Origin of the sequence: Flavobacterium sp. HJSW_4, from assembly GCF_042436695.1 — a bacterium.
Taxonomy (GTDB): domain Bacteria; phylum Bacteroidota; class Bacteroidia; order Flavobacteriales; family Flavobacteriaceae; genus Flavobacterium.
Genome location: NZ_JBHNPP010000007.1, coordinates 114,626 through 172,296, shown reverse-complemented (window position 1 = coordinate 172,296; position 57,671 = coordinate 114,626). Strand labels below are relative to the sequence as shown.

General features: G+C 32.5%; 50 protein-coding genes and 1 tRNA gene (1 of these 51 cut by a window edge). 34 read left to right on the top strand and 17 right to left on the bottom strand.

The features are described from left to right. Positions 1–4: 4 nt before the first annotated feature. The 7 genes from gdhA to ACE01P_RS09120 all read left to right on the top strand — a co-directional run bounded on the left by gdhA (position 5) and on the right by ACE01P_RS09120 (position 12,500). Positions 5–1,348, top strand: coding sequence for an NADP-specific glutamate dehydrogenase (gdhA, locus tag ACE01P_RS09150; protein WP_379696525.1), 1,344 nt, complete (start codon positions 5–7; stop codon positions 1,346–1,348). Positions 1,349–1,474: 126 nt separating this feature from the next. Further along, the gene (locus tag ACE01P_RS09145; RefSeq protein WP_379696703.1) at positions 1,475–3,757 is read left to right on the top strand and encodes a T9SS type A sorting domain-containing protein; all 2,283 of its coding nucleotides are present in this window, start codon (positions 1,475–1,477) and stop codon (positions 3,755–3,757) included. Positions 3,758–3,817: 60 nt separating this feature from the next. Then, on the top strand, positions 3,818–4,531 hold the full coding sequence (gene recO / locus ACE01P_RS09140) for a DNA repair protein RecO (protein ID WP_379696522.1): 714 nt from the start codon (positions 3,818–3,820) through the stop codon (positions 4,529–4,531). 118 nt (positions 4,532–4,649) lie between these two features. Then, a complete protein-coding gene (locus ACE01P_RS09135; RefSeq protein ID WP_379696519.1) occupies positions 4,650–6,545 on the top strand; it encodes a PQQ-binding-like beta-propeller repeat protein in 1,896 nt (631 codons plus the stop codon). Between the two features lie 48 nt (positions 6,546–6,593). Beyond that, complete coding sequence (locus tag ACE01P_RS09130) at positions 6,594–8,507, top strand: hypothetical protein (protein WP_379696517.1); 1,914 nt, start codon at positions 6,594–6,596, stop codon at positions 8,505–8,507. Between the two features lie 203 nt (positions 8,508–8,710). Further along, the gene (gene ileS / locus ACE01P_RS09125; protein ID WP_379696513.1) at positions 8,711–12,112 is read left to right on the top strand and encodes an isoleucine--tRNA ligase; all 3,402 of its coding nucleotides are present in this window, start codon (positions 8,711–8,713) and stop codon (positions 12,110–12,112) included. Positions 12,113–12,119: 7 nt separating this feature from the next. Then, positions 12,120–12,500 carry a TraR/DksA C4-type zinc finger protein gene (locus tag ACE01P_RS09120; protein WP_110307084.1) on the top strand — a complete coding sequence of 127 codons (381 nt, stop codon included), beginning with the start codon at positions 12,120–12,122 and terminating at the stop codon, positions 12,498–12,500. Between the two features lie 252 nt (positions 12,501–12,752). Here the strand turns inward: ACE01P_RS09120 and ACE01P_RS09115 are convergent, their stop codons facing one another. Together ACE01P_RS09115 and ACE01P_RS09110 are read right to left on the bottom strand one after the other, a co-directional pair. Further along, on the bottom strand, positions 12,753–13,133 hold the full coding sequence (locus ACE01P_RS09115) for a hypothetical protein (RefSeq protein WP_274254613.1): 381 nt from the start codon (positions 13,131–13,133) through the stop codon (positions 12,753–12,755). Positions 13,134–13,166: 33 nt separating this feature from the next. Next, complete coding sequence (locus tag ACE01P_RS09110) at positions 13,167–13,523, bottom strand: roadblock/LC7 domain-containing protein (protein ID WP_223710525.1); 357 nt, start codon at positions 13,521–13,523, stop codon at positions 13,167–13,169. A 181-nt stretch (positions 13,524–13,704) separates the two neighbouring features. Here ACE01P_RS09110 and ACE01P_RS09105 point away from each other — a divergent pair, with 181 nt between their 5' ends. The 6 genes from ACE01P_RS09105 (at position 13,705) to ACE01P_RS09080 (ending at position 23,559) form a co-directional block, all read left to right on the top strand. Continuing rightward, positions 13,705–13,920, top strand: a complete 216-nt coding sequence (locus ACE01P_RS09105) for a hypothetical protein (RefSeq protein ID WP_379696508.1) — start codon at positions 13,705–13,707, stop codon at positions 13,918–13,920. Positions 13,921–14,039: 119 nt separating this feature from the next. Beyond that, a complete protein-coding gene (locus ACE01P_RS09100) occupies positions 14,040–14,636 on the top strand; it encodes a lipoprotein signal peptidase (RefSeq protein WP_379696505.1) in 597 nt (198 codons plus the stop codon). Positions 14,637–14,721: 85 nt separating this feature from the next. Then, positions 14,722–17,880 carry a UvrD-helicase domain-containing protein gene (locus tag ACE01P_RS09095; RefSeq protein WP_379696502.1) on the top strand — a complete coding sequence of 1,053 codons (3,159 nt, stop codon included), beginning with the start codon at positions 14,722–14,724 and terminating at the stop codon, positions 17,878–17,880. A gap of 82 nt (positions 17,881–17,962) precedes the next feature. Beyond that, positions 17,963–19,156, top strand: coding sequence for a glycine C-acetyltransferase (gene kbl / locus ACE01P_RS09090; RefSeq protein WP_379696499.1), 1,194 nt, complete (start codon positions 17,963–17,965; stop codon positions 19,154–19,156). 113 nt (positions 19,157–19,269) lie between these two features. Continuing rightward, the gene (locus tag ACE01P_RS09085) at positions 19,270–20,733 is read left to right on the top strand and encodes an OmpA family protein (RefSeq protein ID WP_379696496.1); all 1,464 of its coding nucleotides are present in this window, start codon (positions 19,270–19,272) and stop codon (positions 20,731–20,733) included. Positions 20,734–20,796: 63 nt separating this feature from the next. Then, positions 20,797–23,559, top strand: coding sequence for a PD-(D/E)XK nuclease family protein (locus ACE01P_RS09080; RefSeq protein ID WP_379696493.1), 2,763 nt, complete (start codon positions 20,797–20,799; stop codon positions 23,557–23,559). A 484-nt stretch (positions 23,560–24,043) separates the two neighbouring features. Here the strand turns inward: ACE01P_RS09080 and ACE01P_RS09075 are convergent, their stop codons facing one another. Continuing rightward, positions 24,044–24,187 carry a hypothetical protein gene (locus ACE01P_RS09075; RefSeq protein ID WP_198855343.1) on the bottom strand — a complete coding sequence of 48 codons (144 nt, stop codon included), beginning with the start codon at positions 24,185–24,187 and terminating at the stop codon, positions 24,044–24,046. Positions 24,188–24,460: 273 nt separating this feature from the next. Here ACE01P_RS09075 and ACE01P_RS09070 point away from each other — a divergent pair, with 273 nt between their 5' ends. Further along, positions 24,461–24,796 carry a hypothetical protein gene (locus tag ACE01P_RS09070; protein ID WP_379696490.1) on the top strand — a complete coding sequence of 112 codons (336 nt, stop codon included), beginning with the start codon at positions 24,461–24,463 and terminating at the stop codon, positions 24,794–24,796. Positions 24,797–24,821: 25 nt separating this feature from the next. Further along, complete coding sequence (locus ACE01P_RS09065) at positions 24,822–25,196, top strand: hypothetical protein (RefSeq protein WP_095928390.1); 375 nt, start codon at positions 24,822–24,824, stop codon at positions 25,194–25,196. Positions 25,197–25,282: 86 nt separating this feature from the next. Here the strand turns inward: ACE01P_RS09065 and ACE01P_RS09060 are convergent, their stop codons facing one another. Together ACE01P_RS09060 and ACE01P_RS09055 are read right to left on the bottom strand one after the other, a co-directional pair. Beyond that, on the bottom strand, positions 25,283–26,059 hold the full coding sequence (locus tag ACE01P_RS09060) for an alpha/beta fold hydrolase (RefSeq protein WP_379696488.1): 777 nt from the start codon (positions 26,057–26,059) through the stop codon (positions 25,283–25,285). Positions 26,060–26,233: 174 nt separating this feature from the next. After that, the gene (locus ACE01P_RS09055; protein ID WP_379696486.1) at positions 26,234–27,037 is read right to left on the bottom strand and encodes a TIGR00266 family protein; all 804 of its coding nucleotides are present in this window, start codon (positions 27,035–27,037) and stop codon (positions 26,234–26,236) included. A 176-nt stretch (positions 27,038–27,213) separates the two neighbouring features. Between ACE01P_RS09055 and ACE01P_RS09050 the strand changes: the two genes are divergently transcribed. Beyond that, positions 27,214–27,570, top strand: a complete 357-nt coding sequence (locus ACE01P_RS09050; protein ID WP_379696483.1) for a hypothetical protein — start codon at positions 27,214–27,216, stop codon at positions 27,568–27,570. 87 nt (positions 27,571–27,657) lie between these two features. Then, positions 27,658–28,176, top strand: a complete 519-nt coding sequence (locus tag ACE01P_RS09045) for a ferritin (protein ID WP_331139082.1) — start codon at positions 27,658–27,660, stop codon at positions 28,174–28,176. A gap of 59 nt (positions 28,177–28,235) precedes the next feature. Here ACE01P_RS09045 and ACE01P_RS09040 read toward each other — a convergent pair whose 3' ends face one another. Then, positions 28,236–29,528, bottom strand: coding sequence for an aminopeptidase P family protein (locus tag ACE01P_RS09040; protein ID WP_379696481.1), 1,293 nt, complete (start codon positions 29,526–29,528; stop codon positions 28,236–28,238). 265 nt (positions 29,529–29,793) lie between these two features. On the opposite strand from ACE01P_RS09040, the gene ACE01P_RS09035 reads away from it, so the two are divergent. The 5 genes from ACE01P_RS09035 to ACE01P_RS09015 all read left to right on the top strand — a co-directional run bounded on the left by ACE01P_RS09035 (position 29,794) and on the right by ACE01P_RS09015 (position 32,869). Continuing rightward, positions 29,794–30,969, top strand: a complete 1,176-nt coding sequence (locus ACE01P_RS09035) for a DUF5018 domain-containing protein (protein WP_379696478.1) — start codon at positions 29,794–29,796, stop codon at positions 30,967–30,969. Between the two features lie 98 nt (positions 30,970–31,067). Beyond that, positions 31,068–31,445 carry a nuclear transport factor 2 family protein gene (locus tag ACE01P_RS09030; RefSeq protein ID WP_379696476.1) on the top strand — a complete coding sequence of 126 codons (378 nt, stop codon included), beginning with the start codon at positions 31,068–31,070 and terminating at the stop codon, positions 31,443–31,445. A 179-nt stretch (positions 31,446–31,624) separates the two neighbouring features. Continuing rightward, positions 31,625–32,176 (top strand): hypothetical protein, encoded by a 552-nt coding sequence (locus ACE01P_RS09025; protein ID WP_379696473.1) that lies wholly within the window; start codon positions 31,625–31,627, stop codon positions 32,174–32,176. A gap of 62 nt (positions 32,177–32,238) precedes the next feature. Next, positions 32,239–32,610 carry a hypothetical protein gene (locus ACE01P_RS09020; protein WP_379696470.1) on the top strand — a complete coding sequence of 124 codons (372 nt, stop codon included), beginning with the start codon at positions 32,239–32,241 and terminating at the stop codon, positions 32,608–32,610. Between the two features lie 79 nt (positions 32,611–32,689). Continuing rightward, entirely contained in the window at positions 32,690–32,869 is a 180-nt protein-coding gene (locus tag ACE01P_RS09015) for a hypothetical protein (protein ID WP_379696468.1), read from the top strand. Between the two features lie 283 nt (positions 32,870–33,152). On the opposite strand, the gene ACE01P_RS09010 is transcribed toward ACE01P_RS09015, so the two are convergent. Then, positions 33,153–34,514 (bottom strand): hydroxymethylglutaryl-CoA synthase family protein, encoded by a 1,362-nt coding sequence (locus ACE01P_RS09010; protein ID WP_379696465.1) that lies wholly within the window; start codon positions 34,512–34,514, stop codon positions 33,153–33,155. A gap of 356 nt (positions 34,515–34,870) precedes the next feature. Here ACE01P_RS09010 and ACE01P_RS09005 point away from each other — a divergent pair, with 356 nt between their 5' ends. The 5 genes from ACE01P_RS09005 to ACE01P_RS08985 all read left to right on the top strand — a co-directional run bounded on the left by ACE01P_RS09005 (position 34,871) and on the right by ACE01P_RS08985 (position 40,179). Then, positions 34,871–35,536, top strand: a complete 666-nt coding sequence (locus tag ACE01P_RS09005) for a succinate dehydrogenase cytochrome b subunit (protein ID WP_379696462.1) — start codon at positions 34,871–34,873, stop codon at positions 35,534–35,536. An 11-nt stretch (positions 35,537–35,547) separates the two neighbouring features. Further along, positions 35,548–37,548: a fumarate reductase/succinate dehydrogenase flavoprotein subunit gene (locus ACE01P_RS09000; RefSeq protein WP_379696459.1), complete on the top strand. Its 2,001-nt coding sequence runs from the start codon at positions 35,548–35,550 to the stop codon at positions 37,546–37,548. 95 nt (positions 37,549–37,643) lie between these two features. Then, complete coding sequence (locus tag ACE01P_RS08995; protein ID WP_379696457.1) at positions 37,644–38,390, top strand: succinate dehydrogenase/fumarate reductase iron-sulfur subunit; 747 nt, start codon at positions 37,644–37,646, stop codon at positions 38,388–38,390. A gap of 211 nt (positions 38,391–38,601) precedes the next feature. Next, on the top strand, positions 38,602–39,378 hold the full coding sequence (locus tag ACE01P_RS08990) for a DeoR/GlpR family DNA-binding transcription regulator (RefSeq protein ID WP_379696454.1): 777 nt from the start codon (positions 38,602–38,604) through the stop codon (positions 39,376–39,378). 33 nt (positions 39,379–39,411) lie between these two features. Further along, positions 39,412–40,179 (top strand): nitrilase family protein, encoded by a 768-nt coding sequence (locus tag ACE01P_RS08985; protein WP_379696451.1) that lies wholly within the window; start codon positions 39,412–39,414, stop codon positions 40,177–40,179. Here the strand turns inward: ACE01P_RS08985 and ACE01P_RS08980 are convergent. Next, positions 40,176–41,864 (bottom strand): Ig-like domain-containing protein, encoded by a 1,689-nt coding sequence (locus ACE01P_RS08980; protein ID WP_379696449.1) that lies wholly within the window; start codon positions 41,862–41,864, stop codon positions 40,176–40,178. The two genes, ACE01P_RS08985 and ACE01P_RS08980, sit on opposite strands and share 4 nt — an antisense overlap. Before the next feature lie 259 nt (positions 41,865–42,123). On the opposite strand from ACE01P_RS08980, the gene ACE01P_RS08975 reads away from it, so the two are divergent. The 4 genes from ACE01P_RS08975 (at position 42,124) to ACE01P_RS08960 (ending at position 45,987) form a co-directional block, all read left to right on the top strand. Then, positions 42,124–43,032, top strand: a complete 909-nt coding sequence (locus ACE01P_RS08975; protein ID WP_379696446.1) for a hypothetical protein — start codon at positions 42,124–42,126, stop codon at positions 43,030–43,032. Further along, entirely contained in the window at positions 42,992–45,352 is a 2,361-nt protein-coding gene (locus tag ACE01P_RS08970) for a hypothetical protein (RefSeq protein WP_379696443.1), read from the top strand. The genes ACE01P_RS08975 and ACE01P_RS08970 overlap by 41 nt, the downstream gene beginning before the upstream one ends. Positions 45,353–45,362: 10 nt before the next feature. After that, positions 45,363–45,767 (top strand): methylmalonyl-CoA epimerase, encoded by a 405-nt coding sequence (gene mce, locus ACE01P_RS08965; protein WP_290962919.1) that lies wholly within the window; start codon positions 45,363–45,365, stop codon positions 45,765–45,767. 146 nt (positions 45,768–45,913) lie between these two features. Then, positions 45,914–45,987, top strand: a tRNA-Ile gene (locus ACE01P_RS08960). A 113-nt stretch (positions 45,988–46,100) separates the two neighbouring features. On the opposite strand, the gene ACE01P_RS08955 is transcribed toward ACE01P_RS08960, so the two are convergent. From ACE01P_RS08955 to ACE01P_RS08940, 4 genes are all read right to left on the bottom strand, one after another. Next, on the bottom strand, positions 46,101–47,390 hold the full coding sequence (locus ACE01P_RS08955) for a tyrosine-type recombinase/integrase (protein WP_379696439.1): 1,290 nt from the start codon (positions 47,388–47,390) through the stop codon (positions 46,101–46,103). A 32-nt stretch (positions 47,391–47,422) separates the two neighbouring features. Continuing rightward, on the bottom strand, positions 47,423–47,770 hold the full coding sequence (locus ACE01P_RS08950) for a hypothetical protein (RefSeq protein WP_379696436.1): 348 nt from the start codon (positions 47,768–47,770) through the stop codon (positions 47,423–47,425). A 175-nt stretch (positions 47,771–47,945) separates the two neighbouring features. After that, positions 47,946–48,254, bottom strand: coding sequence for a hypothetical protein (locus ACE01P_RS08945; protein WP_379696434.1), 309 nt, complete (start codon positions 48,252–48,254; stop codon positions 47,946–47,948). A 100-nt stretch (positions 48,255–48,354) separates the two neighbouring features. Next, entirely contained in the window at positions 48,355–48,825 is a 471-nt protein-coding gene (locus tag ACE01P_RS08940; protein WP_379696431.1) for a hypothetical protein, read from the bottom strand. Positions 48,826–49,202: 377 nt separating this feature from the next. On the opposite strand from ACE01P_RS08940, the gene ACE01P_RS08935 reads away from it, so the two are divergent. Next, positions 49,203–50,585, top strand: a complete 1,383-nt coding sequence (locus tag ACE01P_RS08935) for a hypothetical protein (protein WP_379696429.1) — start codon at positions 49,203–49,205, stop codon at positions 50,583–50,585. Between the two features lie 119 nt (positions 50,586–50,704). On the opposite strand, the gene ACE01P_RS08930 is transcribed toward ACE01P_RS08935, so the two are convergent. Next, the gene (locus ACE01P_RS08930) at positions 50,705–50,974 is read right to left on the bottom strand and encodes a helix-turn-helix domain-containing protein (RefSeq protein ID WP_379696427.1); all 270 of its coding nucleotides are present in this window, start codon (positions 50,972–50,974) and stop codon (positions 50,705–50,707) included. A 123-nt stretch (positions 50,975–51,097) separates the two neighbouring features. Here ACE01P_RS08930 and ACE01P_RS08925 point away from each other — a divergent pair, with 123 nt between their 5' ends. Then, positions 51,098–51,604 carry a hypothetical protein gene (locus ACE01P_RS08925; RefSeq protein WP_379696424.1) on the top strand — a complete coding sequence of 169 codons (507 nt, stop codon included), beginning with the start codon at positions 51,098–51,100 and terminating at the stop codon, positions 51,602–51,604. 90 nt (positions 51,605–51,694) lie between these two features. Here ACE01P_RS08925 and ACE01P_RS08920 read toward each other — a convergent pair whose 3' ends face one another. Continuing rightward, positions 51,695–52,321: a recombinase family protein gene (locus ACE01P_RS08920; protein ID WP_379696421.1), complete on the bottom strand. Its 627-nt coding sequence runs from the start codon at positions 52,319–52,321 to the stop codon at positions 51,695–51,697. Positions 52,322–52,624: 303 nt separating this feature from the next. Between ACE01P_RS08920 and ACE01P_RS08915 the strand changes: the two genes are divergently transcribed. Further along, positions 52,625–53,617, top strand: a complete 993-nt coding sequence (locus tag ACE01P_RS08915) for a DNA cytosine methyltransferase (RefSeq protein ID WP_379696418.1) — start codon at positions 52,625–52,627, stop codon at positions 53,615–53,617. A gap of 25 nt (positions 53,618–53,642) precedes the next feature. Here the strand turns inward: ACE01P_RS08915 and ACE01P_RS08910 are convergent, their stop codons facing one another. The 3 genes from ACE01P_RS08910 to ACE01P_RS08900 form a co-directional block, all read right to left on the bottom strand. Continuing rightward, positions 53,643–54,512 carry a hypothetical protein gene (locus ACE01P_RS08910; RefSeq protein WP_379696415.1) on the bottom strand — a complete coding sequence of 290 codons (870 nt, stop codon included), beginning with the start codon at positions 54,510–54,512 and terminating at the stop codon, positions 53,643–53,645. Positions 54,513–55,745: 1,233 nt separating this feature from the next. Further along, complete coding sequence (locus tag ACE01P_RS08905; RefSeq protein WP_379696412.1) at positions 55,746–57,380, bottom strand: metallophosphoesterase; 1,635 nt, start codon at positions 57,378–57,380, stop codon at positions 55,746–55,748. Next, positions 57,380–57,671, bottom strand: partial view of a hypothetical protein gene (locus ACE01P_RS08900; protein WP_379696409.1) — the 3' end only. The gene runs 686 nt beyond the window's last position; only the last 292 of its 978 coding nucleotides appear in the window; its start codon lies off the right edge, out of view — the gene reads right to left on this strand; it ends in the stop codon at positions 57,380–57,382. The genes ACE01P_RS08905 and ACE01P_RS08900 overlap by 1 nt, the downstream gene beginning before the upstream one ends.

Below are 57,671 nucleotides of genomic sequence, written 5' to 3'. Positions count from 1 at the left end.
AAAGATGGAACAAAAAATAAATGAATTTATGGCTCTAATTGAGTCAAAAAATCCAAACGAGCCAGAATTTCTTCAAGCTGTTAGAGAATTTGCAGAAACAGTTATTCCATTTATTGCAGATCGTAAAAAATACGATGGGAAAAACTTGCTATTAAGAATTGCAGAACCAGAACGTTCTATAATCTTTAGAGTTCCGTGGGTAGATGATAAAGGCGAAATTATTGTAAATAGAGGTTTCAGAATTCAAATGAACTCTGCAATTGGGCCTTACAAAGGAGGAATTAGATTTCACCATTCAGTAAACTTATCTGTTTTGAAATTCTTGGCTTTCGAACAAGTATTCAAAAATAGTTTGACTACTCTTCCTATGGGAGGTGGAAAAGGTGGTTCTGATTTTGACCCAGAAGGAAAATCTGATGCTGAAATTATGCGTTTCTGCCAATCGTTTATGACAGAATTATGTCGCCATATTGGTCCAGATCTTGACGTTCCAGCTGGAGATATCGGTGTTGGAGCTAGAGAAATCGGTTACTTATTTGGACAGTACAAAAGAATTAGAAATGAATTTACGGGAGTTTTAACTGGAAAAGGTTTGGCTTACGGTGGTTCATTAATCAGACCAGAAGCTACAGGATATGGTGTAGTTTACTTTACAGACCAAATGCTTCGTACAATTGGACACGAAATTAAAGGTAAAAAAGTCGCTATTTCAGGATTCGGAAACGTAGCTTGGGGTGTTGCCTTAAAAGTAAATGAATTAGGAGGTAAAGTAGTTACTATCTCTGGACCTGATGGTTATATCTATGACGAAGAAGGTATTTCTGGAGAAAAAATCGACCATATGGTTGAAATGAGAGCTACTGGAGATAATAGAGCAGAAAGATATTTAGAGAAATATCCAAATGCTATTTTCCACAAAGGGAAAAGCCCTTGGGAGGTAAAAGTAGATATCGCTATTCCATGTGCTACTCAAAACGAATTGAATGGAGACGATGCTCAGAAATTAATTGATAATGGTGTTCTTTGTGTAACTGAAGCTGCAAATATGCCTTCTACATTAGATGCTATTAAACTTTTCTTAGACAATAAAGTATTATTCGCACCAGGAAAAGCTGCAAATGCTGGAGGTGTTGCTGCTTCTGGATTAGAAATGACTCAAAACTCAATCCGTTTAAACTGGACTAGTGAAGAGGTAGACTTGAGATTGAAAGATATCATGGTTGGAATTCACAATCAGTGTAAAAAATACGGTGCAGAAGAAGACGGATATGTTAACTACGTAAAAGGTGCTAACATTGCCGGATTTGTAAAAGTTGCCGATGCTATGCTTGCACAAGGTGTAGTTTAAGATTTAATTACAATAATTATAAATACCCCCGTTATCCTTGATAAGATATCGGGGGTATTTTATTTGTACTAAAAATTAAATAAAATCCCGTTTGTATTATATTTGTCTATTCGAATACATTAAATGATGAAAAAAGTATTTTTCTGCGGTTTGTTTTTATTTCTAATTCAGTTATGCGAGGCGCAGAGCAAATTGTCTTGGCAAGGATATTTTTCATTTAATGAAATAAAAGACATTTCAGAATCGGCTACAGATATATTTGCGGCTTCGGAAAACGCATTGTTTTCAAAAAACACAACTGCAAACATCCTAAAATCTACTACAACTGTTGACGGACTGTCTGGTCAGACAATTTCTGCAGTTTATTATAGCGAAGCATTCAAAAAAACAATTATCGGTTACGAAAACGGGTTGATGATTTTGATAAATGATGTCGACGGAAGTATTGTAAAAGTGGTTGATATCATTAATAAACAATTACCAGCAAATACTAAAAAGATCAATCATTTTATGGAAAATAATGGATTGATATATGTTTCTTGCGATTTCGGAATTGTTCAATTCAATCTTAAAACATCACAATTTGGCGATACTTATTTTATTGGAGATAATGGAGCTGAAATCAGTGTTAGACAAACCACATTGTTTAACGGATTTATTTTTGCAGCAACTTCAACTGGGATTCGAAGAGCGGAGAGTACAAATGCTAATTTGATAGATTATAAGCAATGGTCGGTTGTAAATGCGGGAAGCTGGTCTGGTGTAGAGGCTTTAGATACAGAACTTATTGCAGTAAATGATTCTGGATATATTCATCGATTCAATTCAAGCACATTTGTTGGTTTTTCGCAATTGCCTCAAGCGGCTGTTGACATAAGAGCAAAAAATCATAATTTATTTGTTGCAACTGCAAATACGGTTTATGTATACAGTAATCAAATGGTGCTGAATCGCCAGATTACAAATTCTCAGGTTTTAGATAATACTTTGAATTTTAGCTGTGCAACAGAAGTTGGAAATCAGATTTTTATTGGAACAAAAGAAAAAGGTTTGTTTGTCTCTTCTTTAAATAACGCAACGGCTTTTGAGAATACCACGCCTAGCGGTCCAGTGCGCAACAATATTTTTTCTATAGATGCAGGCACAAGTGTTTTGTGGGCTGTTTATGGAGATTACGATGCAGTGTATAACCCATATCCTTTAGATAGCTACGGAATGAGTCGATTTAATGCTTCTGGATGGTTGAATATTCCATATTCTGATGTTTTTGATGCAAAATCGATTACAAGAGTATATGTAAATCCTAATAATGAAAAGCAGGTTTATGCTGGTTCCTTTTTTTCTGGATTATTGAAAATTCAAAATGATGTGCCAACTCTTTTATATAATGAAGAGAATAGCGGTTTAGAGTCAATTACGACAGAAGGACCAAACTATATAGATGTCCGAATTAATGCAACAACCTTTGATAAAACTGGAAATCTCTGGGTTACAAACAGTAGAATCAAAAACGGGTTGAAAGTTTTAAAAACAAATGGGCAATGGGGAAGCTATGCAATGACTTCAATTTTGGATGATGTAGAAGAAGAAAATTATTCGAGTATAGTTGTAGATCGTAATAATGTAAAGTGGCTTGGGACCTACAAAAATGGAGTTGTTGGATTTAATGAAACTACCAATACATTTAAAAAAATAACTGTAGGTGCCGATGCTGGTAATCTGCCAATTGCTGATGTTCGAACGATCGCTTTAGATACAAAAAATCAGCTTTGGATAGGAACAACAAAAGGTTTGAGAGTTTTGTCTAATGTCTCGAGTTTTCAATCGGAAAGTCAGTTAAAAGCAAATCCGATTATTATAACAGAAGATGATTTGGCACAAGAATTATTATACGAACAATATATTACTTCTATAGCAGTCGACGGAGCAAATAATAAATGGATCGGAACTGCAGATTCTGGTGTCTTCATGGTTTCGCCGAATGGTCAGGAAACAAAATATCATTTTACAATAAATAATTCACCGCTTCCAAGTAACTATATAAATGACATTAAAATAAATCCTAAAACTGGTGAAGTTTTTATTGCAACCAACAAAGGATTGGTTTCGTTTGGCGGAATTGCAACTGAAGCAAATGACGATTTGAGTAACGTATATGTGTATCCAAATCCGGTGCGCCCGACGTATACAGGAACAGTCAAAGTTGCAGGATTAATTGATAAAGCGAATGTTAAAATCACAGATATCGAAGGAAATTTAGTTTACGAAGTAACAGCTTCTGGAGGAACAATCGAATGGGATACAACCGCTTTCGGTAAATATAAAGTAGCTTCTGGCGTTTACATGGTTTTTATTTCTGCAGAAGACGGAGGCGAAACTAAAGTCAAAAAAGTGATGATTATTCGATAGTATTTAGTCGCAGTCTCAGTTTGCAGAAACTTGAAACTTGAAACAAAAAAACAAAAACCTTTGCAAGTCAAAACCAAAGCCATAGTAATTTCATCATTAAAATTTCAGGAAAAAAGCTTGATCGTAAAATGCTTTACGCTTTCTAGCGGACTGAAATCTTATTTTGTGCGTGACGCTTTTTCTAGTAGAAAGGCAAGTCAGAAAATTGCTTATTTTCAGCCTTTTTCGATTTTAGAAATCGACGCTGTTCATAAGAATAAAGGAACTTTGGAAAATTTCAAGGAAATAAAAACTGCTGTTCCGTTTCAGACTATTCACACAGATATTGTCAAAAGTACGATGGTAATGTTTCTTTCTGAAATGCTGCATCATTCCATTCAAGAAGAAGAAAAAAATGAACAGCTTTTTCTTTTTTTAGAAACAGCATTGACTTGGCTGGATAATCATGACGAAATTTCTAACTTCCATTTAATCCTACTTTTAGAAATTACAAAATATCTTGGCTTCTATCCTGATGTCTCTGAAATCGATTTGCCTTTTTTTGAAATGAAAGAAGGAATTTTTACGGTTTTCCACACTGCAACAGCACTTTCCGAGCATGAAACCGCTTTGTTTAAAAAACTTATTGATTTAAAGTTTGATAACAGTCAAAAAGTCTTTCATGTGGTTGAAAGGCAAATATTGTTAAAAGTTTTGATTGGTTTTTATTCTTCTCATTTAGAGGGTTTTAAGCAGCCAAAATCGCTCGATATTTTGAAAGAAATTTTTTCATAACCACATTTCTATTTTTATATATTTGCTCAGTAATTTTTTATTAAAAATAATTTTCATTTTTTAGTAGGAAAGTACGTTCTCATAAATAAATATTGCCAATAATTAAAAAAAATCTACCATGAAGAAAATTACGTTTTCGATTATTTTACTTCTGTCGGTAACGGTTTCATCAATTGCCCAAAGAAAATATGATGAAATAGTTACAACAGAAAATGCTGTCCAAGATTTGGTGCAGAATGGAATTACGGGGGTTGTTGTCTTTAAAGAAGGCGGAACTATCAAAGGACTTGATCCTGAAACTAAAAAAGTTGTATGGACTTTAACTAAAGAAGATTTTGGAGGTAGATCAGTATTGGATATCGCAGGTGATACAGATCTTACAAAACTTTTTGCAGATAAAAGTACTTTAACTAATGTGCCTGGAAGCCCATATGTAGAAGCTTATCTTGAAAGTAAATACCTTATTATCAATACTGATACAGGTAAAATTGTTTATAATTCATCAAAAGAGTCTTTCTGGGTTACTCAGTCAGATTTTATTCCTGAAACAAACGAGTATTTGCTTACTTTGAAAAAAGATGGCGATATGGCAATTGCTTTATTGGATATGACAACTGGTGAATTAAAATGGAACACAACTGTTGATAAAGCAAAATCATTGTTTAGCTTTTCTTTCAAAGAGTCAGTAAACACTAACATTGCTACAGTACACGGATCAGTAATTTACTATTTATTGTACGGAAAATTATATTCTTTTGATAGAGCTACTGGAAAGTTAAACTGGAAAGGTGAAGAAGATTATTCTAAATTCTTTTTAACTCAAAACGATAAAAACATTGTTGTAGTAAACAATGCTGGAACTTTCTCTTCAAAACAATATTTAAATGTATTGAATACAGAAACTGGAAAAAGTATCTGGAAAGAATCTATCAAAACAAAGAGAGTTGTTTATCTTGAGGATTGGGGAACTAAAATCTTAGTGGCTCATTTTAGCGGATTTAACTTTTTCGATTTAAAAACGGGTGAAAAAATCTGGAAAAAAGATGCTCGTGGAGACGGTTTGAAAAGGGTAATTCCTATCGATCAAGATTTCTTATATGTTGCTGAAAACGAAATGATGTTGATCAACAAAGATGGAGAAAAACTTTGGAAAAAATTCATCGAAATCTCTGACGATAAAGAAGATCCAATTTACTACTTAGGTAAAGTTGGTGAAAAAGTAATGTACCTTACAGGAACTTACGGAAACATGGTAGATTATAAATCAGGAGTTAAACTTTGGAAACGTAATATTAAGTTTGAAAAAAGCCGTCCAGTTTTACCAACTTATGACGAAACTACAAATTCTTACTTAGTGTATAATGATGAGAAATTATACAAATTTGATCCAAGCATCAGTGATAAACCTGAGCCATTTGCTAAAGTAAATATCAAAAAAGAAAAAGAATTAAACAGTATCGAACAATTTCCTTGGGGAGTTGTGCTTTCAGGACCACTTGAAGTAATGGGTGTTAATATGGATGGTACAGTTAAATATCACCTTACATATACACAACCAGGAGAAGGAACAAGACGTCTTATAAAAAGTGCTGCAATTGTGGGAAGCATTGGTTTAGGAATTGGTTCAGGAGTAAGTTCTGTTAAAGGTGCTGATTTGACTATGACATATCGTGATGCTGATGGTAACATGAGAACAGTAGTTGCAAAAGGAGATCAGACAAATAAGGATCAGGCAAAAACTTATGCAGCTGGATCAGCGGCTTTAGGTATAGTAGCTGCTAAATTCAACACTCGTTTTAATGCAATGAAACAAAACAGAGACTTCTCTTATATTTTTGCAAAAGCAGATTCTGGAGAAAAAGTTTTGGTGAAAGTGAGTAAAGTTGATGGAGTTGAAGTTGATAAAATTATTTTCAACAACAACAAACCAATTTATGAAATTGACCCTGCAACTCAGAACATTTTTTATGTTTCTGATAAGTCAATTCAGATTTTCAACAAGAAAGAAAAATAAAAAAAAACACAGCCATCAGGATCTGATTCTGATGGCTTTTTTTTGCCTATGAAAAAAAGACTACTCCTTATTGCTTTGCTTGTAATTGGTTCAATTCAGGCGCAAGAAAAAATAAGCTCAAAAAAGAAGAAATTTTATATTCCAGTAATTAAGTATTCAGAATTTCCTGTGCTTGATAATGTATTGACCCAAACTGCCTTTTATCAGATGGACAAATCATTGCAAGAAGAAGAATCCAATCTGAAAAAGCATTATTTTAATATCAACGGATTTATAAAAGATCCTGTAAATGGAAAGCTGAAAATCTATCTGACTTTTGCACTTCCTAGGTATACTACGACGCAAATCGATAGTACCTTTGATAAAAAAACAAATAGATGGACCTACGGTGCGCATTCGAATTATATTACAAACGTAAGATTGGATGTTAAGTATGGTGATAAAATGATATTGACTAAAGATTTTGGAGGTTCAGAATCCTATTCAATAAGTGTTGGAAATAGTTTGGGGACTATGAAAGTTGCAGCTTCAGAACATGATAAAAAAATCAGGGCTGCAGTTAGCGATTCAGATTATACAGATGATGGTTTTGAAAATGTTATTTATAAAACGGCAGGGAGAGTTCAGGATTTCCTAAATTATAAATTTGGATATACAACAGGTGAATCTAAAGAAAGATTTGAATTTGTAACCTCAAAAGGACATTCAGAATACGCGCAAATGCTGGCTTTCGAAACTGAGATTACAGCTCAAATGGAGAAAGTAACGCTTGAAAAAGGTCTTGATGAGAAATTGTTGGCTCCGCATTTACAATATCTGGAAAGTCTATTGGTTAAATATCCGCCTTCGCCTGCAAACGTAAACATTCGTTTTATTGTCACAAATAATTTAGCCGAGACTTATTTTTTACTTGAAAATAAAGAGAAAGCATTGCTTTATGCTAATTTATTAGTCGAAAATGATAAACAGGATTCAAGAGGTTCTTCAATTATTGAAAGGGTAAATAATGCCAATTTTGCTGATAAAAAAATTAGAAGTCATACCAATCGTTTTGCTGAACTTAAAAAGTTAGGGCTTAAAATAGAAGAAGAAAAAGAAGAGAAAAGGTTAGCGTTTTTCGAAAAAATCCAACAGCAGGACGCTGAGTGGGAAATCGAAAAATCGAATCGTGAAGTTTACTTGGAAAAGATCAAAACGCAAAGACATAATTTGCTTGATTCTGTACCGTATCAGTTAAATGCAAATCTTTTGGCAAAAGTAATCGATAATCTTGGAGGAAGCCAAGCACTAAAGAAAGTGGAAAAAGCACATTTACTTTCTAAGATTTCGATAGAAGGGACAAAAATCCCTCAAACAGAAGAAAAATGGGCAACAAACACGCATTATCTTCTTAAGAAAAAAATGCCTGAAGCGTATTACGAAATAGTGAATGGTCCAGAAGCTTGGAGCCATGATGATCGCGAAACAGGTGTAAATGCTAAATGGGCAAAGCTAACGGCATACGATTACAGTAATTTGTCTAAAAATGTTGACTTAGTGAACTTTTTAACTGATTTAAGACTTGATTTATGGAATAATTTCGAAGTTTTAGGCGAAGAAATGTATGAAGGAAAAATGTGTTATCATTTAAATTATTTTGAAAAAACATTAAGCTCCGGAAACAGAACAATTCCAAAAACAGATTATCACGTTTTTATTGATAAAGAAAACTTTAATATAGTTTCTACTGAGAAAACAGAATTTGACAATGGTAATAAAAGTTTTTTCGAAAGAAAATTATTTGGTGATTACCGACCTGTAGCGGGATTAAATTCTGGAAAAATCCCTCATAAGATTAATTATGAAATTGAAGATTTTAACGGTGAAACTCTTTATCAGGAAACACGTGAAAAAGTAGAAGTAAATCCCGTTTTCGGAAATAGAATTTTTATGAAAGAAGTTTATTTCGGAGGGTTCAAATAAGATGTAAAGCTTATACGAAGCTTTTTAAGAATTGGTTATTTTTTGATTTTATTAGCTCAGAAAAATGAGAATAATGTCAGAAAGTAACCAATTCTTCTGTTTTTGTATCTATTATCTCAACAAAAGTTTGTGAAATTTAAGGAAATTGGCGGTCAATAGTTCAAAATTTCTTACTTTCGCACCTCGTTTAAGAAAAGGATAAAATGAGTACAAAATTTACTGAATACAAAGGACTTGACTTACCAACTGTAGCGTCTGAAGTTCTTGATTTTTGGAAGAAAGAAAATATATTTGAAAAGAGTGTAACAACTCGCGAAGGTGCTGAGCCTTTCGTATTTTTTGAAGGTCCGCCTTCAGCAAACGGATTGCCTGGAATTCACCACGTAATGGCACGTGCGATTAAAGATATTTTTTGCAGATATAAAACTCAAAAAGGTTTTCAAGTAAAAAGAAAAGCTGGCTGGGATACTCACGGTTTACCAGTAGAATTGGGTACCGAAAAAGAATTAGGAATTACAAAAGAAGATATTGGTAAAACGATTTCTATCGAAGAATATAACGAAGCGTGTAAAAAAACCGTTATGCGTTATACAGACGTATGGAATGACTTGACCGAAAAAATGGGGTATTGGGTTGATATGGAAGATCCGTATGTGACTTATAAACCAAAATATATGGAGTCTGTTTGGTGGCTTTTGAAACAAATCTATGATAAAGGTTTGTTGTACAAAGGATACACAATTCAACCATATTCACCAAAAGCAGGAACTGGATTGTCTTCTCACGAAGTAAACCAGCCTGGAGCTTACCGTGATGTGACTGATACTACAATTGTGGCGCAGTTTAAAACGTTGCCAGAAACTTTGCCTTCATTCTTGCAAGGTTTTGGAGATATCCACATTTTAGCTTGGACGACAACTCCTTGGACACTTCCATCAAACACCGCTTTGACAGTGGGTCCAAAAATCGATTATGTTTTAGTTAAAACTTTCAATCAATATACTTTTGAGCCAATCAATGTTATTTTGGCTAAAAACTTAGTTGGAAAACAATTCGGAAAAGGATTTTTCTTAAGTGAAGACGATGCTGATTTTGACAATGTGAAAAACGGCGACAAAAAACTTCCTTACAAAATCTTAACTGAAGCAAAAGGAAAAGATTTAGTAGAAATCCGTTATGAGCAATTATTGCCTTACGTGTTGCCTTATGAAAATGCTGAAAATGCATTTAGAGTAATCGCAGGTGATTTCGTTACAACGGAAGATGGAACAGGAGTAGTGCATACAGCTCCGACTTTTGGTGCAGATGATGCTAAAGTAGCAAAAGAAGCAAAACCAGAAGTGCCGCCAATGTTGGTTTTAGACGAAAACGGAACTCCAGTTCCATTAGTAGATTTACAAGGAAAATTCACTTCTCATTTGGGTGATTTAGCTGGTAAATACGTTAAAAACGAATATTATGATGCAGGACAAGCTCCAGAGAAATCTGTAGATGTTGAAATCGCTATTCGTTTAAAAGAAGAGAACAAAGCTTTTAAAGTTGAAAAATACGTGCACAGTTATCCACACAGCTGGAGAACAGACGAGCCGTTATTATACTATCCCCTAGATTCATGGTTCATCAAAGTAACCGATGTAAAAGATAGAATGTTCGACCTGAACGAAACTATCAACTGGAAACCTAAATCTACTGGTGAAGGACGTTTTGGAAATTGGCTTAAAAATGCCAACGATTGGAACTTATCTCGTTCTAGATATTGGGGAATTCCATTGCCAATTTGGAGAACAGAAGATAAAACGGAAGAAGTTATTATCGGTTCTGTTGAAGAATTGTACAATGCAATCGAAAAATCGATCGAAGCAGGTTTCCAAAAAGAAAATCCGTTTAAAGGATTTGAAATCGGAAACATGTCTGAGTCAAATTATGATTTAATCGATTTACACAAAAATGTAGTTGATGGACTTACTTTAGTTTCTGCTTCTGGGAAACCAATGAAGCGCGAAAGTGATCTAATCGACGTTTGGTTTGATTCTGGAGCAATGCCTTATGCACAATGGCACTATCCATTTGAAAACAAAGAAAAAATTGATGGCAACAAAGATTTTCCAGCAAATTTCATTGCAGAAGGAGTAGACCAGACTCGTGGATGGTTCTATACTTTGCATGCAATCGGAACTTTGGTTTTTGATAAAATAGCTTACAAAAACGTAGTCTCAAACGGTCTTGTTTTGGATAAAAATGGAATTAAAATGTCTAAGAGTAAAGGAAATACTATAGACCCATTTAAAACTATTTCAGAGAACGGTCCTGATGCTACACGCTGGTATATGATTATGAATGCAAATCCGTGGGATAACTTGAAGTTTGACCTTGAAGGAATTGCTGAGGTTAAACGTAAATTCTTCGGAACACTTTACAATACCTATTCATTCTTCTCGTTATATGCTAACATCGACGGATTTAAATACGAAGAAGCTGAAATTCCGTTAAACGAAAGACCTGAAATCGATCAGTGGATTATTTCTGAATTACATTCGTTAATCAAATTTGTTGACGAATGCTACGAAGATTACGAGCCTACAAAAGCAACAAGAGCGATTTCTGACTTCGTTCAGGAGAATTTAAGTAACTGGTACGTTCGTTTATGCCGTCGTCGTTTCTGGAAAGGTGAATATGCAAAAGATAAAATCGCAGCTTACCAAACGCTTTATACTTGTTTGCTTACAATCAGTAAATTGAGCGCTCCAGTGGCTCCATTTTTTATGGATAAATTGTATCGCGATTTAACAACTTCTACGGGAACCGAGGATTTTGCTAGTGTTCACTTGGCTGAATTCCCAAAATTTGTCGAAAACTTTGTTAATAAAACGTTGGAAAGTAAAATGCAGAAGGCGCAAACGATCTCTTCTTTGGTGTTATCACTACGTAAAAAAGAGATGATTAAAGTGCGTCAACCTTTGCAAAAGGTAATGATTCCAGTACTTGACGAGAATCAGCGTGCTGAAATCGAAGCTATTTCGGACTTGGTAAAAGCGGAGGTAAATGTTAAAGAAATTGAACTTTTAGACGATGCTTCTGGTATTTTGGTAAAACAAATTAAGCCTAATTTCAAAGCTCTTGGGCCACGTTTCGGAAAAGATATGGGTCTGATTTCTAAAGAGATACAAGGTTTTTCTGCTGAGCAAATCAATCAGTTGGACAAGCAAGGGACGCTAGATATTGTTATTGCAGGAAATAGTGTAACTTTATCACTAGAAGATGTGGAAATTACATCACAAGATATCGAAGGATGGTTGGTTGCTAATTCAAACGGAATAACAGTTGCGCTTGATATTACTCTTACCGAAGAATTAAAAAATGAAGGTATCGCTAGAGAATTAGTAAATAGAATACAAAACATTCGTAAAGATTCAGGATTTGAGGTTACGGATAAGATTAAAGTTCAAATAAAACGAGACGGTATTTTAGAAGATGCAGTTTCAAAAAATGAAGACTATATTAAGTCTGAAACATTAACAGATGAACTGGTTTTTGCTGACGTTTTAGAAAACGGCACAGAAATTGAGTTTGATGACATTAAAACCATTATATTAATTTCAAAATAGTTAGAAAATGATAGATGAAATTACAAGATACTCTGATGCAGATTTAGCAGAGTTCAAAGAAATAATCCAAGCAAAAATTAAAAAAGCACAAGAAGATCTTGATTTGATCAAAAGTGCGTATATGAACGATTTGAATAACGGAACTGACGATACTTCTCCAACTTTTAAAGCTTTTGAAGAAGGAAGTGAGACCATGTCAAAAGAAGCAAACTCGCAGTTGGCTATCAGACAAGAGAAATTCATTCGTGACTTAAAAAATGCTTTATTCCGTGTAGAAAACAAAACTTACGGTATCTGTAAAGTAACAGGTAAATTAATTGGCAAAGAAAGGCTTAAAATCGTTCCTCATGCTACAATGAGTATCGAAGCTAAAAACTTGCAAAGATAAAATTGCGTAGAAATACGTAAGAGAGAAAACGCTCCTTTTAGGAGCGTTTTTTTTTGTTTAACATTTGACTATATACGCTATTGCTGATGAGTTTCTTCTTTGAAAGAAATTATTTATAATTAATCAAAATAAATTTAAATAAAGCGTGTTGTTTTTTGTAGGAACTTTTTGTTTTGATTAGGATATTGTTTTTTAAATAAAAAAAAACCGCCTTAAAAATAAGACGGTTAGATAGATTGAAATTCAAGAAAGTTATGCTAGGTTTTTTTCAACGTCAGCTTTGTGTTTTCTTAAAATAGCTCTTGTCATGCCTAAATTAGCTTTTGAAGCATCTGCAGCCAAATAGATCATGAATTTTTTGTTTGGAGAAATATCGATAATGTGAATTTGATTAGAAAGTGTAATCAAAATATCTTCGATGTCTTGGTTTAAGTTTAATGCTTTTACGGCACTTAGTTTAGCTTTTACAACTTCTAGGTTATATGCAGCGGCAAGTTCTGGGTCAAAACTAGGATCAACAGTTAAATTTCCAAAACTTAATCCAGATTCAATTTCTGTTACTGCGACAGCGATAAAGCCGTTTACGTTAGTTTTCATTTCATTTAAAAACACGTTTAAAAAATCATTGCTCATAGTTCATTGGGTATTTGTTAATAGAATTTTATATTATTTCAATAGTGAATTTTTGCTTAATTCGGCAGAAACTTCTTCTGTAGAACGCATTAATAACGCAAGGTTGCTTCCTTCTCTAGAAAAAGCAACAATAAAGTTGGAGCCACTTATTTTGTTTCCAACAATTACGCCCTCAGCGCTTTTTAGGTATAATTGCTTTAAAGAGCCTTTTTCTAAATCAATTAAGAATTTTTCGCTCATAGATAAAATTGCTGCGCTCATAGCGGCGATACTGTCTCCGTAATCTAGATTCAGTGAGGTAATTAGTTTACCTTTTCCGTTTAATATTAAAGCGGCAGTAGATTTTGTGCTGACAAGAAAGTCATTTAGAGTAGTTGTGATTTCGTTCATGATTTTGTAGGATTTGCAAAGGAATGTTAAATTCAGTTCATTTGGTATTTGGTTTCAAAAAATAATTCTTGTTTAACCTAAACAAGTGTTAATTTTTATTAACAAATATAAATTAAATTATGTATCATTGTAGTACCAAATCAGTAATAATTTAAATTATTTACTACGAAAAACTTACATTATGGCTAAAGTATTGAAATTCAAAGAAGTAAACTCTGATGTAGAGCGCAGAATGAAAGATTTTGAAAAACTGCGCGTTAAGTTTAAAGCTGATGTAAAAAAGGGAGAAGCTAAGAAATTGGCGGCCGGAAAAGAAAGCAAAGGGATATTTAAGTCCATTTCAGAATTCTTTTCCGACAGTCCAAAAACACCAGCCAAAGCTGCCGTGAAAAAGTAAACTTTACGAGGTTTAGATTAGCAGATAAACTTGTTTAGTTTGTTACAAAAGAATTAACGCTCCTTTAGGAGCGTTTTTTTTGATTAAATTGTTATTTTTGCCCATCAAAAAATTATAAAATGTCATTACGAAAAGCGTATTTCCTTATATTCTTAGTTTTAATTGTTGATCAGCTTTCTAAAATTTATGTCAAAACAAATTTTGTCCTAGGCGAAGAATTTGTAATTGCTGATTGGTTTAGAATTCATTTTATCGAAAATGAAGGAATGGCTTGGGGTACAAAAATACCAGGTGAATACGGAAAATTAATTTTGACAGTCTTCAGAATCTTTGCTGTTGTCGGAATTGGCTGGTGGCTTTCTGATTCAGTAAAAAAACGTCATTCTAATTATTTAATAGCAGCTATCGCATTAATCTTCGCTGGAGCGGCAGGAAATATTATCGATTCTGTTTTCTACGGAGTTATTTTTGATGACAGCACACATAACTTAGCTACTATTTTTTCTCCAGTACCTTACGGAACTTGGTTTCATGGTTTGGTTGTAGATATGTTTTATTTTCCTATTTGGGAAGGTGAGCTTCCAACTTGGCTGCCGATTTTTGGAGGAAAACATTTCGCTTTCTTTAATGCTATTTTTAATGTTGCCGATATAGCAATTTCTACAGGTGTAGGTATACTTTTGGTTTTCAATAAAAGAGCTTTTCCAAAACACTAAGTTTTATCGATTTCTCAATTTTATTTGATTTTTTAATTAATAGTGCGCTAGAAGTGCTATTTTTACGATATAAAAAATCAAAACTATGCAAAGTCCGTCTTTTTCCATTTATGATGCTTCTGCGGGATCAGGAAAGACTTATACTTTGGTAAAAGAATATTTAAAAATTATTCTTTCTTCACCAAAAAACGATGCATACCGAAATATTTTAGCGATTACTTTTACCAACAAAGCGGTTCATGAAATGAAAAGCCGTATTGTTGGTAATCTATCTGAATTTGCGAAAGACGATCCGTCTCCAAAAGCAGTAGATTTAATGGAAGATCTGTCTCGAGATACGGGGCTTTCGGTCATTAAAATTAAAACCAAATCGCAACAGATCATTAAGCACTTGATTCATAATTATGCTGCTTTTGATATTTCTACCATTGATAAATTTACCCATAAAGTTATTCGTGCTTTTGCGCATGATTTGAATCTTCCGATGACTTTTGAAGTCACTTTGGATACTGAAAATTTATTGGTCGAAGCGGTTGATGCTATTATTGCGCAAGCAGGTGAAGACGAAACATTGACGAAATTGCTCATCGATTTTACAATGGAAAAAACTGATGATGACAAGAGTTGGGATGTTTCGCGCGAGATTCTCGATACGGGAAGGTTGGTATTAAATGAGAATAATCGAAACGAAATTCTACATTTTCAAGACAAAACAATCGAGGAGTTTGTTGAGATTAAAAAGAAAATGCAAGCGCTTTGCAAAGAACTGGAAGAAATCAACGAAGGTTTGGCAGCGAAAGCAATTGAATTAATTGATAAAAACGGAATTGATCCAAAATCATTTTCAAGAGGAACTTTTCCGAATCATTTAGAAAGTATTCGAAGCGGAAAATTCAATCCAAAAAATAAAACCTTTCATGAATTTGATGATATTGCGATTAATAAAACGGCAAAAGACCGAGCATTAATTGAAAATATTATTCCAGAATTACTTCAGATATTAAAAGAGGTTTATCAAAATTTCGAAAAAAGAGATTTTTATAAAGCTTTCTTGAAAAATATTACACCACTTTCTTTGCTAAATACGGTGAGTAATGAGCTTGCTAAAATTCAATCTGAACAAAATATTTTATCGATTTCAGAATTCAATGCAATTATTCATCGCGAAATTCAGAATCAGCCAGCGCCTTTTATTTATGAGCGACTGGGAGAACGTTATCGAAATTTCTTTATTGATGAATTTCAGGATACTTCAGAAATGCAATGGCAGAATTTAATTCCGCTAATCGATAACTCACTTTCTGGTTTGGACGATTTAGGAAACAAAGGAACTTTGATGATTGTTGGAGATCCTAAACAATCTATTTATCGTTGGCGTGGAGGTAAAGCCGAGCAGTTTATTGAATTGAGTAAAGATGTAAATCCTTTTAATAATCCAGACAAACAGCTCAAACATTTAAATACCAATTACCGAAGTTATAGCGAGGTGATTGAGTTTAATAATGCTTTTTTTAAACTGATTTCGGCAGAATTTTTAAATGAAGATTATAAGGATTTGTATGAAAATCATAGTTTTCAAAATACGAATTCGAAAAAAGGCGGTTATGTAAATGTTTCTTTTCTTCCTATCATTGATAAAAATGAATTTGCGGATGAAGAAGAAGTTGTAGAGAAATCTGATTTATACGTTTTAGCAACTCTAAATACAATTCAGGAAGTAGTTAGGCAAGGTTTTGAATATAAAGATATTGTAATTCTGACTAGAAAAAGAGGTCAGGGAATTGCCATTGCCAATTATTTGACAGAACAAGGAATTCCGTTATTGTCTTCTGAAACTTTGATGATTCAAAATGCATCAGAAGTTCGTTTGATCATTCATCTTTTAAGATATTTAAATAACAGTGCCGACTTAGAATCAAAGGCTAATTTTTTGCATTTTCTTTCTTCGACAAAAGATCTATCAATGCCAGTGCATGATTTTATTGCTAAGGGAATGAGCTACAGATTTGAAAAAGAATTTGAAGAATGGCTTATGACTTTTGATGTTTCATTTTCTTTTGAAGACGTAAGAAAGAAATCTTTGTATGAAGCTGTGGAAATTATCATTTCTAAATTTATTCTTCCGTCTGAAGGAAATGCTTATGTGCAGTTTTTTCTGGATATTGTTTTAGAAAGAGATATTAGAAATCAATCTGGTGTTGCAGACTTTTTAGTTTTCTGGGATAAAAATTCGGAGAAGTTTAGTATTCCGTCTCCAGAAGGAAATAATGCCGTTCGAATTATGACTATTCATAAATCGAAAGGATTAGAATTTCCAGTCGTAATTATGCCTTTTGCGGATGAAGATTATAATCGAAAACCAAAGGATAAATTATGGTTGGATACTGAAGAAATAGATTTAGGAGTTCCAAAAGCTTTGGTTGATAACAGCAGTGCTGTTGAGAGTTTTGGAGAGAGTGCATCGGCAGTTTTTAATTTGAAAAAACAAGAAGAACTTTTAGATAATATAAATGTGCTTTACGTTGCTCTAACTCGTGCCGAAGAACAATTATATGTTATTTCTCAATCGCTAAAAGCCAAAACCGACGGCGAATACCCGAATAATATGGCTTCTTTTTTTATTAAATTTTTGATTAATCAAGGATTCTATGATGAAGAAAAATTGAACTACGAATTTGGAAATAAAACGAGGCTTTCAAAGGCTTTGAAAACGGTTGATACTGTAAAATCAATTCCGGTTGTGAGAGAAGTTTTAAATCCGAAAAATATTAAAATCGCACAGCGAGAAGCTTTAATGTGGGGAACTCATCAGCAAGAAGCTATTTCGTATGGAAATATTGTTCATGAGATTTTGGCTTTCGTTAAAGATAAATCAGATGTTGATTTGGCGGTAACAAAAGCATTAGAAAATGGCCTGATAACTTATGATCAAGTTGATCAAGTTTTGCAGACTTTAAAAGAAATTGTAAACCATACGGAACTGAATATTTGTTTTGATGGAAAAGATATCGTTTTAAATGAACAGACAATTGTTCAAAAAGAGGGAAGAATTTTAAAGCCCGACCGAGTTGTGTTTTTGGAAAACAAACAAGCGTATTTGCTAGATTATAAAACAGGAGCGGCTAATGCTAGATATCAGCAGCAGATTCAGGAGTATCAAGACGCAATTGAAGATTTAGGATATACAGTTTTGAAAAAAGCCTTGGTGTATATTGGAGCGGAAATTGAAGTGATGAATTTGTGAAAAAATTAATCAGATGTTAAAGAAAAAACGAAGCTTTATATTGGTTAAGCTGTTAATTTTTAACGTTTTAAATAAATAAAAAATGTACGGTAAAATAAAAGAACATCTGCAGAAAGAATTGCAGACAATTGAAGAAAATGGAATTTTTAAGAAGGAGCGTATTATTACTTCTCCTCAAGGCGCAGAAATCACAATTTCTACTGGAGAAACGGTGTTGAATTTTTGTGCTAATAATTATTTAGGACTTTCATCGCATCCTGAAGTAGTGCAAGCGGCTAAAGACGCAATGGATACACATGGTTTCGGAATGTCATCTGTTCGTTTTATATGCGGAACTCAGGATATTCATAAAACATTAGAGAAAAAAATTGCTGATTTTTATGGTACAGAAGATACGATATTATATGCGGCGGCTTTTGATGCGAACGGTGGAGTTTTTGAACCTTTATTGGGAGAAAATGATGCAATCATTTCAGATAGTTTAAATCATGCTTCTATTATTGATGGAGTTCGTTTGTGTAAAGCGGCTCGTTATCGTTATGAGAATAGCAATATGGAAGACCTAGAGCAGCAATTGATAAAAGCAAATGAAGCTGGGGCTCGTTTTAAATTAATTGTTACCGATGGAGTTTTTTCTATGGATGGCCTTGTCGCTCCATTAGATAAAATTTGTGATCTTGCTGATAAATATGATGCAATGGTAATGGTTGATGAATGTCATGCGGCTGGTTTTATTGGAGCTACAGGAAAAGGAACCCTTGAAGCAAAAGGAGTGATGGGAAGAGTGGATATTATAACAGGAACTCTAGGTAAAGCTTTAGGTGGAGCAATGGGAGGGTATACTACTGCTAAAAAAGAAATCATCGAGTTGTTGCGTCAAAGATCTCGACCTTATTTGTTTTCAAATTCATTAGCGCCTGCTATTGTTGGTGCTTCCATAAAAGTATTCGAATTATTAGAAAAAGACACTACTCTAAGAGATAAATTAGAATGGAATACTGATTATTTTAAAGAGGGTATGAAAAAAGCTGGTTTCGATATTATCGATGGAGATTCTGCAATAGTACCAGTTATGTTGTACGATGCAAAATTGTCTCAAACAATGGCAAACGAGCTTTTGAAACAAGGTATTTATGTAATTGGATTTTTCTTTCCAGTGGTTCCAAAAGACAAGGCTAGAATACGTGTACAGTTATCTGCAGCACATGAAAAAGAACACTTGGATAAGGCTATAAATGCCTTCACAGTTGTCGGTAAAATGTTAAAAGTTATATAATTACCATATCTGTTAAATTTTTGTAGGTTTTTTTTAACATTTCATTTTGTATTTAAAAAATTTGGTGTTACTTTTGCTTGTAATTAACTAAATTGTAATTAAAAAAATTAAGTATGAAACATCTTAACAAACTTTTAGTTGCTGTATTGATGGCGATGGGTTTAAATGCTCACGCGCAAGACAGTAACAATCCATGGGCGATCTCTTTCGGGGTTAATGCTGTGGATACTAGAACAAGTTCAGGAGCTGGTAGTGGATTTTTTGATCAGCACTTCTCTCAGCCATTCGCTGTAAAAGACAACTGGAACATTCTTCCTTCTTTATCTTACATTGGTGTGTCAAGATATGTTGGTAGCGGTTTCTCAGTTGGTTTACAAGGATCTGTAAACAAAATTGATAAATATGTTACTTTTGATCCGAGTAATTCTGCTCACGATTCAAGAGGTAACGTTGTGTCTAATCCTGGTGACTTAATGTACTACGGAATTGATGCTACTATCAAATATAGCTTCCAAGAATTAATCAAATCTAAAGTGATTGATCCTTCGTTATCTGTTGGTGGTGGTTACACTTTCTTCGGAGATAGCAGTTTCGGAACTGTTAACCCTGGTGCTGGTGTTACTTTCTGGTTTACTGATGCTATTGGTCTTGAGTTAGCTACAAGATACAAATGGGCTGTTAGTGGTGATAGACAAGATGTTGCTGGTGCTCCAGATGCTCCATCTCACTTCCAACACACTGCTGGTTTAGTTTTCAAATTCGGAGGTAAAGATACTGACGGAGATGGAATCTATGACAAAGATGATGCTTGTCCAGATGTTGCTGGTTTAAAACAATTCAACGGATGTCCTGATACTGACGGAGACGGAATCGTTGATGCTTCTGACGCTTGTCCAGATGTATTTGGTTTAGCTGCATTAAACGGATGTCCTGATACAGACGGTGACGGAATCGCTGATAAAGATGATGCTTGTCCAGATGTTGCTGGTTTAGCTGCTTTAAAAGGTTGTCCTGATACTGACGGTGACGGAATCGCTGATAAAGACGATAAATGTCCTACAGTTGCTGGTCCTAAAGAAAACGGTGGTTGTCCATTCTTAGATGCTGATAAAGATGGTGTTGCTGATAAAGATGACGACTGTCCTACAGTTGCAGGTCCTGCTAGTAACAGAGGATGTCCAGAAGTAACTTCTGAGGCGTTAGAAGATCTTAAAGTTCAAGCTAGAGCGGTATACTTCAACTCAGGAAAAGCTACTTTCAAAACTGGAGACAAAGAAACTCAAGCTAGATTAGATGCTATTAAAGAAATCCTTAAAAACTATCCAAACGCGAAATTCTCTATCGAAGGACACACAGATAGTACAGGTTCTGCTAAAATCAACCAAAAACTTTCTGAAGACAGAGCTAAAGCTGTGTTAGATGCATTAGTTCAAAGAGGTGTTAACGCTGAGAACTTAGAATCTAAAGGATTTGGTTCTAGCCAACCAGTTGCAAGTAACAAAACTGCTGCAGGTAAAGCTCAAAACAGAAGAACTGAAATTAGACACATTGGTTCTAAATACCAAGGTAAACTATAATTAGTTTTCTAAATAAATATGAAAAGCCATTCTTAATTGAATGGCTTTTTTTATTTTTATCCTATGGTAAATACTTCTTTTCTTCAAAAAATTGCCTCTGTTGTAATTCAGGATTTTGCAGATAAACTTTCTGAAATAACTATAATTCTTCCTAATAAAAGGGCAAAAGTTTTTTTGATTGAAGCTCTTAAAAAAGAGACTTCAAAGACTATTATTGCTCCAGAAATTACAAGTATAGAAGATTTTGTTCAAGATGTTGCTTCAATTCGGTCGGTTGATTCGATCGAACTTTTGTTTGAATTTTATGAAGTTTATTTATCCATTACAGAAAAGAAACATCAGCAATCTTTCGAGTTATTTGCAAATTGGGCCAAAACGCTATTGCAAGACTTTAATGAAATTGACAGATATCTTTTAGATCCTTCACATGTTCTTTCTTATCTAAAAGATATTGAGGATATAAAAAGATGGGGGTTAGAAGTGGATCAAAAAACAAAACTTCTAGAAAATTATATTGACTTTTGGAAATTGCTCCCTTTGTATTATGAGTCACTATATAATCATTTGCTTTTTAAATCAATTGGTTATCAAGGTTTGATTTATAGAGAAGCGGTAAATAATCTTAATCATTTTTCGAACACTACTGGAAACCGCACTTTTATTTTTGCAGGTTTTAATGCTTTGAATGCAGCTGAAGAAAAAATTGTACAGCATTTACTCGCTTTGGACCAGGCTAAAATTTTTTGGGACGCTGATCAAACTTTCTTAAATGATCCGTATCATGATGCAGGTCTTTTTCTAAGACGTTTTAAAGAAAGCTGGAAACATTATAAGTCAAATGTTTTTGAATGGATTGTAGATGATTTTTCGCAATCAAAAAACATTCAAATTATCGGAACCCCAAAAACAATTGGGCAAGCAAAATTGGCAGGAAGTATTATTGAGGATTTGATAGATCAAAATCCTGATGCTTCATTAGATAAAGTTGCTGTTGTACTTGGCGAAGAAAACTTATTGGTTCCTGTCTTGTATTCGCTTCCTTCGTCTGTTGGGGCTTTAAATATTACGATGGGATATTCAGGAAAGAATAATCCGTCGCAGATATTTGTTGCTAAATTGTTTAAAATGCATACTAATGCGCTTTCTCGAAAAGGTGGCAGTTATGTTTTTTATTACAAAGACGTACTTGATATTTTGACTCACCCTTTGGTTGAGCCTTATGCGAACGCGCACAGGTTGGTGAGAATTATAAAAGAGAATAATTATACATTTATTACACATCATAAAATTTTAGAACTTCATCCTGAGCCTTCGATTTTTTTTAATTTGCTATTTGAGAAATGGGAAAATGGGTCTATTGCAGTTTTAAAAAATATTTCGGCTTTACTAATTGCAATTAAAGAACATTTTAGCAATGACAATGAAGAGGAAAAGATTGCAAAAGCTTTTGTTTATGGTGTTTTTAAAGTAATTAATAAGCTTATAAATTATTATTCAAAGCATCATCATATTGATAATATCGATACGCTTCATTCAATTTACAAACAGATTATAGATTTGGCAGAAGTGTCTTTTGAGGGTGAGCCATTGCGTGGTTTGCAAATCATGGGAGTTTTAGAAAGTCGTGTTTTGGACTTTGAAACCGTGATTATAACTTCTATGAATGAAGGAAAATTTCCAGCTGGGAAATCGCAGAATTCATTTATTCCTTATGATGTCAAAAAAGAACTTGGGCTTCCTACTTTTAAGGAAAAAGATGCTATTTATACCTATCACTTTTATCACTTATTGCAAAGAGCTAAAAATATTTATCTGATCTATAATACTGAAAATGATGGTTTGGATGCCGGAGAACGAAGCCGTTTTATTACACAGCTCGAAGTCGAAAAGAAGTTAAGGCATAATATTACTTTTGATATTTATAATCCTGAGCTTCCAAATACAGCTTATGAACCTATTTCTGTGCCGAAGTCTGAATTGGTAATGGAGCGTTTAAAGGAAATTGCCATCAACGGTTTTTCGCCATCAGCATTGACTAGTTATATTCGAAATCCGATTGAATTTTATTTCCAGAAGATATTGAGAATTCGTGAAGTAGAAGAAGTGGAAGAAAATATCGCTTTGAATACTTTAGGAACAATTATTCACGAAACTTTAAAAGCGCTTTATGAACCTTTTATAGGAAAATTTATTTCTGAGGATGATCTTTCAAATTGTTTTAAATTGCTGGATGACGAAGTTCTCAAACAGTTTAAATTAGTTTATAAAGAAGGCGAAATTAAGAAAGGAAGAAACCTTTTGGCTTTTGAAGTAGCAAAACGAAACGTTTCTAATTTCTTGAAAATGGAATTAGAGTCAGTAAAAAATAACGAAGCGATCCAGATTATTGCTTTAGAGCAGACTTATCAACGCGAATTTGTTCATCCGAAATTGCCATTTCCTGTTTTGATTAAAGGAAATGTCGATCGTATTGAGCGTCGGGACGGAAAAATTAGAATTATCGATTATAAGACGGGAAAAGTAGAAAAGTCGAATGTTGTATTGAAAACTTGGAACGGACTAACACAAGAGCTTAAAAACGATAAAATTATTCAGGTTTTGGCTTATGCTTTCATGTTTGAAAAAGAAGCGGGAGGACTTCCGATAGAAGTTGGGATTATTTCATTCAAAAACTTAAAGTCGGGTTTTTTGCCTTTCGGCTTTAAAGAAGAGAAAGATCTTGATGTTATAGTAACGCCTCAAATATTGAACTTTTATTTGGAAGAAATTGCCAATTTGCTAGGTGAAATTTTTGATGTGAATATTCCTTTTGAGGAGAAAATCTAAGTCTGTTTTTATTTAAATTATAATTTTTTAGACTTATTTAATTTCATTTGTTATCTGCATCAAAATCAGTTTGTTTAAATTTTTTCTGTTTTTCTATACTTTTTGTAATCTGTCGATAAACAAAAAGTATAATTTATTTGTGAGGGCGATTAGGAGAAATTCCTTTTAAGTTTAAAAAACAAAGATTTGTCTTTTAGAAAGTAGGGATGTTTTCTAGTTAAAATGACCTTTTTTGATCAATTAAAATTTGTATTAATGAAGGAGTCATTTTGTAATTTGTCTTCAGAATGATTGAAATTGCCTTTCGACTAATTAAAGAAAATTCTCAAGGAAAAAGAAAAATTACGGTTGATTTTGATTGTGAAAAAATAATCTGAAATAACAATAGATTTTGAAGTTTATATTTTGTAAGTTTCAGATAATCAATAAAAAAGCCGAACTTGTTCAAGATCGTCTCACAAGTTCGGCAATTTTTTAAGCGCTTTTAGCTGAATATTTTTTTGAAGAAACCCTTTTTAGATTTTTCTTCTGAAGTCGTGTTGTTAATGTGTCCGTTTTCAATACGAAATCTTCTAAACTTCTCCAGTTTGACATTTAAGTCAAAGCGTAATTCGTCAACAGTTTTCATTGTAATAAAATTTTTTTGCAAAACTATAGAAAAACTTTTGTCAAATGCAACAATCTGCAAATGTTAATTTTAGAAATGAGTTTTGTTAAGTAAAATGTTATGTTTTTAGTGTTATTTGCTTTTTATGTTAATTTTTTTTGCATAATTTTTGCAAAAAAACGGCAATAATTAAGTGATAAACAAAAGTGCGTCAGTACGTTATACTGCATCTTTTTTTAACAAGTGTTTATCGCACAATTGCCAATATTAAAATATCTTTGGCGCTTCCAAAACATGACAAATAAGAATATGATTGATTTACAAACACTGGTACAGGAGACTGGAGCAGAGTCTGGACTGAGTTTTAATATTGATGGCATCTTAAATGAGTCTGTAAATTTAGAATACGACGGAAATGTTGCTGCAATGATCGGAATGATTTTAAAGATGTGCCTTGAAATGTCTGAAGACGTTAACAATGGCGATCTTAAACAAGTTATGATTAAAAATAACGACGGAATTGTTGTGGCATGCAAAAATCAAGATGATGATTGCATCGCGTTGCTTTCTAAAGATTTAAGTAAAATGGGTCTATTGCTGAGAAGAATGGATTCTGTTTTTAACAACTAATTTAAAACCAAATATTTTAATACACATGTCTGATTTTTTACAAAATTTCCAAAACGATTTAAAAGAGAATGTTAACGGATTTATTGCTGTTTCGGTTACAGAAGTTGAAACAGGAATGTCTTACTGCTCTTTAACAGTAAAATCTGATTTTGATCCAGAATTGGCTTCGGCTTATAATTTAGAAGTTGTAAAAGCTAAATTAAATGCGCTTAGAGCTTTAGGATTAAATCAAAAAATAAACGATATTTTAATTACCCTTACAGATCAGATTCACATTATTGATGTTTCTGAAGATGGAAGATATTTTATCTACTTAGCGGTAGATTCTACTAAAGCAAATCTTGGATTAACAAGAGCGACTTTATCTAAATACAAGAAAGACATTACTTCAAAGTTATAACGATATTTTGCCCCCAAGAATGAGAAAAAGGCTGTTTCAACCCTCGGTTAGAAATGGCCTTTTTTGATTCTGATAGTTTCAGATTGTTATTCGAAGAAATCTAATAAAACAGCTTTTAGCGTTTCTTTGTTTTCAATCTGGCTCATGTGTCCGTCTTCAAATGAAACCAATTCTGCGGTTGTGTCTTCAATTTGAGAAAGGCTTTCTTCGTAATTTAAAACGGGATCTTTTTTGCCTAATATCAATAAAATTGGAAATAAATTTTTGCGTACCAATTCTTCTCGGTCTTTTCTAATTTTCATTCCTTCTTGAGAAGCGATAATTCCTTGTAAAGGTGTTTTTAAAGCTTCTGTTTTTACTTTTTCGATTTCTTCTGCTAATCGAATTCTATTGTTTTCGCTGAATAAATTTGCAATGGCTAAACTCACAAAACTCACATAATTTTGTTTTACAGCTTTAATGGCACGTGTTCTGTTTAGTTTTCTCTCTTCGCTGTCTTCTTTAGAAGTTGAATTCAGTAAAACTAATTTTCGGATTTTGTCTGGATATAATTCGGCGAAAGCCAAACCAACATAACCGCCCATCGAATGTCCGACGATGATGGCTTTTTCAATCTTTAAATCTTCCAAAACTGCATTTACAACATCGGCATTATCTTCCATTTTATGAACATAGCCCAAACAATCAGATTCGCCATGACCTAGTAAGTCGATTGCAACAACGCGATATTTTTCTGAAAAAAGAGCAACATATTCTGACCACATTTTTTTGTTTTCTAGAAAACCGTGAAGCAAAACAATTGTATTTCCTTTTCCTGAATCTGTAAAAGAGATATTGGTGTTTTTATAAAGAATATTTTTCAAAATGATGTTTTAAATGTAAAGTGCAAAGGTAGGAATTGAGAAATCATATAAGAAATATAAGTTCATTTGAGTTAAAAATATTGATTGATCAAGTTTAATATTTAAGTTAACTAATATGGCTTATGTGGTTGTGAAAAAAAACGGCTTCCATTTCTGAAAGCCGTTTCTGTAAATTTAAAATCGATTATCGCCGTCTAAAAGATTTCCTAATCCGCCAAGGAGACTTCCTTCATCTCGGCTATTTCCGCCAGATCTTGGTGCCGATGCAATGATGCGATCTGCTAATCTTGAGAAAGGCAATGATTGTATAAAAACCGTTCCTGGACCTTTTAAAGTGGCATAAAATAATCCTTCTCCACCAAAAATAGAATTCTTAATTCCGCCAATAAATTCAATATCATAATCGACATCTTTGGTAAAACCAATAATGCAACCAGTATCTACTTTTAGGACTTCGCCGTGAGCTAATTCTTTTTTAGCCATAGTTCCTCCAGAATGTACAAATGCCATTCCGTCTCCTTCAATTTTCTGCATGATAAAACCTTCGCCGCCAAATAAGCCTCGGCCTAATTTCTGAGAAAATTCAATTCCGACTGAAACACCTTTTGCAGCGCATAAAAAAGAACTTTTTTGGCAGATAAATTTGCCTTGAAATTGGGTCAAGTCAATAGGAAGTATTTTTCCAGGATAAGGTGATGCAAATGAAACTTTGCTTTTGGTATTACCTTGGTTTAAAAATGCCGTCATAAACAAGCTTTCGCCAGTAAGGACTCTTTTTCCCGCATTTAAAAGTTTGCCAAATAAACCTGATCCCTGTTGCTGTGAACCATCACCAAATATGGTTTCCATTTGGATGTTGTTCTCCATCATCATAAAACTGCCAGCTTCGGCAATTACAATTTCTTGTGGATCTAATTCTATTTCCACATATTGCATTTCTTCTCCAAAAATCTGATAATCTATTTCGTGTGCCTGCATAATTTCTAAATGGTTTGTTTCTAAAATTAGTCGAATGATGCTTTAGAATGTTACAGTTTTGGTGCTCTTAAGACATTTTTAAAAATATTTTAAGGATTTGTTATTTTAAATTAGTCTTAATTACGTGTTTAATTGCCTTAAATTATATATTTTTGCATCGTTATAATTTTATCAGAATGGCATTAGTTAGCGATTTGACCACCAAAGTATTATTTGAAACCGAAAAAGGATATAGTTACCAATGTGATTTGACCGACAGTATAATCATCAATTTTGTTGATACTGTGTCAAGTTATAAAATTCAGGATTTTTTGATTTTTCAAAGAAAGGTTAATAGCGTTGACATTCTTAATATGCTATATGATTTGTCTGACCAATCAGACGCGCAGTTGATTGAAACTACCAAAAGAAATTTTTCTAGAAATCTTACTATCTGTGAAATAGTGCAGTTGAGAGATTTATTAAACGGAACAAAATTTACTCTTACTTTACATTCTATGCTTTGTAGTGTAGCAAATGTTGAGCTTATTTAGATTCTTACTTAGATTAAATCCAAATTTTCAGACATTTAGGGCTACTCGGTTAAGTTTTTGTAATTTTACATTATAAAACTTAATGTTATGAAAGATTTACTAAGAACAAGCACGTCATTAACTGAAGGCGTAGAAAATATATTGAATTTACAGGCAAAATTAGAAAGCGATGCTTCTAACAAATATTTAGCTATGGCAGCATGGTTAGATAGAAACGGTTTTGCAAATACAGCAGGTTATTTGTATAAGCAAGCTGAAGAAGAAAGAGAGCATTTCTTGAAAATTTTCAAATTCATTACAGATATGGGAGGGATTGCAATTACGCCATCTGTTCCAGAAGTACAGCAAGAATTTGCTTCTTTTAGAGAAGTATTTGAAATTGCTTTGCAAAACGAAATTGCAGTTACTCAAGCAATCAATAAAGTAATCGCAAAATGTAGAGCTGAAAACGACTACGCTACAGAAGACTTTATGATGTGGTATGTGGCTGAGCAAAGAGAAGAAGAGAAAAACGCAAGAAGAGCGTTAGAACTTTTCGAACTAATCAACGGAAACGAAGCTGACGGTAAATTCCAATTAGACGTTCAGATTTCAAAAATCGGATAATTAACCGATTTATAAATTAAAAAAGCCCTTAATAACTACTATTAAGGGCTTTATTTTTTTTATTCATTCATCAAAGTTTCAATCTCATCTGCTTCAACAGGAATGTTACGCATTAAGTTGAAAGGTTCTCCTTTTTCCTGAACCACAACGTTATCTTCTAAACGGATTCCGAATTTTTCTGCTGGAATGTAGATTCCTGGCTCAACAGTGAAGACCATATTTGGTTTCATTGGTTCGTGAAGCAATCCGTAATCGTGCGTGTCCAATCCCATGTGGTGAGAAGTTCCGTGCATGAAATACTTTTTGTACGCTGGCCATTCTGGATTTTCGTTCTGAACATCAGCTTTGTCTAATAAACCTAAACCAAGCAATTCAGAAGTCATGATTTTGCCCACTTCAATATGATATTGTTTCCAAAGCGTTCCTGGCGTAAGCATTTTTGTTGCTTCGTTTTTAACTCTTAAAACCGCATTGTAAACTGCTTTCTGACGATCTGTAAAACGTCCAGAAACTGGAATCGTTCTTGTCATGTCGCTAGAATAATTAGCATATTCAGCAGCAACATCTAATAATAACAAATCTCCTTCTTTACATTGCTGATTGTTTTCGATGTAGTGCAAAACATTCGCATTGTTTCCAGAAGCGATAATTGGCGTATAAGCAAAACCTTTAGAACGGTTACGGATGAATTCGTGAGCCAATTCAGCTTCAACTTCATATTCTGTAACATTTGGTTTTACGAATCCTAATAATCTACGGAAACCTTTTTCTGTAATATCACAAGCATGCTGAATCAAATCGATTTCTTCGCTTTCTTTTACAGAACGAAGTCTTTGTAAAATCGGGTTGCTTTTTGCAACGTTGTGCGCAGGATAACGCTCTTTCCACCATTTTACAAAACGAGCTTCGCGAGTTTCTGTTTCAACAGTTGCGCGGTAATGTTCGTTCGTGTTGATGTACATCGTATCTGCATACGTCATCATTTCGTTCAAAACTTTATGAAAATCTTGTAACCAATAAACTGTTCTAATTCCAGAAACCTGAAAAGCACGTTCTTTTGTCAATTTTTCACCTTCCCAAACTGCGATATGATCGTTTGTTTCTCTCAAGAAAAGAATTTCTCTCTGGTGCTCATAAGGCGCATCTGGAAACAAAAGCAAAACACTTTCTTCCTGATCTACACCACTTAGATAAAAAATATCTCTGTGTTGCGCAAAAGGCAAAGTACTGTCTGCACTAATTGGGTAAATGTCATTTGAATTGAACACGGCAACTGAATTAGGCTTCATTTCTGCCATGAATTTTCTGCGGTTCTTCACAAAAAGAGCGCTGTTTATTTGATGATATTTCATAATTATTTCGTTTTTGAACTTCGAATTTCAAAATTACATATTTTAAATATATCGTGTGAAATTGATTTATTAAAGTTTTCTTATTTGTTTGGAGTTTTGACACGAAGACAGTAAGATGTAAAGTTTCGTTTTGTCTTACTGACCGTCTCAAAACTTTGAGAGAAGGATTAGTGTTCTGAAAATCTATTTAAAGGGAATGCGGTTTCCCGTAAAGAAATTGTGTTGTAAATGATAATATTTGCAATCATAAACTAACCCAAAATACATGAAAACTAAAATTACCCTATTTTCAATCATCTTTTTTATTTCTCTTTTAATGACATCCTGTGGTGCAGAGGAAAGTTTAAGTAACGAAAATACAATTCAATCTTTTGCCATAACAAAAGGAAGTGTTACCAAAGATTTTTCAATTAAAGAAAATATAATAAGTGGCATTGTAGAAAGTACATTTGAATTAGAAGATATAAACTTAAATGTTTCAATTCCTAAAAAAGCAACAATAAGCCCTGATCCAGCAACGATTAAAACTATTAATGGACCTCTTGTTTTTGTAGTTACAGCAGTAAATGGAGAAATGAAAAATTATAACGTAGACATAAAAAGAGAGCCAAGTACTGATAATTTCATTCTGGAAGTAAATGTAAAAACTTCGAATTTGTTATTAAACGTTGCGATTGATAATGAAAAAGGATTAGTAACGAAAAGAATTCCTGAAATTAATGACCTTAAAAATTTAAATGTCGAGTTTAAATTTTCAAAGTATGCAACTGTAACTCCAGACCCTAAAACAATAAAAGATTATTCTGAGCCCGTAAGCTTTACTGTTAAATCAGAATCTGGAGCAGAAAAGATCTATCAAGTAAAAATTGAGCATATGAATAGTTTTGTATCAAGATCATGTTCTGAAGCAAATGCATGGAAATGGTTTGGTGGAGATAACAGAACTAATGCTCCGGATATATTACCTTATGATAGGAATGTGGGAACTGGACAAGTAGTAATAGTTGATAAAAATTTGGTTCCTTCAACTTTTAGTATTCATCTTAATACAGGATTTACATACGATGAAAACAGACAAGAATATAATAAACCATTAACATTGAAATTAATTGTTAAGGATGCTAATCTTACTATTTTAGCAACTACAACTACAGAAGTGCCAGGGTATTTCAATGGAGGTTTTATTCCGTTTGATCTAAAAAAGTTTAATCTTTATTTAGAGGCAAATAAAAGCTATAGTTTTTATTGGTATTTAGTTGATGGCGAAAAATTAGGTGTCTCTGCAGGTAGTTCGGCTAGCACCGCTGCTGGAAGTGGATTCTGTTATAATACTGGTTATTCTGGACAATCTAAAATTAGCAAAAATAATAGCCTTGAAGATGAAAGTACTTGGTATAAACATGATTGGCATTTTAATATAGCATTAGAAGGAAAAGAATAAATAGAATTTGAAAAACCGAAGTCAATACAAGATTTCGGTTTTCTTTTATTTCATAAATTTGAAATTATTGTCTAAAAAACATTTTTAAGAATTAAATCATGACTAACAGAGAACAAATAATCAGAAATTACATTGAAGGTTACAATCAATTCAATATTGAAAAAATGACCGCTGATTTCGGCAATAATATTGTTTTTGAAAATGTAGCCAATGGAGAAGTAAATATGTCTTTAAAAGGAATAAAAGAATTTAAAGAGCAAGCAGAAGAGGCTAAAAATTATTTTTCAAGCAGAACACAAACCATTACAACTTTTAAGCATTTAGAATCTGAAACAGAAATAGAAATCGATTATCGAGCGGTTCTGGCAATGGATTTTCCAAACGGAATGAAAAAAGGAGACGAATTAAATTTAAAAGGAAAATCTGTTTTTGAATTTTCGGGCGAAAAAATTTCAAAATTGACTGATATAAGTTAAGATGAATTCAAGAGTTTTTTTATTGATAAAAACTACCGTGGAAAAGATTCAGAAGATAAATGATTGATGAATCACAAACAAAAAACGAATAGAAAACGTTGCTATTTATGAAAATCGTGGTTTTGCTTTAAGTCATAATATGGTTACGATTTCGAGACAATAAAATTTAAGAAATAATTATGAAAACAAAACACCGTTGCTTAATCGGATTACTATTTTTTCTAATCAGTTATTTATTCTTTTCAAAATTTTTGCCAAGTTTTAGCGATTCAATAGATTTTGCCCATTGGTTTAATTTAATTGGCGCGTGTTTTTTATTGTCTTTTAATGACGTATTTCCTAAAACGAAGATTCATAAAGTTGCTTCTGTTTTGACAACTTTGGGCGTTATTGCGCATATCGGACTTTGCACAATCGACTTTATAATGTCAAGCTACGGAGATAACGAAATTGCGAAAGAGGCATTAAGTCATCAAATTACAATTTCACCATTGATTTTTTATCCATTTATAGCGGTTGGGCCGTCTTTGCTTTTTCTTGGTTTGGCGTTGCACGCATTTGCTTTTATAAAAACAGAAACTGTAAAAACCCTAATGGTAATTGTTGGTTCGATTGCTGTCGGAATATCTTTTTTTGTTTTTAAAAATGGAATTTGGATGCTCTTGAGCTGTTTTGTTTTTTGTTTGGGATTAGCATTGTTGATTTTCGATGAGAAAAATATTGAAAGTTGATTCGGAATTAAAAAACAAAGAACTAATATTGTAAATAAATACTTTGAAAACTGAAATAGATTTTGAAAAAACATTTAAAATACCTGCTTTCCCTTTTTGTGGCTATGGTCATAATGGCGGGCGATGGTGTTTTGTATGTTCAATCTAATTCTCCAGAATATTATCAGTCTTCTTTTGTTGTTTCGAGAAAAGAAATAGATCTAAAAAATCTTCGAGTTTACGTTTTTAATCATGTTAAAAGAACTGGAAAGGCTTTATTTCCGATACTTTTAACTTGTTTCAGATTAAAGGAAATTTTGACTTTTCAAATTCATGTTATTCTGAAAATATACAAAAAGATTCGTTGTGATATAAATTCATTTATAGCAAAGTCGGTTTTTCTAAATGAAATAAATACTTCAAGCAATTTCAAGAAAAGTTTATACACGGCTTAAGGAAGCTGTTTTTCTAAGCCATTATGCTATTTTCATGGCATAAGATGATTCATAATGTCTAATCATTTATCATTTTAAAATGTATAAACAAACTCATAAAAAAGGTTTAGAGCAATCTAAGCCACGACTTCATTGGTTAAAAAGGAAATTAATTCTAATAATGACAGCTTTCATGCTCGGAATGGCAAACGGAATGCATACCGAAGATACGCGTCTAAAAGGAAATCAAAATTATACTGAACAGCATAAGAAGGATTGATTTTAATTAGAGAATGTGTCAATTTGGATAATTAGAAAATTCTTAATATTTGAAACTATGCGATTTTACCTTTGTTAAAGTTTAAAACTTTGACGAAGGTTTTTTACGCGATCCCGTCATTGCGAGGAACGAAGCAATCACATCGCGTGTGATGTTAGGTAGTGTGGTTGCTTCGTTCCTCGCAATGACAAACTGTATGTAAACAAAAAACCGAAGCAAACTGCTTCGGTTTTTTTATTTGGAATTTGGTCCCTAAGTCTCGGGATCAAAATTGGAAATTTAATTAATCCACCCATTTATAATAACGAGCTCCAATTAAAACAGGAATCTCTTTTTCGATTCTATCTAAAATCCATTCGTTTTTCGGAGTTCTGATGCTTTCTTTTTGTTCTTTTTTATGAAGACTTTCGTAAGTATTGAAATCAATTTCTACGCTTTCTTTTAAATTTTCAAAAAGCTTCACATTTGCTAGAGAAGATTCCCATTCTGGTTGAATTGTTCCTTCAAAAACTTTCGATTTAGATCCGCTTCCGTAAGCTAAGAAACCAAATTTAGTTCCTGCAATTTCCTTTTTAGTATCATAAAAATGAGCCAAAGTCGACAATAGCCCCATGAAAATAGAACCAGTGTAAAGGTTTCCAATTAAAGAAGACGCTAATTCAGCAGGTTGCAATTTCTCCGTTACAAATGTTTTGTAATCATCAGATTTTGCTACTTCTTTAATTTTTGTCTGATAATCTGCAGGTGCAATATCATCAGCAATAATTTTCTCGGCACTGTCTAAAGCATAAATTTCAGACAACATACGTCTTCCTTGGAAAGAATAAGGCAAGTGCATGATAATACTCGTCCAAGTATTATATAAAGTCTCAGTAGTATTTTTTAATTTTTTGAATGAAACGTAAGCATTGCGCGTACGATCCATATAGCATTGGTTAGAATACTGTCCATCAAAAACCGGCTGGTCTTTATGGATTTCGATTTCAGCTTCTAAGTTATCAAACCAAGAATCGTTGTTTGAGTTTTTTGTAATTTCTTCTTTAGAAATAGTTCTGTATGGTTTAAAGAAATCGAAAACACCTTTTGTGCTTGTAGCCCAATTATCATCAAAAGCAATAATTTTTGGGTTTGCAGTAATTAACATCGCAACCGCTCCAGCTCCTTGTGTGTATTCTCCACCAGAATTTAAATCGTATTTTGCAAAATCGCTAGTAACCACAATTGCTTTTTTTGTTGGATTCAATTTTACGAAATCAAGACAGTTTTGCATCGCGTCTACACCGCCAATACAGGCAAAAGTGAAATCTACAACATCGCATTCTGCCAAAGCATCTTCACCAAATTTTTGCTCCATTAAACTAATTAAATAAGAAGCAATTGGTTTTGAAGAGTCGATTCCGCTTTCAGTACCAACATAAATTCGGCTTATTTCGTTAAGGTTTATTTTATTGTCAAGGATAAGTTTTGTTAAGGCATTTGCTCCAAAAACAACAGCGTCTTGGTGAACGTCTGGAAAGGTCATTTTTAATAATCCAAGACCTTTTTCTAATTTTTCTGGTTCAATATTTCTGGCAACAGCCAAAGTTTTTATGGGTAAATGTATGTTTGCTACATCAAATGAGATAGCATCAATTCCTGTTTTCATTCTTTATTTTTTGAGCCGCTAAAGGTAAAACTATGTTGTGGAATGACAATTTTTTACTTAGACAAAATTTCTGCCGAAGAACACTTTTGAAGAAAATAAATCAAAACTTTGAATAAAATAACAATATGATAAATTTTCGGTAATCTACTTAGAGCTTAATTTTTTCTTTAAGGCTTAAAAAGCAGGATTTTGAGGTTCTCTATAGTGAATTATTTTTTATCAGCTCAATTTCTGTACGTAAAAATACGTAGAATTAGGCTATTTTAAAATCATTATAAATAACAGCGAAATGGTTGTAGTTCTTTTGTAATTGAATTATTTTTGTGTAATTTTTTAAAACAAACTACTTAACACTTATGGCACAATCTGCACTATTGAATGCTTCCATTTTAAAGAAAGTAGCTATGGCTCTTTCGGGAATATTCTTGATCACGTTTTTAGCGCTGCATGTTTCCTTAAATTTTATTTCTATAATTAGTGAAGACGTTTTTAACGAAGCTTCTCACTTTATGGGGTACAATCCGCTGATTCAGTATGTAATGCAACCAATTTTGGCATTCGGAGTAATTTTCCACTTTGTAATGGGATTTATTCTGACGGCTCAAAACAGCGCGGCACGACCAATTGCATACGCTAAATACAACGGAGCTGCAAACGCTTCTTGGAGTTCTAGAAATATGATTATTTCTGGATTGGTTATTTTGGCTTTCTTAGGATTGCACTTTTATGATTTCTGGTTTCCTGAAGTTAGCTATAAATATATAGCTGGAACAGCACCAGATGCTACAAGGTATTATGGTGAGTTAGTTCACAAATTCCATGATCCAATTCGTACAGCATTGTACTGTGTGTCATTTATCCTATTAGGATTCCACTTGTGGCATGGGTTTGCATCTTCTCTTCAATCTGTAGGGATGCACAACAAATACTCTAGATTTTTAGCGAAAGTTGGTTACTGGTTTGCAGTTGTAGTACCAGCAGCTTTTGTAATTATCGCTTTATTTCATCATTTCAATAATTAATATCAATTATAATGGCATTAGATTCAAAAATTCCAAATGGTCCTATTGCGGACAAATGGACAAATTATAAAGATCATATTAATTTAGTAAACCCAGCTAACAAACGTAACTTAGATATTATTGTTGTTGGTACAGGTTTGGCTGGAGGTTCGGCTGCGGCTACTCTTGCTGAGTTAGGATATAACGTAAAAGCATTCTGCTTCCAAGATTCTCCACGTCGTGCGCACTCTATTGCAGCACAAGGGGGTATCAACGCGGCAAAAAACTATAAAGGTGACGGTGACTCTATTTACAGATTATTTTACGATACTGTAAAAGGTGGAGATTACCGTGCTCGTGAGGCAAACGTTTACCGTTTAGCTGAAGTTTCAGGTAATATTATTGACCAATGTGTGGCTCAAGGGGTGCCATTGGCTCGTGAATACGGCGGATTATTAGATAACCGTTCTTTTGGAGGAACTTTGGTTTCTCGTACATTTTATGCACAAGGACAAACTGGACAGCAATTATTGTTAGGAGCTTACTCTGCAATGAACCGTCAAATTGGTCGTGGAAAAATTAAAATGTACAACCGTCACGAAATGCTTGACATTGTAATCGTGAACGGAAAAGCGAGAGGTATTATCGCTCGTAACTTAATTACAGGAGAAATTGAAAGACATTCTGCTCACGCAGTAGTAGTAGGTTCTGGAGGATACGGAAACGTGTTTTTCCTTTCTACAAATGCTATGGGAAGTAACGCAACAGCAGCTTGGAAAATTCATAAAAAAGGAGCGTTTTTCGCAAATCCTTGTTACACACAAATTCACCCAACATGTATTCCAGTTTCAGGAGATCACCAGTCTAAATTGACTTTGATGTCTGAATCTTTACGTAATGACGGTCGTATTTGGGTTCCTAAAAAATTAGAAGATGCTCAGGCAATTCGTGAAGGAAAGAAAAAAGCAACTGATTTATCTGAAGACGAAAGAGATTATTTCTTAGAAAGAAGATATCCAGCTTTTGGTAACTTAGTACCTCGTGACGTTGCGTCTCGTGCAGCTAAAGAAAGATGTGATGCTGGTTTTGGAGTTAACAAAACTGGAGAAGCGGTTTACTTAGATTTCGCAGCAGCAATCAAACGTTACGGAACTGAGGATGCTTATGTAAAAGGTTTAGATGATAAAGATGCTGCTTTGGTAACTAAATTAGGAGCTGCAATCGTGAAAAGTAAATACGGAAACTTATTCCAGATGTACTACAAAATCGTTGATGAGGATCCTTATACAACTCCAATGATGATTTACCCAGCGGTTCACTACACAATGGGTGGAACTTGGGTTGATTATAACTTAATGACTACAATTCCAGGATGTTTCTCAATTGGAGAATCTAACTTCTCTGATCACGGTGCAAACAGACTTGGAGCTTCTGCTTTAATGCAAGGTTTAGCTGATGGATATTTCGTATTACCTTATACTATCGGAGATTATTTAGCTCCAGATATTAAAATGGGTGAAATTTCTACAGATTTACCAGAATTCATTGAAGCTGAAAAAGCGGTAAAAGATCAAATAGAGAAATTTATCAATAATAATGGTAAACACTCAGTAGATTACTTCCACAAAAAATTAGGAAAAATTATGTGGAATAAAGTAGGTATGGCTCGTAATGCTAAAGGTTTAACTGAAGCTATCGAAGAAATTGCTGCTTTACGTGAAGAGTTTTATAAAGATGTAAAAGTGCCAGGAAGCGCTAACGAATTTAATCAGGAATTGGAGAAAGCAACTCGTGTTGCCGATTTCTTAGAATTAGGAGAATTGTTCGCGAAAGATGCTTTACACCGTAACGAATCTTGTGGAGGTCACTTCCGTGAGGAATACCAAACAGAAGAAGGAGAAGCACTTCGTGATGACGAAAACTTTGCATACGTTGCAGCTTGGGAATACAAAGGAAAACCAAGTGACGCAGTGTTACACAAAGAACCTCTTAATTACGAAAACATTAAATTAGTTCAAAGAAGTTATAAATAAGAATTTGGTCGAAAGCCAAAGTCTTAAAGTCAAAAGGCAAAATGTGCCAAGCGACTTTCGACTTTCGACTTTATGACTTTCAAACGAAAAAGGTTATGAAACTTACATTAAAAATATGGCGTCAAAAAAACGCACAAGATAAAGGAGGGATTGTAGAATATCCTATCGACGGAATCGAACCAGATATGTCTTTCCTTGAAATGTTAGATGTTCTTAACGAAGATCTAATCAACAAAGGAGAAGAGCCTGTAGCATTTGACCACGATTGTCGTGAAGGAATTTGCGGAATGTGTTCTTTATTCATCAACGGTGAAGCGCACGGACCAGACAGAGGTGTAACAACTTGTCAGTTGCACATGCGTATGTTTAAAGATGGCGATACGATTTTTATCGAGCCATTTAGAGCAAAAGCTTTCCCGGTAATTAAAGATTTAGTTGTTGACAGAAGTTCTTTTGACAGAATTCAACACGCAGGAGGATTTATCTCTGTAAATACTTCAGGAAATACAATCGACGCGAATACTATTCCAGTTCCAAAAGACGATGCAGACAAATCATTTGATGCTGCTGCTTGTATTGGTTGTGGAGCTTGTGTTGCAACTTGTAAAAACTCTTCAGCAATGTTATTCGTTTCTGCAAAAGTTTCTCAATACGCATTATTGCCACAAGGTAAAGTTGAAGCTACTGACCGTGTTTTACACATGGTTCACCAAATGGATTTGGAAGGTTTCGGAAACTGTACAAATACAGGAGCTTGCGAAATTGAATGTCCAAAAGGAATTTCGCTTGAAAATATCGCACGTATGAACCGTGAGTATTTAGCGGCAAGCTTAAAAGGATAATACACAATTTAGTATATTTGAAAAAACGCATTCATTAATTTGGATGCGTTTTTTTGTTGATTTCGATTGTACTCTGTTGGTGAGTTAGTTTTGTCTTTAATTCTTTCTTTAAACATCTGCAGTGAGCTTATGAAATCCTTTTTTAAGGTTTAACGGTTTCGCGGGCTACATTTAAATTCTTATTTTTGTAAATAGTAAAAAATCAATTGGCATGAGCACAGAAAATGAAGTTTTAAATTACAGCAAAGAAGAACGTAAAAATCATATTCTAAAAGAGATCAACCTGCACACGCGTGTAAGTTTTGAAACTCTTTCGGCGAAACTTGGCGTTTCTGAAGATACCGTTCGCCGTGATATTAATGAACTTGATGCTGATTCGCTTTTAATTAAAGTGAAAGGCGGTGCCATGACCAAAGGATATCACTATTCTTCCTCTAACCAAACTTATGCTGTCGAAGCCAAACAAGTTATTGCTGAAAAAGCCGTTGGTCTTCTTCATGATGGAATGGTTTTAATTGTTGATGGAGGAACTACTATTCGAGAATTCATTCGATTGATTCCAAACGATCTTAATCTGACTGTTTTTACTATTACTGCTTTAACGGCTGTTCAGCTTTTAGATAAGCCAAACATTAAAACGATTATGATTGGCGGAAGCATTTCTTCTTATAGCCAAATGTGCGTGAGTGGAGAAGCTTTTCATCAATTAGCCAATATAAAAGCAGATCTTTTGGTTTTAGGAACAAATGCTCTAGACGTCGACGGCGGTTATTCTGATTCTGATTGGGAAACGGTTCAGGTGAAAAAAGCAATGATTCAGGCTTCTAAAAAAACTGCGGTTTTAACCATTACTGAAAAGCTAAATACGGTTCTTAAAATGAAAATTGCGAGCTTGTCTGAGGTGAATTATGTAATTACCGAAGAAGAGCCAAATCATGTAAAATTACAGCCCTATAAAAGTGCTGTTCCAAGTCTTGTTGTGATTTAATTTTAAACTGATTTTAACTTTCATATCATTAAAATGAAAATAGCTTTAATTCAAACCGATCTTTTTTGGCAGAACGCCAGTAAAAACCGAGAAAATTTTGATTCAAAAATCAATGAAATTCAGTCGGAAGTAAATCTAATTGTACTTCCTGAAATGTTTTCGACCGGATTTACAATGAATGCTTCTGAGGTTGCTGAAACAATGCAAGGAGAAACGGTTGAATGGATGAAATTGAAAGCAAAACAAAAAGATGCTGCAATTACAGGAAGCGTTGTCATCACAGAAAACGGCAAATTTTACAATAGAATGTTTTTTGTTTTTCCGTCTGGCGAAATTCAATATTACGATAAACGACATTCTTTTTCTCTAGCAGGCGAAGACAAGGTTTATACGCGCGGAAACGAGAAAGTTATTGTAGATTATCTGGATTGGAAAATATGCCTTCAGATTTGTTACGATTTGAGATTTCCGGTTTTTGCTCGAAATATAGAAAACTACGACCTTATTTTGTATGTTGCCAATTGGCCAAAAGTACGCACTAATGCTTGGGATTCTTTGCTTAAAGCACGCGCCATAGAAAATCTTTCGTATGTAGTTGGTGTAAATAGAATTGGAAACGATGCGCACGATTATGAACATATCGGCCATTCGCAAGCGATTGATTTCTTAGGTAATTATATCCTAGAACCACAAGAAAAAAATGGTGTCTTTGTCATTGAATTAGACAAAAACACCATGTATGAAACGCGTAAAAAATTAGACTTTTTAAGCGATAGAGATCAGTTTGAAATCAAGCTTTAAAACGCTTTTCGTTTCTTTTCAGCTTCTTTTTTCTTTTTATCGTCTTGTTTTTTCTCGACTTCTGGATTAAACGGAATACTCAAATCGATTGTCTCGTTTCGATCCCAATTGGCGCGAACATCAAATTCTTCCTGATTGTAAAAAACTTCTTCAGCATATCTCTTTTCTAAGAAATTACCAGTGTCATATTGTTTGTTTTTATTGTCATCGTAAATAATGCGAACAGTAAAAACATCTGGTTGCAATAAATTAAACTCTAATGTAGTTGCTCCTTCAGAATATCCTTCAGCCAAAACAACGTCTCCTTTTTTATTGGTCAATTCAACAATTATAGGAAAACGTTTTACATTTTTCATCGTCAATATAATATTCCCATAATCGGCGTATTCCTTAGTGGCCAACTTATACGATAAAGTATCGTTTGTTTTTTCATAAAAATCAGTCAAAGCGCCTGGTAAGAAAGTGAAACTATACTTTTCTAAAGGTTCTTTTTTGAAATCAAAATAAAGTTTTTGGTCAAACTCGTCATATTCTGTTGTGTAAGGAACAGCAACAGAATCTTTATTAATCAATTTAATTTTAGAATTGTCAAATTTTACTAATGGTGTTTCGGTTTCCAATGTAAAACGATCTCTAAAATTAATCTGGCCGTTTTGTACTGCTTTAATATTTAAAGTGTCTTTTTTCAACGCTTTAATTTTAAAAGAAAATCTTTTCTTGTAATCTCCTTTTTCAACTTCCATTGATAACGAATCGGCTTTTACAGGCTTGTACCAAACTTGAAGCGAGTCTTTTTTAGGGAATTGCGTTATAATCGTTTCCAAAACATCATTGCCGTTTTTAAGGACAACTTTTGGTTTTGAATTCTTGAAATTCTGTTTTCCTTCATACGGAAGATACAAACGGTTTCCAGAAGCTTGAATTGGTTTGAAAGTTTTTAATGGCAACATTTCTTTGAATAATTCTAAGTCATAAACAGAGTCAGACGGAATTGTGATATAGTTTTTCAAAAATCCGATTTTATCATCTTTCGGATTAAATTTATTGTTTGAACCTTTGTCTTTCAGCGCCACCAAAAGATATTTTCCTTCTTTTAGGTTTTCAAACTGAAAAGTTCTCATGCTGTCCAAAGTGTTCGTAATGTAACGCGGAAATTCTTTGTAAATGGTAGAATCTTTAAATTTATCATTTACTTCATATAGCATTACAGAAACGAAATTGTCTACATATTTTCCGTAAGAATCTTTAATTCTTCCATTCAATTTAAGAGAATCAATGTGCGGTCCCGTTGAGAAAATATATTTGAATTGATCTAAAGCATTCCCTTCGTTGTTGTCTGTAATCGCTTGTCCAAAATTAAAACTATACGTCGTGTTTGGCTGTAAATCATCTCGAAGTTCAATTTTTATGAATTTGCTGACAGTCTGAGGCGTGATTAATGGCTCATTTTTTAAAGGAGGAGAAATAATCAGCTGTTTGTTTGTGTTTTTAAGTTTGATATATTCATCAAAATATAAAGTAATAGTATTTCCTTTAAAATCTGTAGTATAATTTTTTGGAATACTTCCGACCAAAACAGGAGCCAAAGTATCTTTTAAACCGCCGGTAATACTGCCTCTTTTGGCGCAGCTTATCATTGATATTAAAATTATAAATGCAATATATTTTAGAGTGTTTTTCAACATAATGGTTTTTCAATTTGATTGCACAAAATAACGATTATATTTGCTTTAATTGAAATTTTTTAGCCATTTATTAGGATTTGGCATTTTGGAAATCTTCAAAAATTTTAGTGTTTAAAATGCTATAATTTCTTACTTTTGAATTAAAATGTAATTTTTCTAAGTTTTGTTCAAGCGATTTTTCCCAGTTTTGTTTCTCTTTTTAATGTTGTCGTGCACGAAAAGCGAAAAACCTGTAATCTCCTTTTATTACTGGAAAACAATGTTCAAGTTTTCTGAAACGGAAAAAGAAACATTGAAAGAAAACAATGTTCAGAAACTTTATGTGAGGTATTTTGACATTGGACTTCATCCAGAAACAAATTTTCCGATTCCCATAAGTCCTGTTCGTTTTGAAGAAAATCCGAAACAATATGCGATTGTTCCGGTTGTTTTTATTCAGAACAAAGTCATGTTGCAATCTAATTTGGATGTAAACGATCTGGCTCAAAAAACGTTTGGTTTTATAGAACAAATCAATTCTAAAAATAAAATTGCGTGTCAGGAAATTCAAATTGACTGCGATTGGACGCTAAAAAGCAAAGGGAATTATTTGAAATTTATAGAGGTTTTTAAAAAACTTTCGAAGAAGAAACTTTCAGCGACGATTCGATTGCATCAGGTGAAATATTTCAAAAAAACAAAAATCCCAAATGTAGATTCTGGAGTTTTGATGTATTACAATATGGGGTCGATTGCGCCAGATTCGTTAAATTCTATTTACGATCAGAAAGTGGCGGCACGATATCTTAAAAGTTTAAAAAGATATCCGCTGCATCTTGATGTTGCTTTTCCAATTTATTCTTGGGGAGTTCATATTAGAAATAATAAAGTGATCGGACTTCGTTCTAAAATCAATAGTAGAGAACTAGAGAAAGATTCCAATTTTGAAAAAATAAGTCCGATTTTTTTCAGAGTGAAACAATCTAATTATAAAAATGGTGTTTTTTATGAAGAAAATGATCTCTTAAAAATAGAGGAAATAAAACCAGAAGATTTAAAAGAAATGGCAGAAGATTTGCAAGATAATCTTGTCGAAAAGCCAAACGAAATTATATTTTACGATTTAGACGAATTCAATTTAAACAATTATGAAAAAAATACTTTTAAGCAGATTATTTCTTGCTTCTAGTGCCATTTTGCTTTCCGCATTTGGAATTATATATGCCTGTGCAGATGGAGATTGGGATTATTTAGGATCTTATAATTCAAATTTTACTCCAGAAACTTTTGCCGACAAATCGTATTCGCCTTTGTTTTTATCGGGCGGAATTTTCTACGGTATTGGTTTTGATACGCAACATAATTCTCGTTTTAATAAAAACATAAAATCAGATTGGGCAGATTATCTTAAAGGAAAAGTCGATACAACTACAGTCAATTATTTTTTGATTGGAGATGAAAAGCCAAGATATTATTCTGATGATAAAAATGTGATCAATAACAAAGAAGAAATTGAAGGCTTGCATGTTTATTATAAAACGAAAAAGGAAAATAAAAGCACTCAGAAATGGGGCAAAAAGCTTAATCTGAAAGATGAGAAAGTGAAAAACTTTGTCGAATTTCTGTATTTAGCTCAGAAAATAGAAACCGTTTCTATCGGAGAAGATTATTGGAGTTACGATCCAGTTGTGGCAAAAACGTTCAATGATGCCAAAATGATTCAGTCAATAGAAAATGTTTACAATACTTTGTCAGATCCGTTTTTGAAAAACAGATATTGGTTCTTGACTATGAAAGCGCGTTTTTATAGTAACGACAAACAAAAAGCAATTGACTTTTTTAATAAAACAGAAAGTTCTGTTGCTAAAAATACGTTGTATTATCGTGCTTTGGCTTACGTTGCCGGAATTAATTATAAGCAGAAAAAATTTGCGACTTCAAATTATTTGTACGCTCAAGTTTTTGATAATTGCCCAGAATTACGTGTTGTAACGGCTTATAGTTTTAAACCGAAAAACGAGTCAGATTGGACTAAGGCTTTGGCTTTGGCAAAAAACAATAAAGAAAAAGCGGCGCTTTGGGCAATTCACGGATATTATAAAGATGAAAAACAAGCGATTGAAAAAATCTACGAATTAGATCCGAAAAGCGAGCATTTGAATTATTTAGGAACGAGATTGGTGAATTCGCTAGAACAAAAAATAAACAATTCGTTTCAGATTGGCGGACAAGGAGAAAACCAGAAACCAAAACAGCAGACTGTTGCTGAAAATAAAACAGAAAATAAAGGAAAAGTTGATAATAGCGCTTTTGATTTAATTGCGAAAATTTCAGCTGCTGGAAATACTGATAAACCATATTTATGGGACATTTCACTTGGATATCTTCAAACGTTAAAAGGCGATTATGCTAATGCGGATAAGAATTATACTAAAGCTGAAAAAACACTTCCTAAAACAGAATTGGCAGGAATGCAACTTCGTTTGTTGCGTTTTGTAAATAATTTAAGCAAGATTGATAAGCTGACAGATAAAAATGAGAAAACAATTCTAGCTGATTTGAACTGGCTGTACACTGAACTTCCTAAAAATTATAAAGGAGACACATTTCGTTATCAAAATGCTTCTTCATGGAGCAGAAGCTATTTGTCGCATTTGTATAAAGAAAGTGGCAATTTTGTGATGGCCGAGATTTATGGTGAATCACGCTATAGTTATTGGAATGACGGAAATGCTTATTATGATAATGAAAAGAATTTGTTGGCGATAAAATCTTTCTTAGAAAAATCTAACAAGAGCGAAATCGAGAAAATTGGTGCAGGAATTTATAGTTTGAAATTGAAAGATATTAATAATTTCCAAGCAATTCAAGCGACTTTCAAAAACAAAATTCCAGAGGCAATTGCTTTTATGCAACAAACAGATTCTGTTCAGCACGTTAAATTCTTAGGAAATCCGTTTAACGGAAATATAAAAGATTGCCACGATTGTGAGCACGCTGCGTATCAGAAGAAGAAATATACTTACATGGATTTCTTGACGACAATAAAATCTATGCAAGATAAATTGGCTCAAAAAGAAGATGTTTACACGAACAGCCTTTTGTTAGGAAATGCGTTTTACAATATTTCTCATTTTGGAAACGGAAGAACTTTTTATGAAATAAGCATCGTAGGTTACGGATCGAGTCCGTATTCGTTTAGAGATTCGATGAAAGACATGATTACGAATAATTCGGTTTCTAAAATGTATTACCAAAAAGCTTTTGAAGCGGCTTCGAACAAAGAACAAAAAGCAAAATGTTTGTATCTGATTTCGAAATGCGAACGAAATGATTATTACAATAAAAAATACAATAACATAAGAAGCTATTGGGAAATTCAAGATGATAAGGTTAATTTTATTGCTTGGAACTCATTCAAAGCTTTAAGAAAAGACTATTCGGATACGAAATATTATCAGGATGTAATTGCAGAATGCGGGTATTTTAATACATATTTGAATCAATAATTTTGGAAAGATGGTGAATAAAATAGAACATATCGGGATTGCGGTAAAAAACATGGATGATGCTAATGTTTTGTTTGAAAAAATGCTTGGTGTTCCGTCTTATAAAATGGAAGCTGTAGAAAGCGAAGGCGTTTTAACTTCTTTCTTTCAGACAGGAAATAATAAAATTGAGCTTTTGGTGGCTACAAATCCTGAAAGTCCGATTGCTAAATTTCTGGAGAAAAAAGGAGAAGGAATTCATCACATCGCTTTTGATGTTGATGATATCGAAGCTGAAATTATCCGTCTAAAAAATGAAGGTTTTGTTTTGATTAACGAAGTTCCGAAGAAAGGAGCCGACAATAAATTGGTTGTTTTTCTACATCCGAAGAACACAAATGGTGTTTTGGTGGAGCTTTGCCAAGAAATTAAATAAAAAAATGTCATTTTAATTTTTGAATAAGATGTTGAAAATCAATTTCATTTTTGAGATTCGAAGAAAGATTTAAAATTAAATTAAAATGATGTCTTAAAATATTTGGAGTGAATGAAAAATAGTAGTAATATTGCATCCTCTAAACCGGTCCTATAGCTCAGCTGGTTAGAGCACCTGACTCATAATCAGGTGGTCCCTGGTTCGAGCCCAGGTGGGACCACGTTAAAAATCAAAGCCTTACAGAAATGTAAGGCTTTTTTATTTGGTCTAAGTGTACTTTTTAAGTGTACTTTCATAATCACTTTGAATTTATCTGCTTATATTTTGTTGAGGTTACTTATTAGCATCTGGTTCAAATAATCTAAATCCTTTTCCTCTAACAGCCCTAGCAATTTCGGGTTTAACTAAATAGTTATTCTGAATTACACTTTTTGTTTTTTGATAACCTAGAGATTCAACCAATCCAGTTTGAGTCTCTATTTTTGTTAAGAATGATTTTCTAAGATGCTTTAATCCAATAGGGCTTGTGATGCCAGCTTTGTTTCTATAAAATCCAAACGAATGGGAAAGCTGTTTAGCCATCGATTCTCTGCTAATATTTTCATCAGCTCCAATTAAATATCTGTCTTCTCCTAGATGATTCTTGTAGTCGAGTCTTTTTAATAAATCTGCTAATTCTGGGGAGTAGGGAATGGGAACTATTTTTTTAGGTTTTGATTTGTCATGATTATGAGCTTTTTCATATTTATAGTCAACTCCAATGATATAGTCGATTTCTCCACTTTGGGTCAATATAATGTCAGAGTATTTAATTGATATTGCTTCTGTTATTCTCATTCCCGTGTAAGCTATCAATTCAAAAGCTTCTTTAATGTATGGTCGGTATCTGTTCTTCCTTACTCCATTTTTATAAATCTGAATAGAATTTTCTTCAGTTAAACAATTGATTATTTTATAGAAGTCATTATCGGCAACATTAATGGGGTTAGGCGCTTCGTTTTTTAATTTGGCGTATTGTAACGGATTAATTAAGTCATAACCTTTAGTTGCTATTAAAAATTTATAAAAGCCTTTTAGAGCTCTTATATTATGGTTATATGTAGCGATACTTTTGCTTTTTATATAAAGCTCTTCAAAATACTTGTTTACAATATTTTTGTCTACTTGATAGATTGTTGTTTTATCTGTTTTATAGCCAATGTTTTCAAGGTATGTTTTTAATTTACAGACATATCCAACGGTATCACGAATGTACTCTTTGCTTCTGACCTTTTGCTCGAAGAAAGGAACATCTACATTTTCCAACCAATCGCTGTACATCATGATACAATCATTAAGCAATTCAGGTTTAGTTTCAGCTTTCGGAATTTGAGTGACAAACTGAATTGGATTAGATAATTCGTCCTTGAATCCTATTAATTCTTTTACCGCATTATCGTATTCTAATGCCTTTAAATCCCTTGTTTTGCGAACTCCATTTTGTTTCAGTATCGCTTTGTATCTCTGTCTGTCTATTGGATGCCTACAGCCTTTATATACTTCCTGCGAGACCTCAATAAGTTTGTTACATTTCTTGCAGACTATATGCAATCCAGTGAATTTCTTATATTTCAATATTTTCATAAATTATGATTTAGATTTAATGCGAGTGTAATTTATTTCAGTGACTCGCCAAATAATTTTGAGGATAATTTGCCTTTTGGGACATAACCCGTTTTCTCAACTTTCTTTGATTTTGGTGAATTCAATATTTTGTACAATTCATCGTTTTTGTAAGCATGGTAAAAATCCTCCCAATTATCACCATACTTTAATTTCAATTCATTTATTAATGGCAAATCAAATGCTAAATCAAAATCATTTCGATACGCAAATTCACCTGAAGAATCCTTGTACAGTTTTAAATGATTTTCTTTGCACCATTTTTTTGCAGTTCGAATGTCTTTCTTATTTATTAGTTTAGACATCTTATTCAAATACATTCTGTCTATATAAAACATCATTTACTTATTTTTAATTTTAAACAATAGAAATCCTAACCCAATAAGATGAGTTTCGAAAAATTTCATTTTTTTACTTTGAATTATTGATTTCTGAACAGAAATCAGATAGATTTAAAATAGAGAATTGTACACCAGATTCTCTAAAATTTAACAATCTGAGCAGACTTTATTTTGATTAAGCGGCTACTCTAAATTTCATTTTAAATAAACCATCATAATCTTCTTGAGTCATATCCATTATTAAAGGATTGAATCCTTTGTTTGTTCCTACATATACTCTCATTGCTATGCTAGCATCTTGATTTGGATGAGCCATACAAAGTTGGACATTGTAGGCAAAATCAGGAATGTCACTTAGGATTCCATCCTTTAGTAAGCTATCAATATCAAAAATCCTATTGAAGTTAGCTTTAGTTGAGTTTTGATTAATAACTCTTAATTCTTTTACTGTCACACTTTTTAATTTTACCATTTTTGTTTTCATATTGTTTTTTTAGTTTATTATTTTATTTCTTATTTAGAATATTCTTTAATTCCGATTGTTGATTTTTTTAATGTTTTTTAGCTTAAAGCACTTTTAGGTTTTAAACTAAAAAAAAATAGAGGCTTTCTTCAATGACTTCAATCTCTTCATCTTCATTGTTTTGAATTTTAGTGAATTTGGTAATTTCAAATTCATTTTTGAAAAATTTTGCCTCGACCTCTAAGGATTCATGTACGATTTCTTCATCTCCATAAATATGATAATCATATTCCTGTCCCTCATCGTTAATAACTAGGTAGATATCAATAGAATAAGCCTTGAAATTTTTAAAGCCTTTTGCGTGTGCCTCGGCAGGAGAGGAAAAGTTTTTGTCAGTGTCAAAAGAATCCATAATTTCTTGTGCTTTTCCAATTGCACTTCTTCTTTTTTCTAATAATTCTCCTTTATCAAAGATATATTCCATAGATTCACTTTGACGATTGCTTTTGCTGTCTACTTCAAGTATGTGTACTGATACAACATATTTACTTTCAATTGGTTCTAAACTTCTTTTTTTCTTAGAATTTTTCATAATTTTTAATTTTTAAAGTTGATTTTAGGCAGTTTTTTGCCTGTCCACATTAAGTAGATTTTTTTTCTTAAATAAAATAGTTTGGATTTTTTGCTTTCTGAATTAGAAAGGCTTCTATGATTTGAACTCTAATAGAGACTTTTTGTGCTAAATTTCAATGTTGAAATTAATTGTTGGTTTATTTTTTATACTGCCATAATTGATATAATTTTTATTCTAATTCTAATTCTGATTTTGTTATGACAAAGGTATTAGTTTTGTGAGTTTTGTGGAAATTATTTTCTTTTTAGGGTATTTTTCACGCAAAATATTTTGTCCTTATTTATATCATATTAATTAATAAATTAGCCAATTAAAAATTATTAAAAAACCGTTTTATGTTTAAAAGCACGCATCCAGTTGAAGAATTTATAACTTTTGATGAGTCCTTTAAAAATAGTTTCAAAAACTTAGATGTAATTAAAGGTTTCAATGACCAGATTATTAAGAGAATTATTTTAGTGCTTAGTCTTTCAACAGGACTTGAAATGAAATACGTGTATAATATAAAATGGAAAGAATTATTAGCACTAGGGTCTGAAAATAATGCGATAGTAAAAGATGAACTGCGTGTTCGTAAATATTACATACCAATTCATCCAAAAGTAAAATATTTACTATCTGATTTATATTGTAAATTAGGTTATCCAAATCAAGAATTGACAATCATAAAGACAGTGCCAGAAATAGAAAAATCAGGAGGTTCATATTTTAAGTTTTCGGAATTGATATTAAGTACTGGCAATGATAACAGTAATCAGATTCGTAAAATTGATAGAAAACATATGAATGCATTTAATTTTGATATTTTTTCACAAATTTTATTTGGAAGGAAAGTTCTAGAAGTTAATGGTTATACAAGTGATATTGGTAAGTTCCTGAAATTACATTTTAAATTACGTTCAAATAAAGAATTGTTTTTTTTTCTAGGGTTTAAATCAAAGGATGATATTAAGTTCGAATTAAGAAACATAAATTTAGATGCTAATGGAGTGTTCGTTCAAATAGAAGACAAAAATTTCATTAATGGATATCCCTTTCAGAAGTTTACGGCTTTTTCAGGATTTTTAAAATCTGAACTTAACAGTTACAAAGACCCTATAACTAATAGTATTCGCTTGCTATTACTTATTAGTTTATATAATGGAATTAGACCATCAAAATTACTCAGACTTAAATGGAAAGATATAATTGAAGTGAATGAAGAAGACGGAAAAACAATCCGATTAAAAAAAGTGATTATTTTCGAAAAACAAAGAATTGAAATTTATAGAGAATATAGAAAAAATCTTCTAGAGCATTTTGTTTATATGGTTGGAAAAACCAATAATACCGCAGCCCATTATTCAAAAAAAGGATTTTTATACCCTGAAGGAGTCAATTTTAATAACAATGTTTTTGTCACTAATACATATAACTCTCTAACTCAGCCAAGTTTATCTCGTGAAATAAAAAAAGCATTAAATAATTTAAAATTTCCACATGCAGATAAAATATCTTCGACATCAACTGTTATAATGTATGGAAGAAGAATTATGGAAATTAAGGGAGACCATAAACCTACTATAAAGAAATTGAAAGAACATTTTAATTTTAAAAGTAAAAAGGAACTATTTGATTTTTTGCATCTTGCAGGTTCTAGAGAAAAAGACAAAGAAATCTATAATTTTAAAGGGAAAGTCAGAAAAAATATTTTTGAAGGTATACTTTACGACCTTTAATTATTCTCGATAATTTGAATCTCCCACAAAAAATATCTTCAAGATGTAAATTCTATACTTTTGACTTTTAAAGAATTGTTGTTTTTAAAACTGTTTTAAGGAAATTAGATGAATAGATTCTAGTATTCATTAAAACCAGTAAAAAACTCTTCTAGGGTTACATTCATTGCTTTCAGTATTTTAATTAACGTATTTAATTGAATGTTTGCTCCAGCTTCATACTTTCCATATTGTGGTCTACTTATATTGTTTTCATATGCAAAATACTCAGAATTAGTATATCCTGCTCTTTTTCTAAAATACTTTAGTCTTTCTCCTATTTTTTTTAAGTAGATAGATTCTTCAGCCTTTGTCTCTTTCTTTATATTCTCATTTTTCTTTAAAGTCATTTTTTGCTCTTTTTATAAAGCAAATCAATTGAATGTCTTTAAATTATGTAACTCTTTATTTAAAGACTCCTTATATGGAGTATTTTTTATTATGTTTGCACCTATAATTTTAAACTTTAAAAAATGAAAAAAATCTTTAATCCAACTGTATTCTTTGTTTTTTCTATTTTTTTTGTGGCTTTTGCTTTTAGACTGAAAAGTTATAAAAAAGGGAATGATATTGAGTCTAGGGAAAACGTTGAAAATTTTATTAAGGGAAAATGGCATGATGAAACCGTTGAAACTGGTGGTGCAATTACATATTACAGATTTGAAATAACTGACACGGAAATAAAGTGTTGGAAATCACATCTCATTATGTCGAGCAATGGAGTTGCGTCGGACAATGTAAGTTATGATTGGGTTGAACAAACACCAGTTGCTTTATCAATAGGTAATGTTGAAACAGAATCTGTTAATTACAGTGACAATGTTAAAACGGATTATAAATATAGAATATTGGGGTATGCTAGTTATGGAACATATAAAATTTGGCGTACTTCAAATGATGATTTATATATACGTTTTAAAGACAATAATTCGATTAATAGTGATACCGAGTGTTCTTTAAAGAAGGGTTGGGAATACTAAAGAAACTATTTAAAAAAAGCCACAAAATGTGGCTTTTTTTATATCCAAAGTTATCAGAATTAATTGCTATTCCCAAAACAGATGTTAAGCCTAAATCATTTTTCGATTTACCATAACTTTTTTGACTTTTAATATTGTTGCACTAGAAGCACCCGTAATTTCCGTAATTTCACGTACAGATAAGCCTTTCTGTAATTTCTTTGATACAGATTGGTGGCGTTGTAGTAATTTTTCATCTGATTGGGTTGTTCCAAATTTTCGTCCTGTAAATTTGCCCATAGCCTTGGCAATTGCTATTCCTTCAGCTGTTCTAGTCTTAATTCTATTACGCTCCATTTCCCCAATACTAGCCATTACACTAATTACCAGTTTTGCCATTGGATTTTCTTGACCATTGTCTAACAAAGTTGTGAAACCTTCTTTAAGAGATTTTAGGTTTATTCCATTTTTTGTAAATGTTTCGATTGTATGAAGAATATCCATTAGGTTTCTGCCTAAACGGTCCACAGAATCTACGACAACGGTACATCTTTCTTTGCAGTCTGTTATTTCGTCAAACATTCTATTTGCTTCTGGTCTTTCAAAGAAAGGAATATTACCTTGGATTTTTTCAATGAATACTTTTTTAGCATCATAACCGATATGAGATTTGAAGTTTTCCAGTTGTCGACTTGAATTTTGTTGTGCTGTTGATATTCTTGAATAGAAGTAGTACATAGATTTAGTTTTTATATGTTTTTGTTTTAAAATAAGGCTCTAAATTATTTTGAAACATTTGTTTGTGTTTATAAGGTTTTACGGTTTTTAGGTCGCTTCATTTTAATGTTATAGTCTAAAACTAAAACATACTACGAGTGTACAAGGAATTTTCTTCCCGTGCCAGGGAGGATGAAATATTTTTATTTTTTTTTCGGCTGTCAACTCCCGTAGATGTTGAGGTATTTGAAAAATGTAAAATTGGAAGCCTTTATTTTCTGTCTTTTTTGACATGGGGAAATATTTATCTAGAAAGAGATAAATATGAAACAAGCCCCAATCAAACAAGAAGGAATAAATGTACTGTCATTATTCGATGGTATAAGTTGTGCGAAACTTGCACTTGAAAAAGCAGGAATTAAAATCAATAAATACTATAGTAGCGAAATCTGTCCTCATGCTCTAGCAATCCAGAATCATCATTATTCTGGAGATACAAACTTTATTCAATTGGGCGATGTCCGCAAAATTGATGGTATTGAATTAAGAAACGAAATTGACTTAGTTATTTTTGGAAGTCCTTGTACAAACCTTAGCAGTATTAATCCAGTGGACCGAAGAGGGCTTGAAGGAGCAGAATCGAAATTGTTTTATGAAGCGAAAAGAATTCTTCATGATATTCATGCGTTTTCATCAATTCATAAAAAGTTATATTTTCTAATGGAAAATGTTGCAAGCATGACTGCAAAGGACCGTGATGCAATTACAAGCGAACTTTATGAAATTTTTCCCGATGTTAAGCTAGTAAAGATAAATTCAGCTGACGTTTCGCCAGCAAATAGAAGAAGGCTCTACTGGACCAACATCCCTAATGTTGAAATTCCTAAACCAAGCCAAATCAAATACCAAGATATTGTAGTTAATGGTTACGTTGATAAAGAAAAAGCTAACGTATTATTAGGGACTAATGTTACCTTGACGAATGGGATTTTCCGATATCATAAAATGAATATTGGTAACATTATATACAAGTACAAAAAATTTGCAGAACAATCAACAGAACAAAAGTTAGTAGAATATCCATTTATATTACACAATTCAGGTTACATTGGAAAATCTCGTTCAGGTTTTGATGAATATGATTTCCCGAACGGATGTTATCGTTTGCCAACCGTATTAGAATCGGAGAGACTTATGACCATTCCTGATGGATATGTTTCAGGGGTGCCTAATATTTCTAAAACCAACAAACTAAAGGCAATTGGTCTAGCAATGACTGTCGATGTAATAACAGGTCTAGTTGAGAATCTAAAATAAAAAAAGCCTCTTATGAGGCTTTTAATTAATCTTGATATCTACTATCATATACTCTATTTGCATCCACTATTGAAGATTTTAGCTTAAGTATCTTAGTACTCACATCTCTTTCAATAACTTCATCTAAAGGAAATTCTAATTCATTAAAATGTCTTAATGCTCGTTGCTTTATATTGGAGCGTTGGTCTTTTGTACCCCTATTATTGTGAAAGTCAATCCAGCCTTCAATTACTTTCATTTTAGAATTAAAATTCTTTTCAATACTTCTTTTGATTGAAGAGATTTCATTTTCCTTATTTAATTTGGAAATCGTTAATGCACCGCTTTTAAATTTATAAATATAAAAATCTGAAAGTTTTGCTATATAATCGTCTGTTACATGATGACCATCTATAGCTTTGACAATTATTTCATTTATTGCATTATATTCTAAATCTGTCATTGCTGAAGTTGAAACAACTGTTGCCTCAATTTGAGTCTCATGTCCAATTATAATTGCTTCATCATCTGAAGATTCTATTGATGTAAGACTTTGAGTAATTTCTTCTTTAGATATTTTTTCATGGTTGGGATTCAAATTTCCAAACTCACTAACTATGTAGATATAGGTAAAACCTTTTCCTTTTCCGTTAGGAAGTTTTTCTTTCTTCAAGTAGCCAAATTCAATTAAATTTGATACCGCATTTGACATTTTATCGTTGCTCCAATGAAGTACTTTTCGATAATGGCTTAATACTAATTTCCATTCAGAAGTATTGTTTAGGCATAATTGTAATAGAGTTTTTGCACTGTCTGTTAACTCTGTTGAAATCAAGATATTTCTTGAAATGGTTGTGTAATTACCCTTTTCTTGGTCGATTCGATACACTGTTGTTGTTTTGGATTGTTTTTTCATTAATTCTCATATCCTTTTTATTTAATGTTATTTCTCCTTTTTTTAGGTGGGTAAGGAAACCAGCTATTTGCATGATAGCTGGAACCCACAAAATCATTTAATTGATGATTATATACAATTATAACGCATTTAAAAATTTAGTCAAGAGCTATTGAAAAATTAATTTCAATTTTATAAAAAATTGAAATTAATATCTGACCTACTAACATTTAGAGATGAAAAATCAACAAATATTTATTGTTGATGATATTTTTTATTTATACCGATAATCGGATAAAATATAAAAACTGATACTTCATAAGTAACTCCGATAATCAGAGCTTAATAATCCTAAGATTATTATAACTTCTAATAATCTGAGACATAATATGAAAAAGACTTAAGTCTTTTTCAATATGACAATACATAATAAAAATACAGTTGAAGTAAATTCTATTTAACTTATTTTGTTTTAATTCTATTCTAAAATATACACAAAGACAATAAAAATACAATCTCAACTAAATCTATAGAGAACACTTTGGTGTTCTCCTAATAATTCATAATTTGATTATCAACTTCCAACCAATCCATAATAGCTTCAATTCAACAAAAGTAAAGTACAAGTGCCAATACAATCTCTGCTTATCGGATAACGATAGGAATTGAGAAGTGAATAAGTCAAAGGGGGAGCCCCCTCCCGCGTATTATCTAAACAATCATTCAACAAATTAAGTTCCGTTACCTCCCTACTTTTTTTGGAAATTCCGATTATCGGTATGTTAAGCCTATCAATGTTCAAAAAAAATTTTAGGGGTAAAAAAGCATTTTATTTTTCAGATTAGCCAAATTCAAAAAAAACCATGGGAAATTCAGTTCCATTTTTTAACTTATTAAGTCATTATTGGTACCATAATGTGCTTACATTAGCCTGCTTTTGCTCTGTTGATTAAACGTTAATATCTTAGTAAATACTAGCGATAGTCGATGTAGTGTGTGTGCACAGCTTCAATTTACCAAATAATATATTTCAAGGTTGGAATTCATTTCAATTTCAAGATATTTATAATTAAAAGAAGAATATGAAACTTAAACTAACATCAAAACAAATGCTCATGCTCCTTGACAAAGTAGGTGTGCCAAAAGGGAAGGTAATATCAACCAATGGTCGAGTATTAAATAAAATTTATCAAAGCCAAAAAAATAACTTATGGAGTTAGAAAACAAAGTTTTACCTAATACTTCTTTTAATTATTAGGTAAAATCTAGTATAGAAGGAAAAATTGATTCATCTGGTAAATCATTGTTGTTAACTAGTGGGATTTTTAATTTATTACAAAAAGTAGCATATGATGAGGAATTTAATATTTGAGTTGGTCTGATAGATATATTATTTGTAATGACTGAGATGACATGTATCAAAACATTTGGATTTTCTTTTTTTAACGATGCAACAAATTCTTCCATAGTTTTTCCACTAGATATTACATCAATAAAAATAACAACTTCTTTCATAGAAGCTATATCATTAAATAGTTTGGTTTTGTTCGTCTCTTCATCTGAATAAAATTTACCATTTCCTCTAACTGGAAAAATAAAATTTTTAGTATTTAATCTTACGGAAATTTGGCTAGCAATTATGCCACCTATAACTTCCAATCCAATGATTAAACATTCAGAGTTTTTTGAATTTATGAGACCGATAATATATTTTATCGATTTTTCCAATATTCGAGATAATAGAACAGGTTGATTCATTAAACTGTTAATATTTATCCATCCCATAGAAGAGAATTCTTGATTTGTTTTAAACCTTCCAAATCTAAAAAGATTATTGTTTGTAATGTCTAACATTATTTCATCTTCAATTTCTGAATCAATAACTTTAATATTAGAATCATTGGGAACAACAATTGAAGTTGATATTGGTGTTGTTTGAGTTGATTCAATAATTCTTATATCGCTAGGACCTATACTTTCCCAGTCACCTATACTTTCGCTTGGAGAATGTGTTTTAAAATTAAATCTGTAGGTGTATATTGATTTTTCTTTAGATTCGGTATTCAATGTAAGTAATTTACATTGTCTAGGAAATTCGCTAATGGTATCAATTGGGCCTCCAAATCGACCTGTCAAAATATAAGTCGAGTTGTTAATATTTTTTTGTTGACCTGCATGGACATCTCCTTGAAACCATACTGTATGCAAAGTTTTTAAATTAGAGATTCTTTCTCGTAAAGGTGTACCTTTTATCCATACATGATTTTCGTGCCAATTTTCCTCTTCAGATGCTAAGAAATTACTATCATCAGAAATGATTGGAAAATGACAGCCGATTAATAATATGGAATTTTCATTTAAATGTTTCTTTAAAACATCTGAAATAATTTCATCAACTTCTCCACTAGTTATTTTTCCAGGTTTACCATTTTCTGAATTTAAAGTTGAGTCAATAGAAATATAAAAAATATTCTCACCTCCAAGTTTCTTTAAAAAGCATCTGTCTGATTTAAAAAGAACTTCTCCTTCATAGGGTTCAATAAATTTGTTATAGGGCGTACGAAATTCCGCAGACCTTGAGAAGTCACCATTTTCCTCCTTCCATTTATAATCATGATTTCCAATATTGCAACACACATTTGAAGTATCAATTTCTAATTCAAGACAGATATAGTTTATTATTTCATTTACATATACGAAATTTTCAATTTTACCTTTATCTATAAAGTCTCCTGTTATTATTAGATAATTAACTTTTACTTCATTTTTTTTTATCTTATCTACAAGATTATCTATATACTCTTGATAATATCTTCTTCTTAGATGTTCTAAAGTTCCTTCAAAATCATTTAAATGTAAGTCCGTTATGTGTAGTATTCCTTTATCCATTAATTAAATAGTTTAAACTGGGCTTCACCTCCAGTAATATCTTTTAAGCCAGTTAAATAAGTTAAATCAAATTCATGAGTAAAAGTATCCTTGTCAAATAAACTACCAATAACAAGTGCATGACAAAGTTTTGACCCCTTCATTTCAGTATACGTTTTTGCTATTTTTATTTCGGTTCCACCAAAAACAAAATCTCCAATGTAAATGTAATTTATCCCCTTTTCTTTTTGTTTTACAAAATTTATGTCAAATATTTTATGTCTAGGGCCTAAGTGGTCTATTGTTTCAAAT

Bases quoted from the DNA above. Each gene is read 5' to 3' on its own strand.
- gdhA (WP_379696525.1), top strand. From the start codon at position 5: ATGGAACAAAAAATAAATGAATTTATGGCTCTAATTGAGTCAAAAAAT.
- ACE01P_RS09145 (WP_379696703.1), top strand. From the start codon at position 1,475: ATGAAAAAAGTATTTTTCTGCGGTTTGTTTTTATTTCTAATTCAGTTA.
- ACE01P_RS09135 (WP_379696519.1), top strand. From the start codon at position 4,650: ATGAAGAAAATTACGTTTTCGATTATTTTACTTCTGTCGGTAACGGTT.
- ACE01P_RS09130 (WP_379696517.1), top strand. From the start codon at position 6,594: ATGAAAAAAAGACTACTCCTTATTGCTTTGCTTGTAATTGGTTCAATT.
- ileS (WP_379696513.1), top strand. From the start codon at position 8,711: ATGAGTACAAAATTTACTGAATACAAAGGACTTGACTTACCAACTGTA.
- ACE01P_RS09120 (WP_110307084.1), top strand. From the start codon at position 12,120: ATGATAGATGAAATTACAAGATACTCTGATGCAGATTTAGCAGAGTTC.
- ACE01P_RS09115 (WP_274254613.1), bottom strand. From the start codon at position 13,133: ATGAGCAATGATTTTTTAAACGTGTTTTTAAATGAAATGAAAACTAAC.
- ACE01P_RS09110 (WP_223710525.1), bottom strand. From the start codon at position 13,523: ATGAACGAAATCACAACTACTCTAAATGACTTTCTTGTCAGCACAAAA.
- ACE01P_RS09105 (WP_379696508.1), top strand. From the start codon at position 13,705: ATGGCTAAAGTATTGAAATTCAAAGAAGTAAACTCTGATGTAGAGCGC.
- ACE01P_RS09100 (WP_379696505.1), top strand. From the start codon at position 14,040: ATGTCATTACGAAAAGCGTATTTCCTTATATTCTTAGTTTTAATTGTT.
- ACE01P_RS09095 (WP_379696502.1), top strand. From the start codon at position 14,722: ATGCAAAGTCCGTCTTTTTCCATTTATGATGCTTCTGCGGGATCAGGA.
- kbl (WP_379696499.1), top strand. From the start codon at position 17,963: ATGTACGGTAAAATAAAAGAACATCTGCAGAAAGAATTGCAGACAATT.
- ACE01P_RS09085 (WP_379696496.1), top strand. From the start codon at position 19,270: ATGAAACATCTTAACAAACTTTTAGTTGCTGTATTGATGGCGATGGGT.
- ACE01P_RS09080 (WP_379696493.1), top strand. From the start codon at position 20,797: ATGGTAAATACTTCTTTTCTTCAAAAAATTGCCTCTGTTGTAATTCAG.
- ACE01P_RS09075 (WP_198855343.1), bottom strand. From the start codon at position 24,187: ATGAAAACTGTTGACGAATTACGCTTTGACTTAAATGTCAAACTGGAG.
- ACE01P_RS09070 (WP_379696490.1), top strand. From the start codon at position 24,461: ATGACAAATAAGAATATGATTGATTTACAAACACTGGTACAGGAGACT.
- ACE01P_RS09065 (WP_095928390.1), top strand. From the start codon at position 24,822: ATGTCTGATTTTTTACAAAATTTCCAAAACGATTTAAAAGAGAATGTT.
- ACE01P_RS09055 (WP_379696486.1), bottom strand. From the start codon at position 27,037: ATGCAGGCACACGAAATAGATTATCAGATTTTTGGAGAAGAAATGCAA.
- ACE01P_RS09050 (WP_379696483.1), top strand. From the start codon at position 27,214: ATGGCATTAGTTAGCGATTTGACCACCAAAGTATTATTTGAAACCGAA.
- ACE01P_RS09045 (WP_331139082.1), top strand. From the start codon at position 27,658: ATGAAAGATTTACTAAGAACAAGCACGTCATTAACTGAAGGCGTAGAA.
- ACE01P_RS09040 (WP_379696481.1), bottom strand. From the start codon at position 29,528: ATGAAATATCATCAAATAAACAGCGCTCTTTTTGTGAAGAACCGCAGA.
- ACE01P_RS09035 (WP_379696478.1), top strand. From the start codon at position 29,794: ATGAAAACTAAAATTACCCTATTTTCAATCATCTTTTTTATTTCTCTT.
- ACE01P_RS09030 (WP_379696476.1), top strand. From the start codon at position 31,068: ATGACTAACAGAGAACAAATAATCAGAAATTACATTGAAGGTTACAAT.
- ACE01P_RS09025 (WP_379696473.1), top strand. From the start codon at position 31,625: ATGAAAACAAAACACCGTTGCTTAATCGGATTACTATTTTTTCTAATC.
- ACE01P_RS09015 (WP_379696468.1), top strand. From the start codon at position 32,690: ATGTATAAACAAACTCATAAAAAAGGTTTAGAGCAATCTAAGCCACGA.
- ACE01P_RS09010 (WP_379696465.1), bottom strand. From the start codon at position 34,514: ATGAAAACAGGAATTGATGCTATCTCATTTGATGTAGCAAACATACAT.
- ACE01P_RS09005 (WP_379696462.1), top strand. From the start codon at position 34,871: ATGGCACAATCTGCACTATTGAATGCTTCCATTTTAAAGAAAGTAGCT.
- ACE01P_RS09000 (WP_379696459.1), top strand. From the start codon at position 35,548: ATGGCATTAGATTCAAAAATTCCAAATGGTCCTATTGCGGACAAATGG.
- ACE01P_RS08995 (WP_379696457.1), top strand. From the start codon at position 37,644: ATGAAACTTACATTAAAAATATGGCGTCAAAAAAACGCACAAGATAAA.
- ACE01P_RS08990 (WP_379696454.1), top strand. From the start codon at position 38,602: ATGAGCACAGAAAATGAAGTTTTAAATTACAGCAAAGAAGAACGTAAA.
- ACE01P_RS08985 (WP_379696451.1), top strand. From the start codon at position 39,412: ATGAAAATAGCTTTAATTCAAACCGATCTTTTTTGGCAGAACGCCAGT.
- ACE01P_RS08980 (WP_379696449.1), bottom strand. From the start codon at position 41,864: ATGTTGAAAAACACTCTAAAATATATTGCATTTATAATTTTAATATCA.
- ACE01P_RS08975 (WP_379696446.1), top strand. From the start codon at position 42,124: ATGTTCAAGTTTTCTGAAACGGAAAAAGAAACATTGAAAGAAAACAAT.
- ACE01P_RS08970 (WP_379696443.1), top strand. From the start codon at position 42,992: ATGAAAAAAATACTTTTAAGCAGATTATTTCTTGCTTCTAGTGCCATT.
- mce (WP_290962919.1), top strand. From the start codon at position 45,363: ATGGTGAATAAAATAGAACATATCGGGATTGCGGTAAAAAACATGGAT.
- ACE01P_RS08955 (WP_379696439.1), bottom strand. From the start codon at position 47,390: ATGAAAATATTGAAATATAAGAAATTCACTGGATTGCATATAGTCTGC.
- ACE01P_RS08950 (WP_379696436.1), bottom strand. From the start codon at position 47,770: ATGATGTTTTATATAGACAGAATGTATTTGAATAAGATGTCTAAACTA.
- ACE01P_RS08945 (WP_379696434.1), bottom strand. From the start codon at position 48,254: ATGAAAACAAAAATGGTAAAATTAAAAAGTGTGACAGTAAAAGAATTA.
- ACE01P_RS08940 (WP_379696431.1), bottom strand. From the start codon at position 48,825: ATGAAAAATTCTAAGAAAAAAAGAAGTTTAGAACCAATTGAAAGTAAA.
- ACE01P_RS08935 (WP_379696429.1), top strand. From the start codon at position 49,203: ATGTTTAAAAGCACGCATCCAGTTGAAGAATTTATAACTTTTGATGAG.
- ACE01P_RS08930 (WP_379696427.1), bottom strand. From the start codon at position 50,974: ATGACTTTAAAGAAAAATGAGAATATAAAGAAAGAGACAAAGGCTGAA.
- ACE01P_RS08925 (WP_379696424.1), top strand. From the start codon at position 51,098: ATGAAAAAAATCTTTAATCCAACTGTATTCTTTGTTTTTTCTATTTTT.
- ACE01P_RS08920 (WP_379696421.1), bottom strand. From the start codon at position 52,321: ATGTACTACTTCTATTCAAGAATATCAACAGCACAACAAAATTCAAGT.
- ACE01P_RS08915 (WP_379696418.1), top strand. From the start codon at position 52,625: ATGAAACAAGCCCCAATCAAACAAGAAGGAATAAATGTACTGTCATTA.
- ACE01P_RS08910 (WP_379696415.1), bottom strand. From the start codon at position 54,512: ATGAAAAAACAATCCAAAACAACAACAGTGTATCGAATCGACCAAGAA.
- ACE01P_RS08905 (WP_379696412.1), bottom strand. From the start codon at position 57,380: ATGGATAAAGGAATACTACACATAACGGACTTACATTTAAATGATTTT.